Source organism: Flavobacterium degerlachei (assembly GCF_900106645.1).
In the GTDB taxonomy this organism is placed as follows: domain Bacteria; phylum Bacteroidota; class Bacteroidia; order Flavobacteriales; family Flavobacteriaceae; genus Flavobacterium; species Flavobacterium degerlachei.
In genome coordinates this window covers 288,357-346,027 of the sequence record NZ_FNMV01000002.1, presented here as the reverse complement: position 1 = coordinate 346,027, position 57,671 = coordinate 288,357, and the positions used below count along the sequence as shown (strand labels likewise).

Annotated in this window: 46 protein-coding genes (2 of these 46 cut by a window edge); 28 read left to right on the top strand and 18 right to left on the bottom strand. The window is 33.9% G+C overall.

What is annotated here, in order from left to right:
• The 3 genes from BLV91_RS03620 to BLV91_RS03610 form a co-directional block, all read right to left on the bottom strand.
• Positions 1-875 carry the 5' portion of a DHH family phosphoesterase gene (locus BLV91_RS03620; protein WP_091429798.1) on the bottom strand. It extends 133 nt beyond the left edge of the window, so the window shows 875 of its 1,008 coding nt (coding positions 1-875); it begins with the start codon at positions 873-875; the stop codon falls past the left edge of the window.
• A 67-nt stretch (positions 876-942) separates the two neighbouring features.
• A complete protein-coding gene (locus tag BLV91_RS03615; RefSeq protein ID WP_091429705.1) occupies positions 943-2,196 on the bottom strand; it encodes a voltage-gated chloride channel family protein in 1,254 nt (417 codons plus the stop codon).
• 43 nt (positions 2,197-2,239) lie between these two features.
• Positions 2,240-2,650 carry a RidA family protein gene (locus tag BLV91_RS03610; RefSeq protein ID WP_091429702.1) on the bottom strand — a complete coding sequence of 137 codons (411 nt, stop codon included), beginning with the start codon at positions 2,648-2,650 and terminating at the stop codon, positions 2,240-2,242.
• A gap of 255 nt (positions 2,651-2,905) precedes the next feature.
• Here BLV91_RS03610 and BLV91_RS03605 point away from each other — a divergent pair, with 255 nt between their 5' ends.
• Positions 2,906-3,499, top strand: coding sequence for a hypothetical protein (locus tag BLV91_RS03605; protein ID WP_091429700.1), 594 nt, complete (start codon positions 2,906-2,908; stop codon positions 3,497-3,499).
• Positions 3,500-3,629: 130 nt separating this feature from the next.
• On the top strand, positions 3,630-4,331 hold the full coding sequence (locus tag BLV91_RS03600; RefSeq protein WP_091429698.1) for a hypothetical protein: 702 nt from the start codon (positions 3,630-3,632) through the stop codon (positions 4,329-4,331).
• Positions 4,332-4,355: 24 nt separating this feature from the next.
• Here the strand turns inward: BLV91_RS03600 and BLV91_RS03595 are convergent, their stop codons facing one another.
• The gene (locus tag BLV91_RS03595; protein WP_091429696.1) at positions 4,356-4,883 is read right to left on the bottom strand and encodes a hypothetical protein; all 528 of its coding nucleotides are present in this window, start codon (positions 4,881-4,883) and stop codon (positions 4,356-4,358) included.
• A gap of 345 nt (positions 4,884-5,228) precedes the next feature.
• On the opposite strand from BLV91_RS03595, the gene guaA reads away from it, so the two are divergent.
• The 6 genes from guaA (at position 5,229) to yidC (ending at position 13,329) form a co-directional block, all read left to right on the top strand.
• Positions 5,229-6,758: a glutamine-hydrolyzing GMP synthase gene (guaA, locus tag BLV91_RS03590; RefSeq protein ID WP_091429693.1), complete on the top strand. Its 1,530-nt coding sequence runs from the start codon at positions 5,229-5,231 to the stop codon at positions 6,756-6,758.
• A 129-nt stretch (positions 6,759-6,887) separates the two neighbouring features.
• On the top strand, positions 6,888-8,849 hold the full coding sequence (locus BLV91_RS03585; protein ID WP_091429690.1) for a LysM peptidoglycan-binding domain-containing protein: 1,962 nt from the start codon (positions 6,888-6,890) through the stop codon (positions 8,847-8,849).
• Positions 8,849-9,250 carry an OsmC family protein gene (locus BLV91_RS03580; protein ID WP_091429687.1) on the top strand — a complete coding sequence of 134 codons (402 nt, stop codon included), beginning with the start codon at positions 8,849-8,851 and terminating at the stop codon, positions 9,248-9,250. The genes BLV91_RS03585 and BLV91_RS03580 overlap by 1 nt, the downstream gene beginning before the upstream one ends.
• 55 nt (positions 9,251-9,305) lie before the next feature.
• Positions 9,306-9,539, top strand: coding sequence for a DUF3820 family protein (locus BLV91_RS03575; RefSeq protein WP_007138003.1), 234 nt, complete (start codon positions 9,306-9,308; stop codon positions 9,537-9,539).
• A 152-nt stretch (positions 9,540-9,691) separates the two neighbouring features.
• The gene (locus BLV91_RS03570) at positions 9,692-11,305 is read left to right on the top strand and encodes a CTP synthase (protein WP_091429684.1); all 1,614 of its coding nucleotides are present in this window, start codon (positions 9,692-9,694) and stop codon (positions 11,303-11,305) included.
• A 125-nt stretch (positions 11,306-11,430) separates the two neighbouring features.
• Positions 11,431-13,329: a membrane protein insertase YidC gene (gene yidC, locus BLV91_RS03565; protein ID WP_091429682.1), complete on the top strand. Its 1,899-nt coding sequence runs from the start codon at positions 11,431-11,433 to the stop codon at positions 13,327-13,329.
• Positions 13,330-13,380: 51 nt separating this feature from the next.
• Here the strand turns inward: yidC and BLV91_RS03560 are convergent, their stop codons facing one another.
• Positions 13,381-14,346, bottom strand: a complete 966-nt coding sequence (locus tag BLV91_RS03560; protein ID WP_091429680.1) for a fasciclin domain-containing protein — start codon at positions 14,344-14,346, stop codon at positions 13,381-13,383.
• Between the two features lie 449 nt (positions 14,347-14,795).
• On the opposite strand from BLV91_RS03560, the gene BLV91_RS03550 reads away from it, so the two are divergent.
• The 5 genes from BLV91_RS03550 to BLV91_RS03530 all read left to right on the top strand — a co-directional run bounded on the left by BLV91_RS03550 (position 14,796) and on the right by BLV91_RS03530 (position 19,884).
• Positions 14,796-15,512 carry a toxin-antitoxin system YwqK family antitoxin gene (locus BLV91_RS03550; protein ID WP_091429675.1) on the top strand — a complete coding sequence of 239 codons (717 nt, stop codon included), beginning with the start codon at positions 14,796-14,798 and terminating at the stop codon, positions 15,510-15,512.
• A gap of 73 nt (positions 15,513-15,585) precedes the next feature.
• Positions 15,586-16,773 (top strand): tRNA 2-thiouridine(34) synthase MnmA, encoded by a 1,188-nt coding sequence (gene mnmA / locus BLV91_RS03545; RefSeq protein ID WP_091429674.1) that lies wholly within the window; start codon positions 15,586-15,588, stop codon positions 16,771-16,773.
• Positions 16,774-16,888: 115 nt separating this feature from the next.
• Positions 16,889-18,502, top strand: a complete 1,614-nt coding sequence (locus tag BLV91_RS03540) for a S8 family peptidase (protein WP_091429673.1) — start codon at positions 16,889-16,891, stop codon at positions 18,500-18,502.
• A 14-nt stretch (positions 18,503-18,516) separates the two neighbouring features.
• Positions 18,517-19,461 carry an NAD(P)H-dependent flavin oxidoreductase gene (locus BLV91_RS03535; protein WP_091429672.1) on the top strand — a complete coding sequence of 315 codons (945 nt, stop codon included), beginning with the start codon at positions 18,517-18,519 and terminating at the stop codon, positions 19,459-19,461.
• Positions 19,462-19,473: 12 nt separating this feature from the next.
• The gene (locus tag BLV91_RS03530; RefSeq protein WP_091429671.1) at positions 19,474-19,884 is read left to right on the top strand and encodes a hypothetical protein; all 411 of its coding nucleotides are present in this window, start codon (positions 19,474-19,476) and stop codon (positions 19,882-19,884) included.
• A 104-nt stretch (positions 19,885-19,988) separates the two neighbouring features.
• On the opposite strand, the gene BLV91_RS03525 is transcribed toward BLV91_RS03530, so the two are convergent.
• Complete coding sequence (locus tag BLV91_RS03525) at positions 19,989-20,423, bottom strand: DUF4268 domain-containing protein (protein ID WP_091429670.1); 435 nt, start codon at positions 20,421-20,423, stop codon at positions 19,989-19,991.
• 90 nt (positions 20,424-20,513) lie between these two features.
• Between BLV91_RS03525 and BLV91_RS03520 the strand changes: the two genes are divergently transcribed.
• Together BLV91_RS03520 and BLV91_RS03515 are read left to right on the top strand one after the other, a co-directional pair.
• On the top strand, positions 20,514-21,164 hold the full coding sequence (locus tag BLV91_RS03520; protein WP_091429669.1) for an NUDIX hydrolase: 651 nt from the start codon (positions 20,514-20,516) through the stop codon (positions 21,162-21,164).
• A gap of 132 nt (positions 21,165-21,296) precedes the next feature.
• Positions 21,297-22,106, top strand: a complete 810-nt coding sequence (locus BLV91_RS03515; protein ID WP_091429668.1) for a lysophospholipid acyltransferase family protein — start codon at positions 21,297-21,299, stop codon at positions 22,104-22,106.
• Positions 22,107-22,145: 39 nt separating this feature from the next.
• Here BLV91_RS03515 and BLV91_RS03510 read toward each other — a convergent pair whose 3' ends face one another.
• The 3 genes from BLV91_RS03510 to BLV91_RS03500 form a co-directional block, all read right to left on the bottom strand.
• A complete protein-coding gene (locus tag BLV91_RS03510; RefSeq protein WP_091429667.1) occupies positions 22,146-22,778 on the bottom strand; it encodes a hypothetical protein in 633 nt (210 codons plus the stop codon).
• A 5-nt stretch (positions 22,779-22,783) separates the two neighbouring features.
• Entirely contained in the window at positions 22,784-23,278 is a 495-nt protein-coding gene (locus BLV91_RS03505) for an RNA polymerase sigma factor (protein WP_091429666.1), read from the bottom strand.
• A gap of 217 nt (positions 23,279-23,495) precedes the next feature.
• The gene (locus BLV91_RS03500; protein ID WP_091429665.1) at positions 23,496-24,563 is read right to left on the bottom strand and encodes a DUF3810 domain-containing protein; all 1,068 of its coding nucleotides are present in this window, start codon (positions 24,561-24,563) and stop codon (positions 23,496-23,498) included.
• 110 nt (positions 24,564-24,673) lie between these two features.
• Between BLV91_RS03500 and BLV91_RS03495 the strand changes: the two genes are divergently transcribed.
• Complete coding sequence (locus BLV91_RS03495) at positions 24,674-26,137, top strand: aminoacyl-histidine dipeptidase (RefSeq protein WP_091429664.1); 1,464 nt, start codon at positions 24,674-24,676, stop codon at positions 26,135-26,137.
• A gap of 252 nt (positions 26,138-26,389) precedes the next feature.
• Here the strand turns inward: BLV91_RS03495 and BLV91_RS03485 are convergent, their stop codons facing one another.
• The 5 genes from BLV91_RS03485 to BLV91_RS03465 all read right to left on the bottom strand — a co-directional run bounded on the left by BLV91_RS03485 (position 26,390) and on the right by BLV91_RS03465 (position 32,658).
• Positions 26,390-26,728: a DHCW motif cupin fold protein gene (locus BLV91_RS03485; protein WP_091429662.1), complete on the bottom strand. Its 339-nt coding sequence runs from the start codon at positions 26,726-26,728 to the stop codon at positions 26,390-26,392.
• A 120-nt stretch (positions 26,729-26,848) separates the two neighbouring features.
• Entirely contained in the window at positions 26,849-27,616 is a 768-nt protein-coding gene (locus BLV91_RS03480) for a carboxypeptidase-like regulatory domain-containing protein (protein WP_091429661.1), read from the bottom strand.
• 87 nt (positions 27,617-27,703) lie between these two features.
• On the bottom strand, positions 27,704-29,629 hold the full coding sequence (locus tag BLV91_RS03475) for a DEAD/DEAH box helicase (protein WP_091429660.1): 1,926 nt from the start codon (positions 29,627-29,629) through the stop codon (positions 27,704-27,706).
• A 204-nt stretch (positions 29,630-29,833) separates the two neighbouring features.
• Positions 29,834-30,412 carry a non-canonical purine NTP diphosphatase gene (locus tag BLV91_RS03470; protein WP_091429659.1) on the bottom strand — a complete coding sequence of 193 codons (579 nt, stop codon included), beginning with the start codon at positions 30,410-30,412 and terminating at the stop codon, positions 29,834-29,836.
• A gap of 737 nt (positions 30,413-31,149) precedes the next feature.
• On the bottom strand, positions 31,150-32,658 hold the full coding sequence (locus BLV91_RS03465; protein ID WP_091429658.1) for an FMN-binding glutamate synthase family protein: 1,509 nt from the start codon (positions 32,656-32,658) through the stop codon (positions 31,150-31,152).
• 271 nt (positions 32,659-32,929) lie between these two features.
• Between BLV91_RS03465 and BLV91_RS03460 the strand changes: the two genes are divergently transcribed.
• Positions 32,930-35,206 carry a hybrid sensor histidine kinase/response regulator gene (locus BLV91_RS03460; protein WP_245709599.1) on the top strand — a complete coding sequence of 759 codons (2,277 nt, stop codon included), beginning with the start codon at positions 32,930-32,932 and terminating at the stop codon, positions 35,204-35,206.
• Here BLV91_RS03460 and BLV91_RS03455 read toward each other — a convergent pair.
• Positions 35,203-36,006 carry an NYN domain-containing protein gene (locus BLV91_RS03455; protein WP_091429654.1) on the bottom strand — a complete coding sequence of 268 codons (804 nt, stop codon included), beginning with the start codon at positions 36,004-36,006 and terminating at the stop codon, positions 35,203-35,205. The two genes, BLV91_RS03460 and BLV91_RS03455, sit on opposite strands and share 4 nt — an antisense overlap.
• A gap of 237 nt (positions 36,007-36,243) precedes the next feature.
• Between BLV91_RS03455 and BLV91_RS03450 the strand changes: the two genes are divergently transcribed.
• Positions 36,244-37,506 carry a cysteate-C-fatty acyltransferase gene (locus BLV91_RS03450; RefSeq protein WP_091429651.1) on the top strand — a complete coding sequence of 421 codons (1,263 nt, stop codon included), beginning with the start codon at positions 36,244-36,246 and terminating at the stop codon, positions 37,504-37,506.
• A gap of 120 nt (positions 37,507-37,626) precedes the next feature.
• Positions 37,627-38,100 (top strand): hypothetical protein, encoded by a 474-nt coding sequence (locus tag BLV91_RS03445; RefSeq protein ID WP_091429649.1) that lies wholly within the window; start codon positions 37,627-37,629, stop codon positions 38,098-38,100.
• 92 nt (positions 38,101-38,192) lie between these two features.
• Here BLV91_RS03445 and BLV91_RS03440 read toward each other — a convergent pair whose 3' ends face one another.
• Together BLV91_RS03440 and BLV91_RS03435 are read right to left on the bottom strand one after the other, a co-directional pair.
• Positions 38,193-39,311, bottom strand: a complete 1,119-nt coding sequence (locus BLV91_RS03440; RefSeq protein WP_091429647.1) for a GTP cyclohydrolase — start codon at positions 39,309-39,311, stop codon at positions 38,193-38,195.
• A gap of 9 nt (positions 39,312-39,320) precedes the next feature.
• Positions 39,321-40,286, bottom strand: a complete 966-nt coding sequence (locus BLV91_RS03435; protein ID WP_245709598.1) for a transporter — start codon at positions 40,284-40,286, stop codon at positions 39,321-39,323.
• Positions 40,287-40,410: 124 nt separating this feature from the next.
• Here BLV91_RS03435 and BLV91_RS03430 point away from each other — a divergent pair, with 124 nt between their 5' ends.
• The 6 genes from BLV91_RS03430 (at position 40,411) to BLV91_RS03405 (ending at position 46,865) form a co-directional block, all read left to right on the top strand.
• Positions 40,411-40,692: a DUF4834 family protein gene (locus tag BLV91_RS03430; RefSeq protein ID WP_091429645.1), complete on the top strand. Its 282-nt coding sequence runs from the start codon at positions 40,411-40,413 to the stop codon at positions 40,690-40,692.
• A 47-nt stretch (positions 40,693-40,739) separates the two neighbouring features.
• Positions 40,740-43,157: a YfhO family protein gene (locus BLV91_RS03425; protein WP_091429643.1), complete on the top strand. Its 2,418-nt coding sequence runs from the start codon at positions 40,740-40,742 to the stop codon at positions 43,155-43,157.
• A gap of 1 nt (position 43,158) precedes the next feature.
• Positions 43,159-43,386 (top strand): hypothetical protein, encoded by a 228-nt coding sequence (locus BLV91_RS03420; RefSeq protein ID WP_139262264.1) that lies wholly within the window; start codon positions 43,159-43,161, stop codon positions 43,384-43,386.
• A gap of 1 nt (position 43,387) precedes the next feature.
• Positions 43,388-44,674: a glycosyltransferase family 4 protein gene (locus BLV91_RS03415; RefSeq protein WP_091429639.1), complete on the top strand. Its 1,287-nt coding sequence runs from the start codon at positions 43,388-43,390 to the stop codon at positions 44,672-44,674.
• Positions 44,675-44,711: 37 nt separating this feature from the next.
• On the top strand, positions 44,712-46,181 hold the full coding sequence (locus tag BLV91_RS03410) for an oligosaccharide flippase family protein (RefSeq protein WP_091429636.1): 1,470 nt from the start codon (positions 44,712-44,714) through the stop codon (positions 46,179-46,181).
• A gap of 387 nt (positions 46,182-46,568) precedes the next feature.
• Entirely contained in the window at positions 46,569-46,865 is a 297-nt protein-coding gene (locus BLV91_RS03405) for a hypothetical protein (protein ID WP_091429633.1), read from the top strand.
• Between the two features lie 118 nt (positions 46,866-46,983).
• Here the strand turns inward: BLV91_RS03405 and uvrA are convergent, their stop codons facing one another.
• Complete coding sequence (gene uvrA, locus BLV91_RS03400; RefSeq protein WP_091429630.1) at positions 46,984-49,770, bottom strand: excinuclease ABC subunit UvrA; 2,787 nt, start codon at positions 49,768-49,770, stop codon at positions 46,984-46,986.
• Between the two features lie 211 nt (positions 49,771-49,981).
• Between uvrA and BLV91_RS03395 the strand changes: the two genes are divergently transcribed.
• From BLV91_RS03395 to BLV91_RS03385, 3 genes are all read left to right on the top strand, one after another.
• A complete protein-coding gene (locus BLV91_RS03395; RefSeq protein ID WP_245709597.1) occupies positions 49,982-52,783 on the top strand; it encodes a helix-turn-helix and ligand-binding sensor domain-containing protein in 2,802 nt (933 codons plus the stop codon).
• A gap of 468 nt (positions 52,784-53,251) precedes the next feature.
• Positions 53,252-56,377, top strand: coding sequence for a glycoside hydrolase 5 family protein (locus tag BLV91_RS03390; RefSeq protein ID WP_091429791.1), 3,126 nt, complete (start codon positions 53,252-53,254; stop codon positions 56,375-56,377).
• Between the two features lie 12 nt (positions 56,378-56,389).
• Positions 56,390-57,671 carry the 5' portion of an Ig-like domain-containing protein gene (locus tag BLV91_RS03385; protein WP_091429628.1) on the top strand. Its footprint extends 155 nt past the window's final position, so the window shows 1,282 of its 1,437 coding nt (coding positions 1-1,282); the start codon lies at positions 56,390-56,392; its stop codon lies off the right edge, out of view.

The window sequence follows — 57,671 nt, the reverse complement described above, 5'->3', positions numbered from 1 at the left end:
AAGTCACCTTGGGAACGGAATGAAATTTTGATTATTTTCTCATCTTTGTTTTCGATAAAAATAGCTGTAAAAACAATGCCTTTTATACTCAGACCATAATTTACAATACCTTCAGTATCTCCTTTTATATAGTCAAAAGTATCTAGTTCCTCTTGGGTCAGTGTGGTATAGGCAGTTTGATGCTCAGATAAAACCTTCAGATTTTGAAGTGCTCTACCAAGAAGCTGCAAGCGACTGTAAGAGCTGTTTTCAAATAGTAAGCTAGGTATTTTCGTGTTCTCTACACCTAAATCTATTAATTCTGCAACAATTCGATGTGTATTTCCTGTGGTTCCAGGAAACCGGAACGAACCAGAATCAGTAAGAATTCCGGTATAAATGCAAGTTCCGATCGTTTTGTCGATATCTTCTTTTTTTCCAAGAAAGGAAATAAAGTTATAAAGCATTTCGCATGTTGATCCAATCGAAGTATCTGAATAGGTGTATGCAGCATAATCATCCGGTTTTTGATGGTGGTCGATCATGATAAAAGGCGCTTTCATCTCGGCTAATACCTCTTCCATTCCGCCACCTACACGGTGTAAAGCATTAAAATCTAAAGTAAAAATTAGGTCGGCCTCCTCAAGAATTTTTACACTATTTTCTCTTTCTTTTTCGAATATTTTAACCGTTTCTGAACCTGGAAGCCAAGCCAGAAAATCGGGAAATTCATTTGGCGCAATGACGGTCGGTTTATGATTATTTTTCAATAAAAAATGATATAATCCTAAAGTGGAACCCATAGCATCGCCATCAGGACCTTTATGTGGAATTATTGCAATTTTTTTTGGTGTTGCCAATAACAACTGTATCGCTTGAATGTCTTGTATTTTCATAGTCTGCGAAATTACATTTTTTAATGTAAAGTTTGAAATCATTTAGTAAATAACACGTTTTGCGAATTTAAAAATTATCCAGTTTTTTTCTTTTTAATTTTTGGTACAAATAATGTTTCGGTCCACGAACGATCTGAGAATGATAAATTCCGATTGAACCTGATGCTAAATAAGCAATAAAACAGGCAAGTCCGATGTATGCGCCACTTTGTATTCCAAAAAGCTCTATTCCCATAACGGTACAGGCAATAGGAGTATGTGTGGCACCCGAAAATACAGCCACGAAGCCCATTCCTGCCAATAAGGCAATAGGAAGGGGGACAAATAACGACAGTGTGCTTCCTAGTGTCGCACCAATAAAGAAAAGGGGAGTGACTTCACCACCTTTAAAACCAGCACCTAAAGTAAATCCTGTAAATAATATTTTAGCTAAAAAATCATAATACTCGCTAGGTTCCGAAAAAGAATTCACGATAATTGGGACTCCTAAGCCCAGATATTTTGTTGTGCCAATGAAATAAATTACTACAGCAAACACAATTCCTCCAACAAAGGGACGCAATGGTGGGTATTGGATTTTTGCAAATAAAGTGCCCCAAAAATGTGTGCTTCTGGAAAAGAGCATGGCTGTTAGTCCAAATACGATACTAATTGGAATAATCCAAAGCAGTGTATTGATATTAATGTCAGGAACTATGGGGATGGAATAATGCGTGTGTTTTACTGCCCAAATTTCAACCGTGAAGTAGGCGATAAATGCGACCAAAAAAGATAAAATTATGCTTTTATAGCTGACCTTGCTGAAGTACAAAACCTCTAAAGCGAATAAAGCTCCCGCTAATGGCGTACCGAAAACAGAAGCAAATCCTGCGCTTATCCCTAAGATGATGATTGTCTTTCTTTCTGAATTATCGAGTTTAAAAATCCTTGTAAATTGATCAGCAATAGAGCCACCCATTTGTACGGCTGTTCCTTCACGACCTGCTGATCCACCAAAAAGATGGGTAATGATGGTTCCAAAGAGTACTAAAGGAGCCATTTTTAACGGGATCGTCTTTTTTGGCGTTTCATATTCTTCTAACAATAAATTATTCCCTCTTACTGCAGATGATCCATAATAATGGTACAATAGTCCTATAAGTAAACCTCCTATGGGCAAAAGCCAAAGTATCCAGCTATTTTCGCCCCTATACTCTGCCGCCCATTCTAAGGCCACTAATAAAAATGCGGAAGCAGAACCAGAGAAGAAGCCTATCAATACACAAATGAGAATCCATTTGAGGGAGAGCAATATTGTTTTTTTAATTTTTTCTGAAATCATTCTTTTCTTTAGGGGAATTGCCAAATACTATTTTGCTAAAGTATTACAATACATCCAAATTATGGTACTTTTCAGCAAGTACGGCCGTAAATTCTATTTCAACGAGATATTCTGGTGCTACTAATTTACTGATTTCATAGAATCCTGTTGTAGGTTTAATGTCCTTGAAAAAAGCGGCATGTGCTTTGGCAACATCCTCAAAAGTAGTAATGTCAGTGGTGAATATTCTGGTACGAATGACATCCTTCATGCTTGTATTTAAGTCCTCGAGTACCTTTTCAACTCTTTCAAGAATATTGAAGGTTTGGGCATAGGCATCGGTGGCTTTTACTTTGTCACCATCTACTATTGCAACTGTTCCTGAAACTTCGATGCTGTTTCCTATACGTACAGCACGACAATACCCCATTTTATCTTCCCAAGGAGAGCCTGATAATATGTTTTCTCTTTTCATTTTGTTTTGTTTTTTAAGGCTGTTTGGAAAGTAATTTAGCCTGATTTAAAAATTGGTATATTTTTTGCAATTTATGAAAAATAGTAAAATAAAAAATACTGATTTTATATAAAAAAGTTCGATTTTAATCAGATGGTTTTAAAGCCAAAATGTAATAAATTCGAAAATATGAAGTTATAAAGGAAAGTAAAAGAATGCCATTTTTATGTTTTTATAATATTGGTTTTTTATTTTTAAAAAAAATTACACAAATTAATGAATCAATACACAAGGATTATGAATCGAATTTTCTTTTTAATATTAATAATAGGACTCTCTGTACAAGGGTATTCCCAGAATGAAATTGGTACTAAATTTAAAGCGATAGCTCCTAAAAGTAAAGAGGTAAAAATTAAACCAGTAGTTCCATCAATTGCTGGGCCACCTACAGTTATACCTTATATTCCGTCTGTATTTCCAGAAAATAATTTTAAAGTACCTAAAAATGAAGTCTTTGTAGGGGCTAAAGCGTATCTAAGAAATCAAGATTTAGGGATTTATAAAACGAATTCTAATACAGCAAAAGTGGAATATCGAGATGGGGCTTATGTTGACGGGGACCGCATTAGGATTTATGTAAATTATAAAGTTATAGATTATGATGTTCTTTTGGAAGGTGACTTTAAAGGATTTGTAGTGCAGCTTGAAAAAGGGGTAAATAGAATCGATTTTGAAGCGTTGAATGAAGGGTTTGCTGCTCCTAATACAGCCGAATTTAAAGTATATGATGATAAAGGACAGTTAATTTCTACTAGCCAATGGAATATAGGCCAAGGCTATATGGCTACCATAATAGTAGACAAGCAATAAATATTGTTTTTCAATCGGATAGGGTTAAATTTTTTTTAATGTTCGCCAGAGGTTTTGTTTTCTAAATAGAAAGCTTGGTATATTTGTCGCAACTTGATATTTAGAGTATTTAAAAACAAAGTGGTATAATATGAAACAGGTATTATTGGTTATTATAATGTGCATGACAATAAACGGCTATTCTCAAGCCGAGTTCAGTTCTAAGTTTAAAGTAATACCTCCTATAGATATAGGTATTAAAACCAAAAAAGCAACGCCTTTAAAGGTTGCACCTCGGGATATTATAGCGCCCGATATTTTTAAAAAACCGGAATACAAACTACCTAGCACTAATTTTAAAATTGGCGATCCTGATCCTATTTCTATGATTCAAACCAATGATTTTATTAATCCTGGGGATGAGGTACGAGATAAAATGAATAAAAGTATTGATAAATCATTAGTCAATAATGGGCTAAAAGAGGATACTTCTTATCTTAATGTAAAGGACTTGAATTTTGGAGTCATTCGAACCAAGTCAAAAACTTTAATGATTCGAGTACGGGATTATGGTGCTATCGATGGCGATTTAATAAAAGCGACAATTATACGCAATTACAAGAGTACTATTTTAGCAAATAATTTATACCTAGACACCAATTTTAAAGACATAAAAATAGAACTTCAAGAGGGTTTGAATTATTTAGAGTTAGAAGCTTTGAATCGTGGGGCTTTGGGCGGAAATACAGGAGCCTTTTATATTTATGATGCCGAAGGAACCATGTTAATGTCGGACTTGTGGAATAATTTTGATACAGGAGTTAAATCTAAGTTTACATTTATAAAAGAATAAGAGTTGCTTTTTATACTTTATGGACTAAAAAGGATCTGCAGTGACTTTGAACTTCATGTCTGAAAGTACTGTAATATCTTTCGTTACCGTTTCCCCTATAGTTGCCTTAGTTCTTAATTTATAAGAAGACGCTTTTACGTATTTATCTAGTTTTTCTGAAGTGCAAATTAGTGTTATCGTATTTGAAGTAGAATTGATGTTTTCTAAATAAGCCAATTCAATTTCATCATTAGCATCTGTTGATATAAATATATGTATAGACTTTAAAAAACTGAAGGTTTTATCAGTAGGATCTGTTATAGTCAGTTTTAACTCATCTAATTTTACGTCTTTTACTAAATCTGCTTTTGTATTGTTGTTCTCAAAAACAGTACTTGAATTAGTGGTGACATCAGGTGTAACAATTTCAGAAGCAATGTTTAAGGGGAATCCGCTGGCAATTTTAAAAGTAGTTTGGTTTGATATTGTAAAAGTCAGTAAACTATCAATTACGCTACAAGAAGCAATTAAAATACCAAAAATGGCGATTGCTGTAAATTTTTTTATTTTCAAAATAGTTGTTTTAAAATTTGAGTTTGTAAAAGTAGATAATTAAACGGAATTATTTTTTTGTTTGCTTACGCTTCTACTTTTTAATGATTTTGTTTAATGCGAGATCTGAGTTAATTCGTTTTTAAACAGCTTGTTGGGAGTGCTTTTGAATTTAGATTTGCTGTTTTTAGTTGTGAAGGGAATTCTTATAATTTTCAATTAATCTAATTTACTAATTGATCCTGGCAGAAGAGAATCTATTTTTAGTTTACGAGTTTTTAAGTCTACATTATTTACTGATAGAAAAAAAATAAATTTTTTTAAAATTCAATTTTTCAATTCCGAATATAAAAAGTATTTTTGCGCATGCAACACAACGTACTTATTTTAGATTTCGGATCGCAATATACACAGCTTATTGCGCGTAGAGTTCGCGAATTAAATATATTCTGCGAAATTTTCCCATACAATCATTTTCCGAGTGATTTGTCCCCTTATAAAGCCGTAATTCTTGGAGGTAGCCCTTTTTCTGTTAGAGGAGAAGATGCGCCACACCCTGATTTATCTCAAATTAGAGGAAAGCTACCTATGCTTGCCGTATGTTACGGAGCACAGTATTTAGCTCATTTTAGTGGTGGAGAAGTAGCCGCTTCAAACACCAGAGAATATGGTAGGGCTAATTTGTCTTATATAAAACCAGACGAAACTTTCTTTGAAGGAGTTGACCTTAACAGTCAGGTTTGGATGAGTCATAGTGATAGTATTAAAGCATTACCTACAAATGGGGTGAAGTTGGCTAGTACTCATGATGTGGAATTTGCCGCTTATAAAATCGAAGGAGAAACTACCTATGCGATACAGTACCATCCTGAAGTATTTCACTCCACAGATGGATCAAAAATGCTAGAGAATTTCTTGGTTAAAATTGCTGAAGTTCCACAAAACTTTACTCCTAACGCTTTTGTTGAGGATATGGTTGCCGAACTAAAAGAAAAAATTCAAGACGATAAAGTAGTTCTTGGACTTTCTGGTGGTGTAGATTCTACAGTAGCAGCGGTTTTATTGCATCAAGCGATTGGTAAAAATCTATATTGTATTTTTGTTAATAACGGTTTGCTTCGTAAGAACGAATTTGCTCAAGTATTGGATCAATACAAAGGAATGGGATTGAATGTTAAAGGCGTTGATGCTGGAGATCGTTTCTTGTCAGAATTGGCAGGAGTTAGTGATCCTGAAACGAAACGTAAAATTATTGGACGTGTGTTTATCGAAGTTTTCGACGATGAGTCGCATTTAATTGAAGATGTAAAATGGTTAGCACAAGGAACTATATATCCTGATGTAATCGAATCTGTTTCTGTAAAAGGACCATCAGCAACTATAAAATCGCATCATAATGTAGGTGGTTTGCCTGATTATATGAAATTGAAAATTGTGGAGCCGCTTCGTATGCTTTTTAAAGATGAAGTACGTAGAGTAGGGGCTAGTTTAGGAATTGATGCTGAATTGCTAGGAAGACATCCTTTTCCTGGACCTGGATTGTCAATTCGTATCTTAGGAGATATCACGCCAGAGAAAGTGAGTATTCTGCAAGATGTTGATGCTGTCTTTATAGATGGACTAAAATCTTGGGGATTGTATGATAAAGTATGGCAAGCAGGAGCAATCCTTCTTCCTGTAAATAGTGTAGGTGTAATGGGAGACGAGCGTACTTACGAAAAAGTAGTGGCGCTTCGTGCAGTTGAATCTACGGATGGTATGACAGCTGACTGGGTTCATTTACCATATGATTTCTTGATGAAAGTTTCTAATGATATCATAAATAAAGTAAAAGGTGTTAATAGAGTAGTGTATGACATTAGCTCAAAACCACCAGCAACTATTGAGTGGGAATAGGCTTTACAGCTTCTTACTTTTCTTAAGAATCTTTGTTTAAAATGTTCTTTATATAAACGGTATCAGATTTTGGAATAAAATTTGATACCGTTTTGTTGTCTTTGAATTAATAATTTTTATAATATATAAATGATGAAGTATTTTTTTTCGATTTGTATTACCATAGTACTGATGACCAATACTGTTTTTGCACAAGAAAAAGCGATTACGCATAAAGTGGAAAAAGGGGAAACGATAGTTCAAATTGCATTGAAGTATAATGTTACTCCATTTGATATTTATCAATTAAATCCAGACGTACAAAATGGTTTGAAGCCAAATAGTGTTCTGCTGATTCCAAGTAAATCGACTAATAAAGTTACAAGCCTTCCGGCCAAAGTAAATGCGAAAGCAATTACGCACTTAGTAACACCAAAAGAAACTTTGTACGGTATTGAAAAGCAATACGGAATTTCAGATGATGAATTGAAAAAAGCCAATCCATTTCTCGAAAATGACGGATTGAAAATAGGGCAAACGCTGGTTATTCCTGTAAAAAATAAAACGGTAAATACAGCTGTGGCGGCTGTGGCTGTAGCGCAAGAGAAAGTGATTTATCATGATGTGCTTCCTAAAGAAACTAAATACTCTATTTCTAGAAAATACGGAATTACAATTGCGGAACTTGAAAAACGCAATCCTGAAATTGTAACGGGTTTACCTATTGGATATAGATTAATAATAAAAGGAAGTGTACCTAAGGCGGCTAAAGTTCTTGAGCAGCTAGAAGTAAAAAAAGAAGATGCAATTCAGAAGCCATTAAAAGAAAAAACGGAAATTGTTTATACGACTTATGAAGTTCAACCCAAAGAAACTCTTTATAGTCTGTCTAAGACATTCGGTCTGACTCAGGAAGAGTTCATTGCACTTAATCCTGAGCTTAAGGACGGTGTTGAAATAGGTATGATTTTGAAGGTGCCTTCTAAAATGTCTGCTCTGCAAGAGGATAAAAAAGAGTATACTGCTTTATCTAAAAAAATCAGTTTAGGTAAGCGTAAAAAAATGGTGTTGCTTTTACCATTTAACATCGCTAGGGTAGAAGGCGATACTATCAATTCAACTTCAAATCGTTTGAAAAAAGATAAGTTTTTGAACATGACTTTAGATTTCTATGCAGGAGCTTTGATGGCTATTGATTCTGCTAAAGTTTTAGGTCTTCCTATTGATGTGGAGATTTATGATTCTGAAGAAACTAAAAATGGTTCAAATGTAGCTGCTATTATTAGAAATAATAATCTTTCAACTGCCAATGCTTTAATTGGACCTTTTTACCAAAGTAATGCTGAAACTGCCGCTCAGTTATTGAGTGAAAGGAATATTCCTGTTATTTCGCCATTGTCGAAGGATGTAGGGAATCCTTTTAATAATTTATATCAAACGATACCTGCAAACGAAGTGATTAAAAATGCTATGTTTGACTATATGAGAGCTCATAATGGAAATATTATGGCAGTGGTTGACAGAAAGAAAGAATCAATTGTTAAGTATATTAAAGAATATCAAAAAGATGTTCCATTTGTGGCATTCAAAGAAAATGGTAGCGTTTCTACTGAAAGCTTGAAAAGCATGTTAGTTAAAGATAGAATGAACTATGTTGTGATGGAAACCGGGAATACCTGGATGATAAAAACGACAATTTCGGCTATGGTTAGTTCAATGTCTGGATATCAAGTGCAGTTAGTGATCTTAGAGTCAAATGAAACTTTGGACACTGATGAAATTAAATTTTTGAATCTAACAAAATTGAAATTAATGTATCCTTCGGTTACTCGTGATAATGACTCTGCTGAAGCTGCTATTTTTGATAAAGAATTTAGAAAGATAAATAATATCTATCCAAGTGACTTTGCAACTCGTGGTTTTGATGTGACATTTGATACTATGATGCGATTGGTACAAGACAAGACTTTTGAAGAAACCGTGAATGCTGCCGCGACAAAACAAGTGGAAAATAAATTCGAGTATTATAAAAAACCTGATGGGGGATATACTAATAAAGGAGTATTTATCATGTATTACGATACTGATTTAACTTTGAAAGAAGCAAACTAATGACATCAAAAGTAACCTATCTAGGTGAGTTAAGAACATCATCAATACACTTACAATCCGGAATCGAAATTATTTCTGATGCACCTTTAGATAATAAAGGAAAAGGTGAAGCTTTTTCGCCAACGGATACCGTTGCAAATGCGTTGGGCAGTTGCATGATGACCGTGATGGGAATCAAAGCCCGTGATTTAGATGTCGATATGACTGGAGCTATAGCATCAGTTACTAAGATTATGAATGCGGAACCAAGGAGAATTGGAGCGATTGAAATTTTATTTCAAATGAATATTGATGTTGATCTCAAAAATAGAACTATTCTAGAGAGAACAGCGATGACATGTCCTGTTTTCTTAAGTTTGAATAGCGAAATAGAAAAAAGAATCACTTTCAGCTGGAAATAGACAAATAATAAGTAATCGGTTTCAGGTTGAACCTTAAACTTTAAAACCTTAAACCTTGGATAAAAATCAACAGCAACTCATAAAGTTAGCTCATACTAAAATGCCTTTTGGCAAATACGAAGGAAAATACCTTATTGATATTCCTGAGTACTATGTGGTGTGGTATCATAACAAAGGATTTCCAAAAGGAGAATTAGGAGAACAGTTAAAACTTATATATGAGTTAAAACTAAACGGACTAGAAGAATTGATACGGAATATTAAAAAAAGGTATCCAAAACCTCATTAATTTATGAAATTAATGAGGTTTTTATTTTCAAGATAATAGGTTAAGCAATTGTCAATTTTCCAAATTATCTCATTTGTAAATTAGCATATTCTCAATTTATAATCGTATTTTTGCCGAGTTTTTTACACAACTACAATACAAACAACAACATAATGAATCAAACGAAATATATTTTTGTTACTGGCGGTGTGACTTCTTCTTTAGGGAAAGGAATTATTGCAGCATCTTTAGCAAAATTGTTACAAGCACGAGGGTATAGGGCGACTATCCAAAAATTTGACCCCTATTTAAATGTTGATCCAGGGACATTGAACCCATATGAACACGGAGAATGTTATGTTACTGATGACGGTGCTGAAACTGATTTGGATTTAGGACATTACGAACGTTTCTTGAATGTTCCTACTTCTCAGGCAAATAATGTTACTACAGGAAGAATATATCTTTCAGTTATTGAAAAAGAAAGAAGAGGAGAATTTCTTGGGAAAACGGTACAAGTAGTACCTCATATTACCAATGAAATTAAAGATAGAATGCAATTGCTTGGTAATTCAGGTGATTATGATATTATCATCACTGAAATTGGTGGAACAGTTGGGGATATTGAATCTTTACCTTATATCGAATCGGTTCGTCAACTGGTTTGGGATATGGGTGAAAATAATGCCATTGTAATTCATTTAACTTTAGTGCCTTATTTAGCTGCTGCTGGTGAGTTGAAAACAAAACCAACACAACACTCTGTAAAAACGTTGATGGAAAGCGGTATTAAAGCTGATATCTTAGTTTGTAGAACAGAGCATGAAATTTCGGATGAAATTCGTAATAAATTAGCCTTGTTTTGTAACGTAAAAAGGGAAGCAGTTATTCAATCTATTGATGCTTCAACTATTTATGAAGTGCCTAACTTGATGTTAGAGGAAGGGCTTGATATTGTTGCATTAAAGAAATTAGATTTACCTAAAAAAGCAGCGCCTGATTTAAAACACTGGAATACTTTTCTACGCAGATTAAAAAACCCAAAACATACCGTAAATATTGGTTTAATTGGGAAATATGTAGAAATGCAAGATTGTTACAAATCAATATTGGAGGCTTTTATACATTCAGGAGCTTCAAATGAAACTAAGGTAAATGTAATTTCTATCCATTCAGAACATATTGATGCCTCAAATATTGAAGAGAAATTGAAAGGTCTTGACGGTATACTTGTGGCACCAGGTTTTGGAGAAAGAGGTATCGAAGGTAAAATAGAAGCTGTACGTTATGCACGTGAAAATAAAGTTCCTTTTTTCGGAATTTGTTTAGGAATGCAAATGGCTGTTATCGAATACTCAAGAAATGTGTTAGGATATGCAGATGCTAATTCGACAGAAATGAATGAGCAAACCAAATATCCTGTTGTTAATTTGATGGAAGATCAAAAAAACGTAACTGAAAAGGGAGGGACTATGCGTCTTGGAGCTTGGAAATGTGATATTAAAGAAGATTCATTAGCTTATAAAGCTTATGGTCAAACTACTATTTCTGAACGTCACCGTCACCGTTATGAGTACAATAGCGAATTTGTTGATGTATTGCAAAAAGCAGGTTTAAAAGCTTCTGGAGTAAATCCAGACACAGGATTGGTTGAAATTGTAGAAATAGAAGATCATCCTTTTTTCATCGGTGTGCAATACCATCCAGAATACAAAAGTACTGTGGCAAACCCACATCCGCTTTTCGTGAATTTTGTTGCAGCTGCGGTAAAAGCAAGAAAAAAATAATATACGGTAATACGTCTTTGGTTGTGGTGTAACTATAACTATAACTAAAAATGATAATGACTATTTCTCATTGTGGCGAGTTTCAATAAAGAAACTTAAAGCATTAAACTTTGAATTAAATTATAATGGAAGGAAAAAAATTTGACCCGAATTCGATAATTGGTTTTGTATTGATTTTTGGGATATTACTTTGGATAATGTGGCAAAATCAGCCTACTGAAGCTGATATTGCAGCTGATAAAGTAAAGAAAGAATTGGTAATTCAAGATGCCAAAACTAAAGAAGCGGAAGCGAAAATGGCCGCTACTCCAGCTGTTATCACTGCGGGAGATACTTTACAGTTGGCTCAACTTCAAAAAAGCTTAGGTGATTTTGCTTATTCAGCAACACTTCCTTCGGCTAATGACTCTTACACAACCATTGAGAATAAATTAGTGAAATTGAAAATTGCTAATAAAGGGGGATATATTGTAGAGGCTACTTTAAAGAATTTTGAAAGATTCAAAAAAGGCTCAGGAGAATTAGTAGACTTGATAAAAGACAACAATGCTAATTTGAATGTGCAGTTGCTTACAAGTGACAATCGTACTTTAAATACTAAAGATCTTTATTTTGAACCAACATTGACTAAAAATGGTGAAGACCAAATTTTAGCTATGCGTTTGAAAGCGGGTGCAAATGAGTATTTAGAATATAAATACGTATTGAAAGCTGATGACTATATGCTTGATTTTGATATTCATACTCAAGGATTAAATAAAGTTTTGAATGCATCTAAACCATTACAATTAGAATGGGATTTGAAGTCATATACTAACGAAAAAAGTATAACTACTGAAAATCGTTATTCTGAAATGTATTTCGAGCATGAAGATGGAAAAAGCGACTATTTAGGACTTGGTAGTGATGAGTCGAAGTCGGCTGAAGATGTATCTTATATCGCATATAAACAGCATTTTTTCACTTCTATTTTGTTGACGAACACTCCTTTTGAAAAAGCGGAATTGTTTTCAAATAATTTGGTTAAAGATTCTGAAACGGATACCATTTTTACTAAACAATTTAAGGCGGTTGTCCCTTTAGCATTCAAAAATGGGGAAATTGACCAAAAAATGAATTGGTATTACGGTCCTACCGATTACAAGTTATTGAAAAGTTACGATAGAAATATAGAAGACATTGTTGCTTTAGGATGGGGTATTTTCGGATGGATTAATCGTCATGCATTTATACCAATTTATGGTTTCTTAAGTATGTTCATACAACATGGATGGGCAATTGTTTTGTTTACTATATTGGTTAAATTAGTTTTATCACCTATTACTTATAAATCATTTTTGTCTCAAGCAAAAATGAAAGTATTAAGACCTGAAATTAATGAATTGGGGGAAAAATTCAAAAAAGACCCAATGAAAAAACAGCAAGAAACAATGAAGCTGTATAATAAAGCTGGAGTAAACCCGATGGCCGGTTGTGTACCAGGTTTGTTGCAAATGCCAGTCTTTTATGCTTTGTTTCAATTTTTCCCATCAGCAATAGGGTTGAGACAGCAAGGTTTTCTTTGGGCAAATGATTTGTCTTCTTATGATTCTATTTATGAGTTGCCATTTCATATTCCAGCGTACGGAAATCATATTAGTTTGTTTCCAATTTTGGCATCTATCGCAATTTTCTTTTATATGAAAATGACAACTGGTGATCAACAAATGGCACAACCTCAGCAAGAAGGAATGCCAGATATGGCTAAAATGATGAAGGTGATGATTTATATCTCTCCATTGATGATGTTGTTTTTCTTTAATAGTTATGCATCTGGTTTGAGTTTGTATTATTTTGTATCTAACTCTATTACTATCGGAATCATGCTTGTTATTAAGAATTATATAATTGATAGTGATAAAATTCACGCTCAAATTCAAGAAAATAAATTGAAAGAGCCTAAGAAACAAGGTAAGTTCCAACGAAAACTTCAAGAAGTTATGGAACAGGCCGAAGCTCAAAAGGCAAAGGATAAAAATAAATAGAAGTAAAAAGCTTCCGCCACGGCGGAAGCTTTTTTGTTTTAAAGCAATTTTTTATAAAATGGGTAATAGAACTTTGTCTATTGCATGAATCACACCGTTGGAACATTGTACGTCTGTAATCACGATATTTGATATTCGGTTGTTGGCATCTTTGATTTTTGCACCTCCGCTTAATTGTATCGTAAAAGTTTGAGCTGGAGTTAGAATTGGTGTAACAATTTGTCCTTCTGTCAAAGTCGCTGCCAATACGTTTGCTGGACTAACTACATGGTATTGTAAAACTTTTGTCAAATTTGCTGCAGAAACCCCTGCTATCCCTCCAGGTGCTAATTCAGTATTTAATGCAGTAAATGCAGCGTTAGTAGGTGCAAATACGGTAAATGGACCTGTTCCTGATAAAACGGATACGAAGTCTGGTTGTCCTTGGCCAGTTAAAGCACCAACTAAAGAGGTGAAATTTGGATTTGCAGTTGCATGAGTAACAATGGTTGGTAAGCCAATAACTTTATCAACGACATGAATGACACCATTAGAGGCTAAAACATTAGGTGTTGTTACTGTTGCACCTCCGTTTAATTTTACTCCGGCAGTCGTGTTTACATACATGCTCAGTGTATTCGTGGAAGAGGCAGTTCCCTTTGCTAAGGTTTTAATATAGCCATTAGTTAAGTCAGTAGCCATAAGCTTAGTTGAAATTACATGATTCAATAGAATTTGAGTCAGCGCTTCTTTTGGTACATCATTTATTGTTGCATATGGGGTTGTTGCAAGAAAAGCTGTGAACGCCGTGTTTGTAGGTGCAAAAACGGTATAAGTTCCACTTGTCTGCAAGGTGGTCGCTAGTTCTGCTCTTTGTAGAGCTTGGACTAAAATACTCAAGTCTGGAGTTTTTAACGCAAGTCCAGTAATGGAATTGTCAACTGGAGTAACCGTGTTGTCGTCGTTATTACATGAGATTAATAAAACGAACAGAGACAGAATTAGGGTCAGATTCTTGATTTTAAATAAATTTTTCATAATAAAGAGTTTTAAATTTTTATCTAAATTAAAACATAAAATTGACAAACTGTTTAAGTTTTGGGTAAAAAGTCTAAACAAAATGAAAGTTTATGATTTCCTTATTATTTGTTTAAGGTTTGAAAAGCCGACATTAATAGGCTGTAATATAGCGTATTGTGTATTTAACGAGTTTTTATCTCTCATGGAAAGTAGCGTTTTCGTTAAACATTTTAATTGGTAGTCTACAAATGATATTTTGTTAAGGTTATTAGAGGTTAGGTAAAATCATGGAAGGATTAAGATTAGTTATTTTTTGTTGAAACTACGGTGCAAATTAAAAAGGGAGATCTTTTTCAAACAACTCAATTATAAAATTATTTGAATATGCTTTTTCTGTAATTAAATGTAAATTTGTCAAAATAAGAAATGATTTTAGTTGGGTAGATTCAAGTCAAAATTTGGTAGTTATGAAAAAAATTAAGTTTTGTTTTTTTAATGTGTTCTTTTTTATCCTTTTTAGTCAAACTCTAATGGCTCAGACAGATTTTAATAAATTAGATGCACAAGAAAAAAAGCATGGTTTGTGGAAAGGATTTTATGAAGAATCTAAAAGACCTAGATACGAAGGGGCATTTGAGCATGGCAAAGAAATTGGAATGTTTCAGTTTTTTGATGATACCAAAGCAAAATCTATAGTGGCCACTAGAGAGTTTAATGCGAATGACAATTCAGCTTATACCATTTTCTTTGATCAGGCTAAGAACAAAGTGAGTGAAGGTGTAGTGTTAAATAAATTATTTGAAGGACCTTGGAAGTATTATCATCAGGCTTCAAAAATTGTGATGACTATCGAAAACTATAAAGCTGGGAAGTTGGAAGGATTACGGTCTGTTTTTTATCCAAACGGTAAATTAGCCGAAGAAACCAATTATAAAAATAATTTGAAGGAGGGAGTCTACAAGAAATATTCTGAAAACGGAATTGTATTAGAAGAATCAATTTATAAAAATAATGAATACAACGGGTTGTCAGTATTTAAAGATCCCGATGGTAATGTGGTTTCTAAAGGACAATTTGTAAAGGGGAAGAAAGCAGGTATTTGGCAGTTTTTCGAAAAAGGGAAATTAACAAAAGAAATTGACATGAGTAATCTACAGAGTATCTCTAAGGCCAATCGCAATTAAGTTTATCCTTGCACAGATACTCTAATAAAACATTGTAACTTTGCAGTCTTATAAAATTATTAAAGATTTCAAGATGAAACGTGTTGTAGTAGGACTTTCTGGAGGTGTTGATTCGAGTGTTGCCGCTTATTTATTGCAACAACAAGGATATGAAGTGATAGGCCTTTTTATGAAAAATTGGCATGATGATTCAGTAACAATTTCTAATGAATGTCCATGGTTAGAGGATAGTAATGACGCATTGCTTGTAGCTGAGAAATTGGGTATTCCCTTTCAAACAGTAGATTTGAGTGAGCAATACCAAGATAAAATTGTTGATTACATGTTCAGGGAATATGAAAAAGGGAGAACTCCAAATCCTGATGTTCTTTGCAACCGTGAGATCAAATTTGACGTTTTTATGAAAATAGCTTTAAGCCTTGGTGCAGATTATGTTGCCACAGGTCACTATTGCAAAAAAAGTGAAGTCGAGGTGAATGGCGAAACAATATATCAATTACTTGCCGGTGCTGACAACAATAAAGATCAATCCTATTTTCTTTGTCAATTATCGCAAGAACAATTGGCAAAATCATTGTTTCCTATTGGAGAATTAACCAAGCCACAAGTGCGTGAAATAGCCGCGGAAATGGAATTGGTGACAGCCGAAAAGAAAGATTCTCAAGGTTTGTGTTTCATAGGTAAAGTACGTTTGCCAGAATTTTTACAACAAAAATTACAGCCAAAAGAAGGTGCTATTATTCAAATAGACAAGAGTCATTCTGTTTATAATGCTCAAGAACAAGAGAAATTGTCTGCAAAAGAATCTTTGTTGTTAGCATCCAATAAAATTATATACAGCCCCGAAATGGGTAAGGTAGTTGGAAAACATCAGGGTGCACATTACTTCACAATCGGCCAAAGAAAAGGGTTGAACGTAGGAGGGACAACTGATCCATTATTTATTATTGCAACAGATGTAGAGACTAATACGATTTACACTGGTTTAAGTAGTCTGCATCCAGGATTGTTTAGAAAAGGTCTGTTTATAGAAAAATCAGAAGTGCATTGGATTCGTACTGATTTGGCTTTGGAAAATGGCGAACAAATGGAAGTTATGGCAAGAATTCGTTATAGACAACCTTTACAAAAAGCTACTTTACATCAATTTGAGGACGGAATGTACGTTTCATTTGAAGAACCGCAATCAGCAATAACTGAAGGGCAATTTGCAGCATGGTACATCGATGATGAATTAGTTGGTTCGGGAGTTATTTCTTAGATTAGTGCTTTGCTATAATAATTTTTCATTTCAGAATTTGATATTATTGTAAATATTCTTTTTTAAGAGTCAATGCATTATTACTCTTATGTTTGGTTTAATGTAATACTTGATTATGAAACAAGTTTTTCTTTTCTTTTATTTATTTCTCACTACAATTGCTTTTTCGCAAGAAGATGCTTGGGTATATTTTAATGCCAAAAATAATTCGCAATTTTATTTTGATTCACCATTAGAAATGCTTTCGCAGAGGGCTTTGGATCGAAGAACAAATCAAAGTATTGCCATAGATTTAAAAGATATTCCAATTGACAAATCCTATATAAGTCAAATAAAATTAGCATCAGGTATTACAGTGATGGCCAAATCAAAATGGCTCAATGCGATCCATGTAAGAGGAACTCAAACTGCGATAAATTCATTAAAAACGTTTGCTTTTGTTGACAACATAGATTTTGCAAATAAAACATTAAACCAAACGGGAAAGACAGCCAAAACGTTTAAGATTAATGAACAAAGCAAGACTAAGAAAACAAAAATAGATTATGCTTACGGTACTTCAGCTAATCAAATCCAGATGCTAAATGGGGATGTTTTGCATCAAAAAAACTATACTGGTTCAGGAAAGATAATTGCTATTATGGACGCTGGTTTTCCGGGTGTGAATACTGTTCAACCTTTCCAGAGACTCCGAGATAACAAGCAAATTTTAGGTGGCTATGACTATGTGTCTAGAAATACTGATTTTTATACGGGTAGTTCTCATGGTACTCTCGTACTTTCTTCTATAGGAGGTTATAAAGAAAACTCATTAGTAGGGACGGCGCCAGACGCCTCTTATTACTTATTTATAACTGAGGATGATGCTGCTGAAAACCCTATTGAAGAATCCCTTTGGGTAGAAGCTGCCGAAAAAGCAGATAGTTTAGGTGTAGATATCATTAATACTTCCTTGGGATATTTTGAATATGATAACACGGCTTACAGTCATAGTTATGCTGATATGAATGGAACCACTAATTTTATTTCGCGTGGTGCAGAGATTGCATTTAGTAGAGGAATTATTGTGGTTACATCAGCAGGTAACGAAGGAACTACCTCACAACCTCATATTGGGGCACCAGCCGATGCGGTTTCAGTACTTTCAATTGGTGCCGTGAATTCAGGTAAAACAAGAGCTTCGTTTAGTTCAATTGGGCCTTCTTATGATAACCGAATAAAACCAGACGTGATGGCACAGGGGGCTTCAGCTGTTTTATCGGATCAATTCGGAAATATAATTACAGCAAATGGGACTTCATTTTCAAGTCCTATTATGGCGGGAATGGTGGCCTGCTTATGGCAAGCTTTTCCCAATAAAACAAACAAAGAAATTAGGCAGTTAATCATTGAGTCAGCAGATAGGTTTTCTGTGCCCGATTCTCAATATGGTTATGGGATTCCGGATTTTAGTCTTGCTTTAAACAAGACATTGTTTGTTGATGATTTTTCCAAAAAATATTTTGTAGCCTATCCAAATCCAACCACTGATCTGATTTCAGTTTCTTTTCCCGAAAGCTTCAATACTGGGAAAGTTATTTTTTATACTATATTAGGTAAAAAAGTTTTGGAACGAAGCATCAGCAATCAATCGGATACTTTTTCATTAAAGTCATTGAGCAACGGGATTTATTTTTACAAAATAGAAGTCGATGCTTTCTCAAAGAGCGGTAAAATAATAAAACAATAATACTCAACTTACTAATGAATAAAATCACAAAACTCTTCAATATTAAATATCCTATTATCCAAGCAGGAATGATCTGGGTTAGCGGTTATAAACTCGCCAGCGCAGCAAGTAATGCAGGTGGATTGGGCTTAATAGGAGCAGGCTCTATGTATCCTGAAGTATTACGGGAACATATTCAAAAATGTAAGAAAGCAACCTCAAAACCTTTCGGAGTAAATGTCCCGATGTTATATCCTAACATCGAGGAAATCATGAAAATTATCGTAGAGGAAGGGGTGAAAATTGTTTTTACGTCAGCTGGAAACCCTAAAACATGGACGCCTTATTTGAAAGAAAATGGGATAACGGTAGTACATGTGGTAAGTAGTACTGTTTTTGCACTGAAAGCGCAAGCCGCAGGTGTTGACGCCATAGTTGCTGAAGGCTTTGAAGCGGGTGGTCACAACGGAAGAGATGAAACCACAACATTCACCTTGATTCCGATGGTGAAAGAACAAATTCAGATTCCAGTAATTGCTGCTGGAGGTATTGCTGACGGTCGTGGAATGCTTGCCGCTATGGTCTTGGGTGCCGATGGTGTTCAGGTGGGAAGTAGGTTTGCTGCTTCATTAGAATCTTCGGCTCATGAGAACTTCAAGAAAACAATTATAGAAGTGCAGGAAGGTGGGACGCAATTGACATTGAAAGAATTGGCGCCAGTACGATTGGTTAAAAATAAATTCTACGAGGATCTTCAAGATTTGTATCAAAAATGTCCAACTAAGGAAGAATTATCAACATTTTTAGGCAGAGCAAGAGCAAAAAGAGGTATGTTTGAAGGCGATTTAATCGAAGGCGAGCTAGAGATTGGTCAAATTGCAGGATTGATTCATCAGATAAAATCAACAGAGGAAATCATTGTTGAAATGATGACAGATTTTGAAAAAGCAAGGAAAGAAGTGCAGTCGTTTGATTTCTAATTTTTATAAATAATGAACAAAATTAAAATATATATCGTGTTGCTTTTTTTAGGTCTTGGCTTGCAACATTCTTACGGTCAGAAGTATCAATTCAAAACCTCTGGTTTTAGTGTATTAGAAAAAAACGAAAGAGGTAAATGGGGTAAGTGGTCCGACTTAAAATTAGTGAATCTATTAGTATCATTGGATACCGATAAGAGTAGAATTATTGTTTACTCACAAGCTATTCAGTTGTTTGAAATTGTCGAGTATCAACCTGCAGAGGAAAATGATACAGATATTGTTTATTCTTTTACTTGTAAAGACAATAACGGAGATGACTGTACACTTTCTATAATTACTAGAAAAAATCAAGGCAACAGGAAGCAGTTGTATATCAATTATAATAATAGGATTATTGTCTATAACATATTCAATATGTAATGGATAAATAAAAAAAGTCGCTAATCGCGACTTTTTTTATTTGAAATATCTTTGGTTTACGATGATAATTTTACGCTTATAAACCAGAGTTTTGTTCTGAGAATCTAATTTACATCTTTAATAAAATCATCATACTCTGAATAAAAAAGCTCTAAAGCACTCATTTTTTCGTTGTAAAAAGAAAATATTTCATCCCAATAACTGCGATTACTGACACTTACACCTAATTTTTCAATCCAAATTCGGCTGATAGTTTTTCCATTCTCAAGGACATAATTTTTTTCGAAGACTAGGTCTTTTATAAACTCTTCTTCTAAAATATTTTTTAGAGCTTCCAGTTTTTCAAAATAACCAGTTCGCAAGTCGTCATTACGATGTTCAATATCGATTAACACTTGTGCTTTTTTGTTGTCTACATAAAATTTAAAAGAGAAATCTTTTATTTTAGTGTCGTATAGCACCCATTTTCGGGGATACTTCTCTGCGAATGTGACCCAGAATTCTCGCTTTAACTTTTGAGTTTCTTCTTTGCTATACATTTTGTTTGTTTTGGTTTTAGAAAACTTGCGCAATGCTATTTTCTAAACTATATTTATATTATATTCTAATTGCAAAAATAGACTTTGATTATGGATTTTCAATATTTTTTAGAATATGTTCCTAACTTAGCTGAGGCCAAGCTTCCGGCAATAGATGCACATATAAAAATGGCCCCGTTTGAAAGGATCGAAAGTCTAAAAAACATCGGCTTGGAAAGTAAGAATCCAAGAGTGGCTGCAGTAATGATGTTGTTTTACCCTAAAAAAGGAATGACCCATTTAGTGCTTATCGTTCGTAACTCCTATGAAGGGGTACATTCAGGGCAAATTGCATTTCCTGGCGGGAAATTTGAAATAGGGGATCAGGATTTTTCCTGGACGGCATTGCGTGAAACACAAGAAGAAGTAGGTGTGAATCCTGCTATGATTAACGTAGTCAAACCTTTTACAGAAGTGTATGTTCCACCAAGTAACTTTATGGTCCATCCTTATTTAGGAATATGTAAGGAGGAAATTTGCTTTGTTCTTGACCCTACAGAGGTGTCAAGCATAATTGAATTACCGTTGTCTGTTTTCTTGAATGATGAAATACTCATTGAAGCAAAAATGGCCACTTCCTATGCAAAGGAGGTTAATGTTCCAGCATTCAATATTGAAGGGCATGTTGTTTGGGGAGCTACAGCAATGATGTTGAGTGAGTTAAAAGATGTGCTGAAAGAGGTGTTAAATTCAAGACTTTAATATTCTAAGACGAATATAATGGTTTTGTATTTATTATGGTAATCAGTCGCTGTGCTGGATTTTCAGTTGAAAACTTAAAAAATAAAAAGCGTAAGTTTGTAATTCAAGTTTGCAAAAAATAAACACAATTTTATGGGGTTATTTAAGAGAAATTCTTTTGGTCATATACTGTTTTTAAAGAAATGGTTAATTCGAATGTTCGGAGGCATTACCCATAGGCGGTATAGAGGTTTTAATGAATTAAAGATTGAAGGCTCTGAAATTATCCGAAATTTACCAGATACGAATGTACTTTTCATATCTAATCATCAGACCTATTTTGCTGATGTCGTGGCTATGTTTCACGTTTTTAATGCTAGTTTGAAAGGTAGAGAAAACAATATAAAAGACGTACTGTATTTATGGAACCCTAAGCTGAATATTTATTATGTAGCAGCCAAAGAAACTATGCAATCAGGGATTTTGCCAAGAATTATGGCTTATGCTGGTGCTATTACAGTAGAACGAACCTGGCGTTCAAAAGGAGTTGATGTTAAAGAGAAAAAAGAGGTAAACCCTAATGATACTGAAAATATTAAAATAGCGCTTCAAGATGGTTGGGTAATTACTTTCCCCCAAGGGACAACCAAATCATTTAAACCAGTAAGGAAGGGAACGGCACATATCATCAAAGAGCACCGGCCTATTGTAGTTCCCATTGTCATAGACGGTTTTAGACGCTCATTTGACAAAAAAGGTTTGAGGATGAAAAAGAAAGGGATTTTGCAATCCTTTATCATTAAGGAACCTTTAGAAATTGATTACGATAATGACACTATCGATGAAATTGTTGAAAAAGTAGAATACGCTATTGAGCAACACAGTTCCTTTCTTAAAGTTATCCCTTGCGAGGAAAGAGAAGAAGAGGAAAAATTAAATAAACTGCGTCGATGGGAATATTGATATAAAAGAAAAGAGTTCGCCACGGCGAACTCTTTTCTTTTATAAATCTATTTTCTTTAATTCTTTATAATTGGCATACAATCTTCGGAGTAGGATTCCGTATAAGAGTCTGTAAAAAAGCCAAAAAAGTCCAAAGAACACAACGGTAGTTAAAAACAAAACTCCTATTGTGATTGCCATTACTTTTCCATTATGTGCGATTTGATCGTTTAAAATACTAGTTTCTGGATTGTAGGCAATAGCGATTACAAAGCCTATAATCAAACTCAAAACGGCCATCCCTAAATTGTACCATACATAATATTGAACCGTTTTACGGGTCCTTAAAATGTCTTTCATCAATTGTTTAGTAGCTACTGTCGTAGTGATCCTAATGTAGTTTTTGTAGAATAAGTATATAAAGGCTAATATCACTCCATAGTTAAAAATGGTTAGCACCTTGAAATAAGACACTAATTCTATATGATTCATTTTCTTTAAATATTCATCAGTGTTAAAACACACACTAATCAACGTCCATAGTAATACCTCCAAAACGCTAATAATTAAAATCCACTTCACTATTGAAGATGATTTTTTATGAATCATTTTGTAAATTTCTATTTCTGATATCTGCTCAAAAGAATTTTCGTTCTTTTTCCAGTCTTTTTTTAATAAATCCAGCTCTTTCATATTCCTTACGGATTTAATATTTTTTTTAATTTGCCCTTAATCCTGTTCATTTTAACTCTGGCGTTCACTTCGCTAATACCTAGAGTTTCGGCTATTTCTCGATAGTCTTTATCTTCGAGATACATAAAAACTAAGGCCTTCTCAATGTCATTTAACTGATATACGGCTTTGTACATTAGTTTAATTTGCTCTTCTTCCTCATAGTTGTAATCCACTTCCTTTATGAAGTGCTGTCGGCCCTCATACTCTACAGTAGCGACTGTACGCTTGTTTTTTCGATATAAGGTAATGGCCGTGTTCAATGCTACGCGATAGGCCCAAGTAGAAAATTTGCTATCGCCTCTAAATTTTGGAAAAGCCTTCCATAACTGAATGGTTATTTCCTGAAACAAATCTTTGTGTGCATCTTCACAATCAGTATACAATCTACATATCTTGTGGATTATATTTTGATTGTCCGTTAATTGCTTTACAAAAGAATGTTCTAGATTTTCACTCATGATACATTAGTACGACTCTATTCAGATTTGTTACAAAGTACTGCTTTTTTATTTTGTAGCACAGCTTTTTTGAGACACAATCAACAGTCGTCCCGCTGTACATTACAATCTTTATTTTTCTTTAAAGAAAAGAAAAATAAAGGATTTTCATTTCCATCGGGGCTATTTGACAAGTTTACTTCTTTTACAAGCTGTTTATCAGGAGTTTTACCAATATTTACAGCTCATGGTTTTTTTTGCCATAATAATTCACCATCAAATTGACAAATTTGCTGTAGCTCTGCATTCCGTCTGCTTGTTGATTTAGTTTTAAAAAATTATCGTAAAAAAGATGAAAACCAGTTTGTATTGCAGTTTCATATTCTGCTCTAAAATCTTTGCTTTCTTGATAGTTTTTTAAAATCCCGGGATGAACGGTTTTTACAAGTTGGTCAAAAATAGGCTTATTGCGCATTTCCCAGTTGCCTAAACAATACCGCAAGGCAAAACTATATCCAGAATATTGAAAGTATAAATTGTCATTGTTTACCGAGGCCAGAAAACCAATAAAATTACATTCGGTTTCGCTGGCAAATCCCAATTGGTGTGCCATTTCGTGGCAAGATGTGGTTGGGAAATTATACATCGGACCTAAGTAATTCACTTGGGCCTCATTAGTAAATGGGTTTAGGTAACCGCCAAAACCCATATAGATTAAGGGCAGACTGATTAGTGATTTTTTTGCGCTCAAATTGCTATAAGAAAAGAAGGGGTGGCTGATGGCTAAATTTTCATAACCGTTCATATTCATTTGAAAAGCTTGTTCTTGTGAATAGGGGAAGACCACTTTTTCACTGCTATTCTTTGTAATTTGATTTTGGATGGCATTTGTTTTTACAATCAGTTTTTTTGTAAATCGAAGCAATTCCTCATCTGAATAATCCCTTTCGATTGCCATTTTTTCAAAAAGAGGTTGGCGATAATAGTTCATTGCCCATAGCAGATGAAACATAAAATAAAAGATGGACACAAAACTTAAAACAGTTAATGCATTATCCTTCCAGTCTAATTTCCAAGTTTTTCTTTTAATCCAGAGCCATCTCAATATAAGGAAGATTAAAATAAAGTAAATAAAATCTCCTACAGAGAAAGGAATGCCTCCAAATAGCGTTCTTGAAAATGATGTAATAACAGGGTATAATCCGTTGCTGTAAAACCGTTCCACATATTCTGGAAAGAAAGGAATAATTTGAAGAATAATTATTTGGACAAAAAGAAAGAGCGGAAGAATGTGTTTTTGTTTCACAGCAATGTTTTATAAAATGTAAAGGTAATTACAATATCTATTAGTGCCGAAAAAGAGTTTAAACTTTGTAACTTTGAATTTTAAAAATAATATAATTCAAATATAAATAAATGAGTCAAGAAATAAGAAATTTAGAACCCAAAGTACTTTGGAATAAGTTTGCCGATTTAAATGCTGTGCCTCGCCCTTCTAAAAAAGAGGAACGAGTAATTGAATTTATGAAAGACTTCGGGAAGAACCTTGGATTAGAAACTTTTGAAGATGATATCCGAAATGTAATTATTCGCAAGCCAGCCACTGCAGGAATGGAGAGTCGCAAAGCCATTGTAATGCAAGGGCATTTAGATATGGTACACCAGAAAAATTCAGATACTGTTTTTGATTTTGATACTCAAGGAATCGACATGTATGTTGATGGAGACTGGGTGCGTGCTAGAGGTACAACTCTTGGTGCTGATAATGGTCTTGGAGTTGCCGCAATTATGGCAATTTTAGAAAGTACTGACATTCCTCATCCTGCTATTGAAGCATTGTTTACAATTGATGAAGAGACAGGAATGACTGGAGCATTAAATCTTAAAGGAGGAATTCTTCAAGGTCAAATTCTATTGAATTTAGATACCGAAGAAGATGATGAAATCGATATTGGTTGTGCCGGAGGTATTGACGTTACCGCAACCGCAGAATATGATGAAGAGGAAACTCCAGAAGGTTCAGTAGGCTATGCTATTACTGTAAAAGGATTAAAAGGAGGTCATTCAGGAATGGATATTCACAAAGGCTTAGGTAATGCAAATAAAATTATGAACCGTTTGTTATTTGATGGTTTTGATAATTTTGGATTACAGATTTCTGAAATTCTAGGAGGAAGTTTACGTAATGCAATTCCAAGAGAAAGCGTTGCTAAAGTGGTGATTGCTGAAGTGTATGACGAAGCATTTGTTTATGATATGCAGCAAATTGTAAATGATATCAAAACAGAATTGAAAACGACAGAACCAAATCTAGAGGTTGTTTTTGAGAAATTAGATGTTACTCCAGCTAAAGTAATGCCTTCTATTGCTCAGTTTTATTTTGTTAGAGCAATGTATGCTGCTCATAATGGAGTTTATGCTATGAGTGCTGATTTTGCTGACCTAGTAGAAACGTCTAATAATATTGCTAAAGTAGTATTAGGAGGAGGGAATCTTTCTATTCAATGCTTAACACGTTCTTCTGTAGAAACGGCTAAATTTGACTTGGCAAACAGTTTACGTTCTGCATTTGAATTGATGGGATGTGAAGTGGAGCTTTCAGGATCGTATCCAGGTTGGACACCTAACGCGGAATCAGAAATTTTAGATGTTCTAGTTCCTCTTTATGAAAAACAAGTTGGAGAAAAACCTAGAGTGGTAGCATGTCACGCAGGATTAGAATGCGGTATTCTAGGTACTAATTATCCGGAAATGGATATGATTTCTTTTGGTCCTACTATCCATGGTGCACACTCACCTGATGAAAGAGCTAGTATTTCTTCTTCTCAGAAATTCTGGAAGTTTTTACTGGAAATTTTGGCTAATATTCCAATGAAATAATAGAAAGCTATTACGAATAAAAATAAGTAACCCTCGTTTATCAAATAAGCGAGGGTTTGTTATTTTAAAGAAATTAGTCTCTTTTAGGAGCGTTTTTCTTTTCTCTTTTTTCGTCTTTTTTTTCTTTAGCCGTTTTAAGAGGCTCTTTTTTTGCGGTTTTCTTCGCGTCTTGACTTTTTGCCATGATATAAGTATTAAGGTTTTCTATTACAATGTAAGTAAATGTATATAATATTTTGATTATTTTAAATATTATTGCAAGAAATCGCCGTCTATGATTAATAATTCAGCTCCATTTACTGATATAGAACGATGCGAGCTTTCATTATCAGAGACTACATAGCTCATTCCTTCTGAAATGTATGTTTCTTCCCCTGATTCCATTTCGCTTATTAGATGTCCTTTGAGGCAGTGGAAAATATGTCCTTTTTGGCACCAATGGTCAGCCTGATAATTTTCTGAATAAGTAACTTTTCTAATTCTAAGTCCAGCTATTTGTATAGTTTGAGATATGACAGTTCCAGTTTCTCCTGGACTTTCAATTTTTTCTATTTTGTCCCAATTAATGGATTGGAAAGGTATATTAGACATAATTTGAGTAGTTTAATTAAAACTTAAATTCATTTTTTAAATGAAATCCTCAACTATGACTATAATTGAGGATTATATATTTTTGTTAACTTATTAAAGTAAGTTGTCGATGTAGAATAATTATCTTTTTTTCAAAATCTTATATTCTTCATAACAACCACTTATGGCATCCATAATTTGCAAATCATTTGCTGTTTTAATAAAAGATTCCGAATAATTGCATCGTTGTAATATTTCGGCAATTTCTTTTTTATCTACACCAAGTAATACTGCAATTGTTTCTCTGTCAAACTTGGATTCCAAAAGATTTCGAACAGTGTCGTCCTTTTTCATTTCTTTAAGTTTTTTAAGCTCCTTAGGATTATTTCCAAAGAAATTATATAGCATGTCGGCTGGATTGAAAATGGAGCCTAGAACTCTTCCAAAAGCATTTGGAGAGTATTCACCAGCTTCATAGCCGTGTGTTAATCCAGAAATACTGTAACGGTAGTTTTCATTTGTTGGAATTGTTTTTGAATCAACTTCCAAATATCCCGTTAAGTTAAAAGGTCTGATTACTACTTCCTCTAATGCTATAGCTTTTTCGGTAAGGAATATTTTGGCAACTTTGTTTTTTATCCAGTCATTGGTGACTTTAACCCTTAGAGATTGAAAACCTAAAAACGAAATATGTAATGTATCAGTTGGCTGTACATCGATTTCAAAGTAACCTTGTGAATCGGTTCTTGCTCCTCGTACCTTGTTGATATTAATGATATTGACATTGATTAGGGGAGATTTAGTATTATCGTTATAGATATAACCGGATACTTTTTGGGATGGAACTATATCCTGTGCCGAAGCGACTGTGGATAGTATTAAAAAAAAGAAGACTACAAAATATTTCATAAACTGGTTTAAAACTTTAAAAGTAATAAAACAGGATTAAATATTTTGTAGTCCCTTATATTATTATAAGAAAATTAACAATAAATGTTAGTCTCTTCTTGGTCTTCTTGGTCTAGATGAATCACCGAAACTCTCAGAACGTCTAGGAGCTCTATCTGAAGAACCTTCTCCTCTTGGAGCAGAGCTTCTTCCGCCAAATCCACCTTCTCTTGGAGCTGAACTTCTTCCACCGAAACCACCTTCTCTTGGAGCTGAGTTTCTGTCGCTTCTGAATCCACCACCTGAACCTTCTCTTCTTGGTGCAAAGCTACCTTCTCTTCTTGGAGCAGAACTTCTTCCACCTCCACCAAAACCACCAGAACTTCTTCCGTTATGGTCGCGTCTTCCGCCACCATCATTTTTAGAAATTTCAACATTGATACGACGTCCTTCTAATTGTACGTTGTTCAATACTTCCATTACTTTATCTGTGTGTTCTGGATCTGTGTTAAAGAAAGAGAAACCTTCTTTTACGTCTACTTTGAAAACGTCATCGCGACCTAGGTCTAATGTTTCTTTCAAGTAATCTTTTAATGACATCCAATCAAAGTTATCTCTAGAACCTATGTTCACAAAATATCTTGTTGCGCCACCATTATTGTTTTCTCTTGGAGCACCATCTCTGTCATCACGTCTTTCAGAACCTGAAGCTTGATTAGAGATATCTCTAGTTTTCTTGTAATAGTTGATAAAACGATTAAACTCTACAGAAACCATTTTCTTGATTAACTCTTCTTTCGATAAAGCTTCAAGAACATTGTTTATTGCAGGAAGATAGTTGTCAATTTCGTGATCAACTTCTACGTCTTTAATTTTATTAGCTAAGTGTAATAATTGTATTTCGCAGATTTCAATTCCAGAAGGGATTGTTTTTTCTTCAAATTTTTGCTTGATGATTCTTTCAATAGAAGAAATCTTACGCAATTCACTTTTAGTTACAATAACGATAGAAGTACCTAATTTACCAGCACGACCAGTACGACCTGAACGGTGATTGTAAGTTTCTATTTCGTCAGGAAGTTGGTAATTCACTACGTGAGTAATGTTATCAACGTCAATTCCACGTGCAGCAACGTCAGTAGCTACAAGCATTTGGATTTGTCTTCCTCTAAAAGATTTCATTACACCATCACGTTGCGCTTGAGATAAATCTCCGTGCAATGCAGCAGCACTGTATCCGTCTTCTACTAATTTCTCAGCAACAGCTTGTGTATCACGTTTTGTTCTACAAAAAACTACTGAGAAGATGTCTGGATTAGCATCAGCTAAACGTTTCAAAGCTTCGTAACGGTCACGAGCATTTACAAGGTAAAACTCATGAGAAACTGTTGCAGAACCTGAATTTTTAGCTCCTACAGTAATTTCAATAGGGTCTTTCATGAATTGTTTACCAATTCTAGCAACCTCTGCTGGCATTGTAGCCGAGAATAACCATGTGTTTTTTTCGTCTGGAGTAGTTGATAGGATGTTTACGATATCTTCGTAGAAACCCATGTTCAACATTTCGTCAGCCTCATCTAGAATACAAAAGTTAATTTGAGAAATGTTTACCAATCCTCTATTAATCATGTCTTGCATTCTTCCTGGAGTTGCCACAATAATTTGTGCGCCTCTCTTAATTTCTCTTGCTTGGTCTGTTATGCTAGCCCCACCGTAAACTGCTACCACATTAATACCTTTTTCGTATTTAGAGTAGTTTTTAATTTCGTTGGTAATCTGCAAACAAAGTTCGCGTGTTGGAGATAAAATTAATGCTTGAGTATTCCTGTTGTTAGCATCAATCTTTTGGATAACTGGAAAACCAAATGCTGCCGTTTTCCCTGTCCCTGTCTGAGCCAACGCAACCATATCTGTGTCTTTTTCCAATAATAGGGGAATCGCTTTCTCCTGTACTTCGGTCGGATTCTCAAATCCTAGATCTAAAATCGCCTTCAGTAACGATTCACTCAATCCTAATTGTTCAAATTTGTTCATATGTATTTTTAAAATAGGGTGCAAAAGTACTCTAAATTATCGAGATAAACTAATGGTGTTTCAAGTTTCGTCGTTTTAATACTATTTGATTATCAGAAAGTTATATTTTTCATTGAATACTTTCTGTGCTATTTTTAGATTTAACGATCCAAAAGTTGGCGTGTCTCTATGAAATTTAATCAAAAACTATTGAAATTTCAAAGATTATTTTTGGTTTTCAAAAAAGGAAATCAATTGTTGGGTTGCAATAGCTCGATGACTTATTTTATTTTTAAGATCTGATGCCATTTCGGCAAAAGTTTCCTGATAGCCCTCTGGCTGGAAGATAGGGTCGTAACCAAAGCCTTCAGCGCCAGATTTTTCTAAGCTGATTTTCCCAGGAGCAATACCAGTAAATAGATGCTGTTTGCCATTGGTATTTAAGGCTATTACCGTTTTGAACTGTGCATTCCTATTAGTTTCCCCAGTTAAAACGTCTAGAAGTTTGTTTAAGTTGTCTTCAGAATTACGTTGTTCGCCCGCATACCTAGCAGAGTAAACACCAGGTTCTCCATTTAATGCTTCTACTTCTAATCCTGTATCATCAGCAAAACAATCATAACCGTATTTTTGAGTCACATAATTGGCTTTCAAAATCGCATTTCCTTCTATTGTATTTGAAGTTTCGGGAATTTCTTCATGACAACCAATATCTTCGAGGCTCAGAATTGTTATCGATTGAGGAAGTATTTGCTGGATTTCTTTTATTTTATTTTTATTATTGGAAGCGAAAACTAGTTGCATTTCTTTTAGGTTTAAATAGAGTATACAAAGATACATTTTTTAAAACTTCCTAAATAATATAGATTAGACAGAATCGGAATTGCAGAATTGTCAAATGAATTAGGTGATTTTGATAATAGTTACTTGTTTAAAATTTATTTCTTGATTAATCTTTCTAGGCGGTACGTATAATTGTTAAATAGTGGTTAATTAATTGTTTTACAGTGTTTTAAGTAATTATTATTCGTATCTTTGAGTATGGTTTTGGTTTGTTTTCGAATATGGCCATCTGCAAAGAGTAGCGTATTAGATAGTCATTTGTATCGTAAGGTATAAGTTGAAAATGATAAACCAAAGTCGATAATTGGAGGCCTGTAAAAAGGCCTCCTTTTTTATTGTGGTTACTAACCTCAGGATTATATTTTTTAAAATTTTCACTTATTTATGGGATGTTCATAAAAATAGGGAGCTGATTTTGAAAAATAGAGTCTTTTGTGGAATAAGATGAAAATAGTTCAGTTTCTATATGATATTGAGTTAAATATCAGTTAATCTATTGTTTATGATGTATTTACGTGTTTGTTAGTTGTATCTTTGAGTATGGTTTTGATTAATTACTTGTGTTTTTAATCTTCACATAAGATTGATAGCGCAATATTCAGCTATACAAATTCAGTATGAGTTGATAATGGTAAATCAGAACTTACAACTGGAGGGCTTTTAAAGCCCTCCTTTTTTTATGGATATTATATTCCTTTTTAATACTTTGTTACGTTTGTCAGATTATCTGGAAAATATAAGTCGGCTAAATGCGTAAATTCATCACCACGCATAAAAATTGAGCCGTCGACTTCGTTATAACTAGATTTTCCAGCTGCTGCGAGAAGTTCATTGGCGGCATGCAGGGTGTTTTTGTGGTAGTGAAAAACTCGTTCCGATTTGTCAGTAACAACAAGACCTTTCATTAGCATTTTGTCTTGGGTAGCAACCCCTGTAGGACAGTTGTTCGTATTGCAGCGCAAAGCTTGAATACAACCTAATGAAAACATAAAGCCTCTGGCGCTATTACACATGTCAGCTCCCATTGCTATTGCTCGAAGTATAGAATAGCCCGAAATTACTTTTCCGCTCCCTATCACTCTTATTTTATCACGAATATTTAATCTGATTAATGTCTTATTTGCAAATATTAGTGCGGGTTCAAATGGCATACCCACACCATCAGAGAACTCCAGTGGTGCTGCTCCAGTTCCTCCTTCGGCACCGTCAATTGTTATGAAATCAGGGAAACAATTTTGCAAAATCATTTCTTGGCAAATCATTTCAAATTCGCTGGTCTGACCAATACATAATTTGAAGCCAATGGGTTTTCCATTTGATAGTTCACGTAGCTGAGCTACAAATTTGATTAGGCCTTCCGGATTGTGAAAAGCAGTATGACTTGGCGGGGAAAGAATGGTTGTGTGTGGTTTCACACCTCTTATCTTAGCTATTTGTTCCGTGTTTTTCGAAGCTGGTAGTACGCCTCCATGACCTGGTTTAGCACCTTGTGATAATTTTATTTCAATCATTTTTACAGAAGGATGCTTGGATTTATCTGTGAATTTATCTGCGTCAAAACTCCCTTCGTCATTGCGACAACCAAAATACCCGGTTCCTATTTGCCAGGTGACATCACCACCTTGCAAGTGAAACTCTGTAAGTCCGCCTTCTCCAGTATTGTGATAGAAATTACCTTTATGAGCTCCTTTGTTGAGTGCTATAATAGCATTTTCGCTCAATGAGCCAAAACTCATTGCTGAGATATTTAGTATTGAAGCGGAATAAGGCTGTTTACAATCAGGTCCTCCCACTAGGACACGTGGTAACTCATCATTGACTTTTGCAGGAAATATAGAATGTCTAATCCCTTCATAATTGGATTGGTTGATGTCTAATTGTGTTCCAAAAGGAGTTGTGGCATCAATATTTTTAGCTCTTTGATAAGCAAGGGAGCGCTCGTTTCTCGAGAAAGGTTTACCGTCAGTTGTTCGTTCGATAAAATATTGCTGAATTTCTGGAGCAATTCCTTCAAAAATATACCTGAAATATCCCAGAACGGGGAAGTTCCTAAGAATGGCATGTCTGTGCTGTAGACTATTCATAAGTCCAATAAGTAGTAGGACTACTATAGCGGATGGGATAAGAATACTGGTTTTAAAATAGAAAAAGAATACCAAGGATATAATGAATGCTATAATTCCAAAAGTAAAAAATTGTTTTCTCATGTCGAAAATATTAGTTTTCAACTAAATTAGAAAGAATATGGTATTATTTGTATTTAAACCTTAAAAAAAAGAAAAAATTAACTTTATATTTCGCACAGTAAATAAGGCTTATGTTGAAACCGATTAGTTGTTTTTAACGTAGGTAGTTAAATAGTAAAGAATTATAATGAATATAAATAAATGCCTTCCATATTTTAGTGTTACAAAGATTTTGTTACTCTTTTTAGTTTTTACAAGTTCGTATTCACAATATGTTTTTCAGGTGAATACTATGCCTGATAAAATTTCCTTACATGAATATACGACGGTTGCTGATGTAGGGGAGAGAGATTTAGAAATTAAATATGTAATTGCTAATTTCGAATCCTTGAAGCCAAGACCGCTGCAAACGGAGAATGATGATTTGGGTTTTAACCAAAATAATTTTTGGGCAAAATTAGAACTTCAAAATGCAACTGATTTAGATTTACATTATTACCTTGAAACGGCACGTCCTATAACTGATTTAGTTGAACTATACACGGTAGATGAAACCTCAGGAAAGGTTACTAAAGCCATAAGCGGAGATAATTTGGCTTTTGCAGAGCGAACCTATGATAATCGAAAAACTCTTTTTAAAATTGATATCCAGTCTAATTCAAAGCTGAAATTATTTTTGCACTTAAGGAGCGACGGAGAAAATATAAAACTGCCAGTGAATTTATACTCAGCGGATAGTCTTATATCGACGCTTTCTTTTGAGCAGTTAATTTTTGGTTTGTTTTATGGGATTTTGGCAATTGTAGCAATTATCTACTTTTTTTTCTTCTTTGCCCTTAAAGAAATTACCTTTTTATATTATAGTTTATATGTAGTTTTTGTTGGTTTATTACAATTTGCATTAGATGGTTTCTTTTATGAATTCGTGACTCCTTCTGCGGGTTGGTTTTCAAATCATTCAGTATTGTTAATCGCCATAATCGCCGTTTTTCTATCTGGAAAATACAGTGAAGTATTTTTGAATATAAAGAAACACAGCAAGAGTATTTACCGATTATTTAATATCGCTTATGTATCATTGTTCTTATTGCTTTTGTGTGTGATCTTTTTTCCATCCATCTTGTTAATGAGTTATATCGCGATAAATGTACTTACGCTTGTATTCTTGATTCTAATTGTATATTCGATAATCTACCTATATTATAAAAGAAAACCAGTAGACCCTTTTTTTACCGTTGGATTTCTGTCTCTGATATTGGGTTTCGGAGTATTTATATTGTATAATTTTGGATTGTTGCCTCATAGTTTTTTAACACAAAACAGTTCTAAGCTCGGTACAGGCTTGGAGATTATTTTTCTTTCGCTTTCCATGTCCAATTTAATCAGGAATCTTAAAAATGAAAAAAATGAGTTGAATCGCATCGCCCTAGTTCGTTCAGAAGAAATGAATGACTTAAAGACATACTTTTTATCTAATATCAGTCATGAATTACGAACTCCGTTAAATGCTATTATGAATTTGATTGATTCCATATCTAGTGAAGTAGAAGACGAGAAGATTAAAAAGAATTGTCAGGTTATTAAATATTCATCACATGGTTTATTGAGTTCTGTGAATGATATTTTAGACTTTTCAAAAATTGAGAAAAAGGAATTGAAATTAGAGAATGCTGCTTTTAATCCGCTGCAACTTTTGGAAAGAATAGCTAGAAATGCTGAAATTAGAGCTCAGGACAAGGGGTTAGAGTTTCATTATACAAAACGAGATGGTTTTCCTGCTTTACTGATGGGAGATGAAAACAGACTGAGCCAAGTAGTAAACAATGTATTGAGCAATGCGATTAAATTTACTTCGGAAGGATTTGTAAAATTTGAAATAGAAACTCAAATTAAAGAGAATAATAGGGCAAGTTTAATAATTACAGTCACTGATTCCGGTGTAGGTATCCCGAAAGAAAAGTTAGATAGTATTTTTGATTCTTTTTCTCAAAATAGTATTGATAACAAGAGAAAGTTTGGCGGACTGGGACTGGGGCTTTACATTGTAAAAACCATTGTGGATATGCAAAACGGAACAATAGCCATGAATAGTTATGTAGGAAAAGGAACAAGCTGCAACATCACGATTGATTTTGATGTTGTTGAACAAAAAAAGCTTGAAACCATTGCTACAGAAGCTGTAGTATATGATTTAGGAGGAAAAACGATTCTGGTGGTCGAAGACAATTCGATGAATCAGATGGTGATCAAAATGATCACTAAAAAATGGCTGAATACTACCGTTATATATGCAAATAATGGTCAAGAGGGTTTAGATGCTTTTAAAACGAATGCAATAGATGTTGTTTTAATGGATCTACAAATGCCGGTTATGGATGGTTATGAAGCTACCATTGCGATCAGAAATGGTGAAGTGGGACAGGATAATTCAAACATTCCTATTATTGCTCTAACGGCTGATGTTATGGAAAGCACCAAGTCACGAGTAGCAGAAATAGGAATGAATCATTATCTAACTAAGCCAATTAATAAAGAAACTTTGTTTCAGGTAATAAAAAACTTAGTCTAGGTATAACGCAAGCGCACATAAACATGCTTGATTCCTTTTTTGTCAGAATCCCTTTCGTCGATTTCAAGAATGTCAGTTAAGGATTTTAGCATGGGTGTTAGTTTTGGAAAACCGTAATTTCTAGGGTCGAATTCCGGTTTTTTCTTCACGATAAGGTTTCCTACATCACCAAGGAATGCCCAACCACTATCATCAGCAATGTCATCTATTGAGTCTTCAATGAGATCAATAGTGGGTTCGTCAATTTTATTAAGGGGCTTTTGAGGTGCTTTTTCAACAACTTTTGGCGTATTCTTATCAATTACTTTTTTTGTTTCAGTAGCTGAAGCTCTTTTTGGCTTCTTTTTCTTAATGTGACCATCTAAAACTTCAATGTAAATAAATCTATCACAGGCTACAATGAACGAGTTGGGTGTTTTTTGCTCACCTATTCCAATGACCTTCATACCAGATTCCCGAAGACGTATGGCTAAACGAGTAAAGTCACTATCGCTGGATACGATACAAAAACCATCTACTTTATCAGAGTATAATAAATCCATGGCATCAATAATCATCGCTGAATCAGAAGAATTTTTACCTACTGTATAGCTGTATTGCTGAATAGGAGTAATGGCGTGTTCTAGTAGAACTCCTTTCCAACCGCCAGCATTTGGTTTCGTCCAATCAGCGTAAATACGTTTGGTTGTAGGTGTTCCAAATTTGGTTATTTCTTCCATCATTCCTTTTACATTACTATAAGGAACATTGTCTGCATCTATTAGAACAGCTAATTTTAGTTCTTTTGTATCTTGTGCCATAAATGAATAATTGATTTATTTAATCAAAGGTACAAAGTTTATTGATGAAATCGACTTTTTAGCCCTGATCGAAACGGCATCCCACGCTTTTTTGCGTGGATATAGTGTAGAGCAGGAATAGCTCCTAACAGTCAAAAAGAGGTACTTATAAAAATAAATTTACTTTAAAACCCTTTATAAAATATAAATTTTTATTTTTGCAGCTTCTTAAAGTTAAAATTATTACTTAAATATATTATGGTAAAAGATTTATTCGAAAGGATTCAAAACAATAAAGGACCATTAGGAAAATGGGCTTCACAGGCTGAAGGCTATTTTGTTTTTCCTAAATTAGAAGGTGAGTTAGGTCCAAGAATGCAGTTTGGTGGAAAAGATATTTTGAACTGGAGTTTGAATGACTATTTAGGTTTAGCGAATCACCCTGAGGTGAGACAAGCGGATACAGATGCGGCAATTCAATACGGAGCGGCTTACCCAATGGGAGCGCGAATGATGAGTGGACAAACTAAATATCATGAGCAATTAGAACAAGAATTGGCTGCTTTTGTAATGAAAGAATCTGCTTATTTATTGAATTTTGGTTACCAAGGAATGGTGTCTATCATTGACGCTTTGGTTACAAAAAACGATGTTATTGTATATGATGTAGATGCACATGCTTGTATTATTGATGGTGTTCGTTTGCACATGGGTAAACGTTTTACTTACCGTCATAATGACGTTGAAAGTATGGAAAAAAACCTGCAACGTGCTACGAAATTAGCTGAAGAAAACGGTGGAGGAATTTTATTCATTACTGAAGGTGTTTTTGGAATGCGTGGACAACAAGGAAAATTGAAAGAGATTGTTGCTATGAAGCAAAAATACAATTTCCGTTTACTTGTAGATGATGCACATGGTTTTGGAACACTAGGAAAAACAGGTGCTGGAGCAGGTGAGGAACAAGGAGTTCAGGATGATATTGATGTTTATTTTTCAACTTTTGCAAAATCAATGGCTAACATTGGTGCATTTGTAGCTGCTGATAAAGACATTATTGATTACCTTAAATACAACATGCGTTCTCAAATGTTTGCTAAATCATTACCAATGATTCAAACAATTGGTTCGTTGAAACGTTTGGAATTGTTACGTAATCATCCAGAATTGAAAGACAAACTTTGGGAAAACGTAAATGCATTACAAAGCGGATTGCGTTCTAGAAATTTCAATATTGGAGATACTAATACTTGTGTTACACCAGTATATCTTGAAGGAAGTGTGCCAGAAGCTATGATTATGGTAAACGACTTAAGAGAAAACTACAGTATTTTCTTATCGATCGTGATCTATCCTGTAATTCCAAAAGGAATTATCTTATTGAGAATGATACCTACAACTTCACATTCATTATCAGATATTGATGAAACACTAGTTGCTTTTGAAGCGATTCGTGAGAAATTAGAAAACGGAACTTATAAAGAAATAGCATCAAAAACTACTGTTGATTTAGACGCTTAATATTATAAAATCTTAATTTCTCCATGTGAGAATTATATAACAAAATCCATTCATTGTATGAATGGATTTTTTTGTTTTTAGGTAACTTTACCAATGTATTAACCATAAATAGAAACAATTATGAAAAAAGTAAATTTATTTTCAGCCGTTATATTAATAGCTATATCAAGCTCTTGTATGAATAGTAAAAAAGAAGTGGAGGGTGTGCCTAAATTACAAGTTGAAGCACCGATGGAAACAACAGTCAAAGAATGCTATCAAGCCATAATTGAAAAAGATACTATCACGCTAACTGTTGATGTCAATAATGTAAATCAATTTGAAGGGGAATTAAATTATTCTTACTATCAAAAGGATAAAAGCTTTGGAACTCTTTTAGGGAATATGAAAGGCGATACTATTTTTGCTGATTACACTTTTCAGTCCGAAGGAATTACGTCAATAAGAGAATTGGTTTTTCTAAAAAAAGATTCAAATACTATTATTGAAGGACACGGTGAAGTTTTAGAAACTAACGGAAAAATGGCACTGAAAGACAAAAGCAATATTAAATTTGACGGAAATGTAGTTTACAATAAAATTGATTGTAAATAATAATTGTCAATAAATACAAAATAAAAAAATATCCATTAGTTTAGGCTAATGGATATTTTTGTTTTTATAAGAATTTCAAAAACCGATCTTTTTTAAAGTTCGATTCTAAAAGTTTTTCTTCTGCAGTGAACTTCAGGTTTAAAGTGTTTCCACAAATTATGAACGGCAATATTATCAGCCAATTCCGGCGTTCTGAAACAGTTTATAACTCCCTTTTCAGTAAAAGTGTTGTAGTATTCATTAAAAATGATTGCTGTAACCGCTTTGTTTTGAAAATCAGGATGCACACCGATGAGGTAAAAAATCATGTCCTTACTTTGCTTCTTTGCTTTTAATAAATGGATAAATCCAAAAGGGAATAATTTTCCTTTTGCTTTTTGCAATGCCTTAGAAAATGATGGCATAACGATGCTGAAAGCAACGATATTATGGTCCTTGTCTTCTACAAACTTAATGTATTCCGGATTGATTAAGCTAATATATTTTTTCTTAAAATATTCTTTTTGAGTATCTGAAATAGCGACAAAAGAAGATAATGAAGCATAAGACTCATTGAATAAATCAAACATTTTGTCTACATGAGGCATCACCTCTTTGGTGGTCTTGAAATTAAGAGGACTTAATTGATATCTTCTTTTTACCAAGTCATTGGCTTTCTCGAAAAACTCCGGTTTTACATTTTCAAAAGGGAATTTACTTTCTATGTATTCTTTTTCAGTTACATAGCCCAATTGCTCAAAATGGTTAGCGTAATACGGGTGATTGTACCAGGTAATCATAGTTCCCAATTGATCGAAACCTTCAGTAAGAACTCCTACTTTATCTAGATTAGAAAATCCCATTGGACCTTCAACATGTTCTAAATTGTTTTTTCGGCCTAATTCATATACTTTTTCAAGTAATGCTTTGGTTACTTCAATATCATCAATAACATCAAACCAGCCAAAACGGACTTTCTTTTTTTGTTGATTGTTTACTTCGCTCCAATTAATGATGGCAGCGATTCTTCCCACGATATCTCTGCCATTGTAGGCAATGTAAAAATAAGCTTCAGCATTCTCGAAAGCTGGGTTTTTTGTTTTGTCAAAGGACTCCAATTCATCTGCAATGATTGGTGGTACCCAGAATTCGTTGTCTTTGTATAGTGAAAAAGGGAATTTTATGTAATCAGTTAATTCGTTTTTGGTAGTAGCTTCTTTAATTGTAATCATTGTGGAATTTTATAGTGTGTTTTCTAACGCTTCTTTGCGTTTTTTATTTTTCTTTTCTGCCTTTTTTTGAGATTTTGATTTTTTGTTGCCTCCATTGTCTAGGCTCATTCTCACTTCTTTATAATTGGCATCATAACGCCAGGAGAATCCAATTCCGCCATACAGAACCGTTGGAGTATCTTTAAAATTACTACTGATGGATGCGTCAATTTGCATGTCGTTATTCAATAAATAAGCGGCACCGCCACGAACAATAGCATCGCTATAAAAATCACTTTTAAAGCCCTGGTTCTCAACAAAACCTGACCATTTGTCTGAGAAACCCTTTGTTAAAGTTAATACGTAACCGTAACTTGGATAATCAGTTGTAACATAATCAGCAATAATATTGGTTACAAAAACCCAGCTACCGTCACCTAAATGGTTTTGCGTGATTAACATGATTTTTGGTGAGATATTAGCATAAGGAGAAAAAGAATACGGATTGTCAGCCATTGTGAAATTGGCACCCGCAAAAACGGAAACTGCAGGAATTAATTTGTGCCAGTCGAAAGCTTGATTTGCTTTCCAGCTGTATACATTTACTTTTTTCTCGTAATTTTTAAAAGGATCGTAAATTAAATATTTAGCTCCCAAAACGGTTTGCTTTAATGCGGATTTATTGATGCTGCTGTATTGAGTTGTGAAATCTTCGTTTTGATACTGTATATCAGCTATCAATTCGAGTTTTTCCATAAATAATCCCCATCTTAAGGTCAAATCTAATCCGTAGCCATTAGCATCATATTCTAATAGTCTGTGGTTTTCTTTGATTCCATAAATTCCAGTTTCCACTTGAATCACATTTTTCCCAACGGCAAATGCGGACATCGTTTCTCCAGGTCTATTGGAATTAATTTGATCTGTATGTTGCCCATAATGAAGGTTAGGTAGAATAATTAGAGCAAAAAGGAAGACGATTTTAAGTTTTGACATATTATTTTTTTTGAGTTTAAAAGTAATAACGCTTTTCAAATGTACTATAATTTATTATTTATTTAAGAATGATAGTTTAATTTTGAGCGTAGGATTTATTAATTTTGGAAAAAATTATTAAATTATGCAAACTGCCTCTTTTACGGGTTTTATAAGAATAGTATTTTATATACTTGCTTTCTATTACATTTTTAAATTTTTGGCTAAACTGTTTTTGCCATTAATAGTTAAAAAAGTAGTACAAAAAGCAGGGGAAAATTTTCAGCAGCAACAACAACGCTCGCAATCTACTTCATGGGGTAATACACAATCTAAAGATGAAGTGATTTACGATACAAAAAACGATAAAAATCCTCGAGAAACTAAAAAAGTAGGAGAATATGTTGATTACGAAGAAATAGATTAAATTTGCCGTAGTTTACAGTCTTTTATTCAAAAAAAACTCTCGATAAATTGAAAATAATAAATAAGTTTTACCCGCACGCGCTTGCCATTTTTGGTTTTGTATTCATTTCACTCCTTTATTTTTATCCTGTTCTGCAGGGCAAACAGATTTTTCAATCTGATATTGCTCAGTATACTGGTATGGCTAAAGAGCAAAACGACTTTAGAGCTTCAGAGCATGTAGAGCCTTTTTGGACAAACTCGGCCTTTGGTGGAATGCCAACGTACCAGCTAGGTGCAAAATATCCACACGATTATATAGGTGCTATTGACGATGCGTTACGATTTTTACCTCGTCCAGCAGATTATTTGTTTTTATACTTCTTAGGGTTTTACGGTTTACTATTGGTAATGAAAGTTGACCCGCTGAAAGCATTTTTTGGTGCTTTGGCTTTTGGTTTTTCGACCTATTTGATAATTATATTGGGTGTTGGGCATAATGCCAAAGCGCATGCCATTGCCTATATGCCTCTTGTGATTGCTGGTTTTATATTGGTTTTCAGGAAGAAATACGTGCTGGGAGGTTTAGTGACGATGTTTGCCACGGCCTTGGAAATTAATGCCAATCACTTTCAAATGACCTATTATTTATTAATATTCTTATTGATACTTTCGGGTTATTTTATTTACCAAGACATAAAAAAGAAAGACAATAAATCACTTTTAAGAGCTTTTGGGGTATTAGCCATTGCAGGGATTCTTGCTATTGGCGCGAATGCTACTAATCTTTTGGCTACGGCAGAATATGCCAGCTTTAGTACTAGAGGAAAAAGTGAATTGAGTTACAATCCAGATGGTTCAAGTAATACGAACTCCACCGCGATGAGCCGTGAATATATTACGGAATACAGTTATGGAGTGGCGGAAAGCCTTAATCTTGTTGCTCCAAGACTTTTTGGAGGTTCAAATCACGAAGCTGTAGGGACAGACAGTAATATGTACGAGTTCATGATTGGAAAAGGGGTGCCAGCTGATCAAGCCAGTGATTTTGTAAGCGGAATGCCTACCTATTGGGGAGACCAGCCTATTGTAGCTGCACCTGCTTATATTGGAGTCGTAGTTTTCTTTTTGGCAATTTTGGCCTTATTTATAGATGAGAGAAAAATAAAATATGTTTTTCTTTCTGGAGCCATCACTGCACTATTACTATCTTGGGGTAAAAACTTCCCTATACTGACAGACTTTTTTATCGATTACATTCCAATGTATAATAAATTTAGGGCTGTATCATCTATACAAGTAATACTGGAACTGTGTTTTCCTGTATTAGCTATTATGGGACTGCAATCCTTTTTTAAATTAGATAAAGAACAACAGTGGAAAGCTCTTAAACAAGCTGGTTCTGTAGCACTTGGGCTAATAGTAGTTTTGTTTTTCAGCAAAGGGCTATTTAGTTTTTCAGGAGTTAATGATGGGTATTATTTAGAGAGTTACGGACCTGAATTCGTTGATGCGCTGAAAGGCGACAGAATGAGTTTATATAGCGCTGATTTGTTGCGTTCTGGTTTCTTTATATTAGTAGTGGCAGGGATATTATGGTTGTTTATCAAAAATAGAATTGCCCAAAATACCGCTATCATTCTTGTAGGTGTATTTATGGTTGCCGATTTGTTTTTTGTTGATAAGAATTATGTTTCAGGAAAGGATTTTGTAAGTAGTAGGGAAATAGAAGTTCCTTTTCAGGAAACTCCTTCAGATATGGAGATTCTTAAGGATACCTCAATATACCGTGTCTTTGAGGTAAGCGGTAATTTCTCTAGTGCTAGAGCCTCTTATTTCCATAAATCAATTGGTGGTTATCATGCTGCAAAACCGAGAAGAGTTCAGCAACTATTCGATTACCAGATTTCTAAAAATAACATGGAAGTTTTGAATATGTTGAATGTTAAATACATCATTCAAACAGATAAAGAGGGAAAAGTATTCCCTACTCAAAATCCGAATGCCAATGGAAATGCTTGGTTTGTTCATGACGTTAAATTGGTAAATAAAGCCAATGACGAAATGAAAATGTTGGATAAATTTGATACTAAAAAAGCAGCTATTTTCAATATTCATATCTATGGAGATAAATTCAAAAATGCTCGCTTAAAAAGAAATTTGGATACAACAGGAACTATCAAAATCCAAGAATATAAGCCTAATTACATTAAATATATTTCTAATAATCCAAATGAAGGTTTGGCGGTTTTCTCTGAAATTTATTATGAAAACGGTTGGAATGCTTACATTGATGGAGTAAAAACAGAGCATTTTCCAGTAGATTATGTACTGAGAGCATTAATTGTACCAGGTGGTGAACATACTGTTGAATTCAAATTTGAACCTCAAGTCATAAAAACGGGAAGCACAATTACACTAATTAGTGTTGCTGGAATGTTGTTGCTTTTGGTTGGTGGGGTTTACTATGAAAGAAAAAAAAAATAGTATGAAACAATTTTATAGGTTGGAATCATTTCAGAAAATATTTTTTTGGATGTTTATGCTTGGGTTTATTCTTGGGGTTCAGCTTTATTTATACATTGCCAATTCTAAAGGTTATAGTTTTATTTTACTCATACCTTCGCTTCCTTTGTTTTATTTTATTTCCAAAGGATTGTATAAAAACGGAAAAATGTTCTTTATAGATTTAAAATCAATTAAAGAAAAAGCATAATTTGGAATCAAAGAAAATCTTAATCATAACCTATTATTGGCCACCAGCAGGAGGTCCAGGTGTGCAACGTTGGTTGAAATTCGTGAAATACCTACCTGATTTCGGAATTCAGCCTATTGTTTATATTCCTGAGAATCCGACTTACCCAATTATTGATGAAAATTTAGTAAAGGAAGTATCAGATAATGCTATTATTTTAAAACATAAAATATTTGAACCGTATCAACTGGCTTCTTTTTTTTCGAAAAATAAAACTAAAAAAATAAGCTCTGGGATTATTCCAAATCAAAAAAAGCAATCTTTTTTAGATAAACTGTTTCTTCTGATTCGCGGGAATCTTTTTATTCCTGATGCGCGGGTATTTTGGGTGAAACCGTCGGTACGTTTTTTGGAGAAGTATATTGTTGAAAATAATATTGACACTATAGTTACCTCAGGTCCTCCGCACAGTTTACATCTTATTGGACTTGAACTAAAACAAAAACTTAGTGTTAAGTGGATAGCTGATTTTAGAGATCCATGGACGACAATAGGATACCATAAATCTTTAAGGTTGTCAAATTACGCTTCTAAAAAGCACAAATTTTTAGAACATAAAGTCTTGAATACGGCGGATACAATCATTGTAACGAGTAAAACTACGAAAACCGAATTTGAAGCGATAACAAGCAGGCCAATTGCCGTTATAACTAATGGCTACGATAATGAGAATGTAGAGAAGCAAGTTTTGGACTCTAAATTCAGTTTGGCGCACATAGGGTCTTTCCTTTCCGAAAGAAATCCTAGTATTCTATGGGAGAGCTTAGTGGAATTGCTATCTGAAATTCCGGATTTCAAAAAACATTTAGAGATCAAATTGATTGGGGCTGTCAGTCAGGAAGTGTTAGAGGCCGTTGCTGAGTTTGGCCTAAACCCTTATTTGAATAATTTGGGATATGTCTCACATGGTGAGGCAATTGCCCATCAGAAAAAATCGCAAGTTTTATTACTGATTGAAATTAATTCTAAGGAAACACGTAGTATTATTCCAGGTAAATTATTTGAATATATGGTGTCTAATAGACCTATTATTGCCATCGGGCCTAACGGTTCTGACTTTGCTGAAATAATTACTAATACGAATACAGGAGTATTTTTTGATTATTCTGAGAAGGAGAAGCTTAAAAAAGTAATTGGGGAATTTTATAATCAATATTTGAATGGTAAACTTCAGTCGAATGGTGTAGGTTTGCAAAAATATTCAAGAAAAAGTTTGACGAAGGAATTAGTTGAACTTCTTAATAAATAATATAAAGAGATTGCTTCGTGCCTCTCAATGACAAAGGATGGGAATAGTTTTAAATCAGTCTTTAAAAAATACAATAATTACCTATATCGGTTTTGGTATTGGTGCAATTAATACAATATATTTATATCCTTTTTTTCTTGGTGCAACGTATTACGCATTAACTAATTATATCTTGTCTGCGGCTAGTATTGTGATGCCATTGTTCGCTTTTGGTATGCAAAATTCATTGGTGAAATTCTACTCCCAATGTAAAACAGAACAGGAAGAATCTCAATTTTTGTCTTTTACAGTTTTACTGCCACTTTTATTATCAATTCCTTTATTGTTAATTGGGCTATATTTTTTTGATGATATTTCACTTTATTTATCGAAGAAAAACCCCATAGTGAAGGATTATTTATGGTTGATTCCATTCACGGGATTGAGTATGGCTTATTTCGAAATATTCTACGCCTGGGCTCGGGTTCATATGCATTCAGTTTTTGGAAATTTTATTAAAGAAGTTGCTTTGCGTGCTTTTTCTTTACTGGCTTTGGTTGGTGTATATTTTAAGTGGATTACAGTTATTGAATTTGTTTATGTAACTGCCGCTATTTATTTCTTAGCTTTTATTGTGACTATGTTGTACGCTTTTTACCTAAAAAAGCCACAATTTCAATTTTCAGTTCCCCATAATGCTAAAGATATTATGGTATATACTTTTTTTATTATTTTATCAGGAAGTGTCGCCACTTTGCTGTTAGACATTGATAAAATAATGTTGAATCAGTATATCAAAATCGAGAATATAGCCTACTACTCAGTTGCAACATATATTGCATTAGTTATTTCAGTTCCAAGTCGTGCAATGCATCAGATTGTGTATCCTATCACCGCAAAATTAATGCATGATAACAAACACGATGAGTTGAATGATTTATATAAGAAAACCTCTATCAATTTACAAGTAGTGGGTGGTTTTGTGATGTTGTGTATTTTTGTCAACATCAGCCAACTATATGAAATGGTCCCTAAGGAATATGGGGGAGGAATATTAGTCGTTTTTATGATAGGACTATCAAAGTATTTTGATTTAATCTTAGGGAATAATAACGCCATAATATTTAATACAAAATACTATCGAGCTGTATTATTTTTGGGTGTGGTTTTAGTATTTTTAACCATAGGATTAAATATGATTTTTATTCCAATATTTGGTATTCTAGGTTCTGCCTTTGCCACTTTATTGTCAATAACATTATATAGCTTAGCTAAACTAATGTTTGTTGTAAAGAGATTGCATTTATACCCATTTTCAAAACAAACAGTATATTCTATGGCATTAACATTTGCTCTGTTTTTGTTGTTTTATTTTTGGTATTTTCCCTTTAACCCAATTATTGCAATCGGACTAAAGTCAATTTTAGTAACAGCTTCATACTTTTATTTCAATTATAAGTTTAAAATTTCTACTGAGATTAATCAGGTTATTGATACTGTTTTAAAAAGATTGAAAATTACATTATAATTAGTCACTCACTAATATGACTAAATAATTCATGCACTAAACAGCCTGCTTATAGGTTTTTTGTGAATGAATAAAGAAACTACCTCTAATCATGCTTGGGGTAGTTTTTTTTGTTTTAGATAAGGTTGTTTTGCTTTTTCGACTCTTATTTACTACTGTATCATGGAGTTGTCTTCTGTGAATTTTATAAATTATTATGATTAAAGTGTAATGATATGTTTTCAATTATCAAATATATTTGCTTTAAATAAATTAATAATTCAATTTATAGTCGCAGAAAGATTTATCAAATATCACTAAAAGTGGGTATTGTGGGGAATGAATCATCTGCTTAATTTTATAAAATATTCTTAAAGGAATTAATCAGAATAAAAAGGATAAAAAAGGATGAAAATTACCCAAATTACCAACGAAGAGAACTTACTCAAATTTTCAAAAGCCTTAAAGGATAAAATGAGTAAAGGGTTTGAGATAGAGGAAAGAAATGATAAATTACCTTTTGCGGTTTTGTCAAAAAAAAGAAAAAAAGTTAACCATAATTTTAATTTATTGCTGTCTTGCATTACACTTGGTGTATGGTCTTTACCATGGATTTATCAGTGTTGCGTTTCCTCAAAAGAGACAAGAATTTTGATCGCTATAGATGAAGATGGAAATACATTTGAAGATAAATGTTATAATTAATTATTCTAATTCACTTTTAGAGCGGATTAGAATAATTTGTTTGTAGTTAAAAGAACGGCCGATTTACATATGTAAATCGGCCGTTCTTTATTTATAAGTAGGTATGTGGTCTTTTGTTCTAAAGTTTGTCTTTCAGGTATTTTCCGGTAACGGATTCTTTTATCTTAACAATTTGTTCCGGAGTTCCTACGGCCAAAAGTTCACCTCCATTTTCACCACCTTCTGGTCCCAAATCAATAATCCAATCGGCACATTTTATCAAATCAAGGTTGTGCTCTATGACAAGAATGGAGTGCCCTTTTGCTATTAAGGCTTCAAAAGAGGCTAATAGTTTTTTGATATCATGAAAATGTAGCCCTGTGGTAGGTTCGTCAAATACAAACAGCGCTTTATCTTTTGTCGCTCCTTTTACAAGGAAAGAAGCCAGTTTTATTCTTTGTGCTTCTCCTCCAGATAGTGTTGAAGAAGACTGACCTAATTGTACGTATCCCAATCCCACATCTTGCAGGGGTTTCAGTTTCTGCGTTATTTTATGTTGCTCATTTGTTTCAAAAAAGGCTACAGCATCATCGATAGTCATTGTTAGAATATCATGGATGTTTTTGCCCGCAAATGCCACTTCAAGCACTTCTTTCTTAAATCGTTTTCCGTTGCAAGTTTCGCATGGTAATTGAACATCAGCCATGAAAACCATTTCGACATTTATAGAACCCTCGCCTTTACAGGTTTCACATCGCCCTCCGTCTACATTAAAAGAAAAATGTTTAGGCAAGTAGCCTCTAATCTTTGATAATTTTTCTTTGGCAAATAAATCTCTAATATCATCGTAGGCCTTGATATAGGTCACTGGATTGGAACGGGAACTTCTACCTATTGGGTTTTGATCCACATATTCAATGTGTTTTATTTGGGAAAATGAACCGCTGATTTCGGTGAATTGTCCTGCTTTCTCACCCACATTCTCCAGTTTTTTTTGCATTGCTGGAAACAAGATTTTCTTAACTAACGTACTTTTACCACTTCCGGAAACACCAGTAATTACAGTAAGAACGTCAAGAGGAAAGAGGACATCTATATTTTGTAAGTTATTTTCTCGCGCGCCTTTTATCTCTATGAAATTCTTGAAAGCACGACGTTTTTCGGGAACTGTAATTTCAAGATCGCCATTTAAATATTGAGCGGTCAGTGAAGTTGATTTTAAGATTTCCTCAAATGTACCTTGTGCTACTAATTCTCCTCCAAAAGAACCTGCTTCAGGGCCAATATCAATAATCATATCGGCAGCCTTCATGATGTCTTCATCGTGTTCCACCACAATTACGGTATTGCCTAAATCACGTAATGAAAGCAGTACTTTTATCAAGCGCTCCGTATCTTTTGGATGCAAACCAATACTAGGTTCATCTAATATATACATGGAGCCCACCAAGCTACTTCCAAGTGAGGTCGCTAAATTGATGCGCTGCGATTCTCCACCAGAAAGGGTAGAGGAGTTCCTATTTAAAGTTAGGTAATCTAGTCCTACTTCAGTTAAGAAAGATAATCTATTGTTGATTTCTAATAATAAACGACGGGCAATTTGCTGCTCGTAAACATCTAATTCCAAACCTTCGAAAAACGTCACTAAGTGTTTTATTGGTAAATCTACCAAGTCAGAAACTGTTTTTGAGTTGATTTTTACATAGGAAGCCTCAATACGCAAACGCTTTCCTTTACAAGAATAGCATTTTGTTTTACCGCGGTAACGCGAAAGCATTACGCGATTTTGTATTTTATAATTTTTCTCTTCTAATTCTTTGAAAAAGTCGTTTAGACCTTGAAAATATTTATTTCCTGTCCAAAGTAACTCTTTCTGATCCTCGTTCAGTTGATAGAAAGGTTTGTGGATAGGGAAATCAAATTTGTAGGCATTGTTTACTAACTCGTCTCTAAACCAACTCATACTTTCGCCACGCCATGGGAAAAGTGCATTTTCATATATAGACAACGTGGTGTTAGGAACAACAAGCTCAGCGTCAATGCCAATAATGTTTCCGTATCCTTCACAGATAGGACAGGCGCCATAAGGGTTGTTAAAACTAAACAAGTGTACGTTTGGTTCTAAGAAGGTGATTCCGTCCAACTCAAAATTATTGGAGTAAGAGAATCTTTTTTCCGAATTTAATTGTTGCAAGTGACAGATTCCTTTTCCTTCATAAAAGGCAGTTTGCACTGCATCAGCTAAACGATTGAAAAATTCTTCTTCTTCTTTAACTACTATTCGGTCAATGATTAGAGTAACCTCTTTATTGTCTAAAGAATGTTGGTCGATTTCGTCCAAACGGATCATTTGATTATCAACCAAAATTCGCGAAAAACCTTGTTGTAACAGTACTTTTAGTTTGTCTTCAAGTTTCCTTCCTTCTTCTAAGTGTATCGGTGCTAAAAGAAGCCATTTGCTATCTAATTCAAAACTTTTCACATCAGTGACAACATCAGTCACAGTATTTTTTTTGACTTCTTGTCCAGAAACGGGTGAAAATGTCCTCCCAATTCGTGCAAACAATAATTTCATGTAATCGTAAATCTCAGTAGAAGTTCCTACTGTAGATCGGGCATTAGTAGTATTTACCTTTTGCTCAATGGCAATAGCGGGAGCGATCCCTTTAATATATTCTACCTTTGGCTTGTCTAGTCGTCCAAGGAATTGCCTCGCATAGGATGATAAGCTTTCTACATAACGGCGCTGCCCTTCGGCGTACAAAGTATCGAAAGCCAGACTGGATTTTCCTGAACCAGAAAGCCCAGTGATTACAACCAGTTTGTTTCTAGGAATCACGACGTCCACACTTTTTAAATTGTGTACTTCTGCCCCTTTTATTATGATGTTTTTCTTTGGATCTATCTTTGAAAAGTCAACTTGCATAAAAAATATTGTATTTCTACAAAAGTAATCAATTTTCAGCGGAGAAGAAAGGCTGAACAAGTCACAAATTTTTGTTAGAAGAATAGAAATAGAGTTAGAAAAATAGTAGTGCAATATTGTTTTTTGTTGCTGTATGGTTTAAATATTTTCTTTTAATAATTTTATTGTGTTTTAATTTTTAGTTTTACGATAAATTAATCCCATTCCCCAGATGAAAAGTAAATTTTGTATTGCACTTTTTTTGATATGTTGTTGTGTTTTTTCACAGGAGTTACCTCCAATTGTAAAGTATGCGCCGTTTACTTATGGAGCAGGAAATCAAAACTGGATGATTTCTCAAGACGAAAATCATTACCTTTTCTTTGCAAACAATGAAGGGCTATTGGAATTTAACGGTTCTAATTGGGAATTGTATCCTTCGCCAAACGAGACTATATTACGTTCCGTAAAAGTGATTGGTAATAAAATATACACTGGTAGTTATATGGAATTTGGATACTGGACCAGGCAAGCTACAGGAAAGCTAAAATACACCTCACTTAGTAAAACTATAAAAAAGAATATTCTAGATGAAGAACAGTTTTGGAACATATTAAACTATGATCACTGGGTTATTTTTCAGTCATTGGACAGAATATATATTTATGATAGCAAGACAAATCAATTTAAAGTAATTGCACCAAAGAATAAAATTACCAAATCTTTCAGTACTAAAAATTCGATTTACTTTCAAACGATTAGTGAAGGTCTTTTTGAAATAGAAAGTGGAAAAGCTCGATTGGTTTCCAATAATCCAATTTTAAAAAATAATAGGATTGTTAATGTTTTTTCAACAGATGAAGGCTTATTGATTCAAACACAATTGAACGGTTTTTATAGGTTGAACGGAGTGAATTTATCTAAATTTTCGACAGAAGCTGATGCGGAAATGATGGCAAATAGTGTTTATAGCAGTCATTTGCTATCGGACGGTAGTTATGTTATTGGTACAGTGTCAAATGGAATTTTTATTTTAACTGCTAAAGGAGGGATTAAATATCATATTTCTCAAAATAAAGGATTGAGTAATAATACAGCGTTGTCTGTGTTTGAAGATGCTGATAAGAATCTTTGGGTGGGATTAGATAACGGAATTAATTGTATTAACCTTCAGTCCCCCATTAAAAATTTTGTTGATGACACCGGTATTTTGGGTACAGTATATGCCTCTAAATTGTATAAAGGAAGATTATACATAGGTACAAATCAAGGCTTGTTTTATAAAGACTATCTGAGTAGTGGAGAGTTTAAATTTATAAATGGTACTAAAGGGCAAGTTTGGTCCTTATTCGAATACGATGGCAGCTTGTTTTGCGGGCATGATTCTGGAACATTTATTATAGAAAATGGTGCTGCAAAAAATATATTCTCAAAATCAGGAACTTGGAAATTTGAAACGATTCCAAATCAAAAAGGACTTTTGCTCCAAGGGAACTATTTTGGGATTTCAATATTGGAGAAAGTTAATAATCAGTGGCGTTTTAGAAATAAAATAGCAGGTTTTGATTATTCAGCGCGATATTTCGAGATTACGGATGCTTTGGAAGTATATATTAGTCATGAATATAAAGGAGTTTTTAGATTACAGCTTGATAATAAGTTACGTAAAACAAAGGTGTTTACTGCCTATGAACAGCCCAAAAAAGGGAAAAATGCCGGATTGATAAAATATAATAATACGATTTATTATGCTTATAAAGAGGGGATCTTTAAACTGAATAATAAATCAAAGCTATTTGAAAAAGATAAAGTTTTGAGTTCGGTTTTTGAAAAAGATGAATATACTTCAGGGAAATTGATTGTCGATAATTCGAATAAAATATGGTTGTTCTCTAAAAATTATATCCATTATTTCTCATTGAGTAAATTAAGTAATCAATTGAAGCAAAATGTAATTCCTATTCCAACTTCCTTAACAAATTCAATGTCTGGTTTTGAAAATATAGAGCAGATCTCAAATTATGATTATCTTATTGGGACCACTGATGGTTATTATACTATGAATATCAATGATCTGAGTTTTAATAATTACAATGTAACTATTTCAAATATTGCTACAAATAAGTTGAATGAAGATTTCAAAAATAATTCTATAAGGGAAGAAGGCAGATTTAAATATGATGAAAATAACATAATTTTTAACTACACGGTACCTGAATATAACAAATACATCAATGCTGAATATCAGTACTTACTGGAAGGATTTCAAGATGAATGGAGTGATTGGAGTACAGGAACCACCGTGAATTTTAAAAATTTGCCTTCGGGTCAGTATGTATTTAAAGTGAGAACTAAATTTGCAAATTCCTTGATAGGAAATACTGCTAGCTATGCTTTTACAGTCCTTAAACCCTGGTATAGGACTAATATAGCATTGTTTTTTTATTTCTTGATTGGTATTGTTTTAGCACGATTTATCCATAAAGCGTATAAGAACTATTACAAAAAGAAGGAGGATAAGTTAATTGAGGAAAATAATCTTTTACTGGAGATTAAAGAATTGGAAAATGAGCAACAAATGATGAGAGTGAGGAACGAACAGCTATTGGGTGATGTCGATGCAAAAAGCAGAGAGCTGGCAGCTTCAACGATGAATTTGCATAATAAGAATGAATTGTTGGCGATTATTAAGGAAGACTTGAAAAAAACGAACAAGGATGATAATAGAGCAGTCAAGTCGGTGATATCTATTATTAACAATAACATTACCGAAAAGGATTCCTGGAGCGTTTTTAAAGAGGCATTTGAAAATACTGATAAGGAGTTTTTGAAAAAAGTAAAAGCAGCACATCCATTATTAACGCCAAGTGACTTGAGACTTTGTGCTTATCTTAGATTAAATCTTTCTTCTAAAGAAATAGCACCTCTGTTGAATATTTCTGTGCGAAGTGTAGAGATAAAAAGATATCGTTTGCGTAAAAAAATGGATTTGTCACATGAACAAGGACTTGTTGAGTATATTCTAGCCGTATAGTTGTACTTTGTAAGATTGGAAATAACTATACATTACCACAACATTGATAAAATGTTGTGGTTTTTTTATTTTTTTTAACACTATCAAGATTTTTAAATTCACAATGTTTTTCTGACTTTTTTGAATTATTGTGTCTAAAAATGCCTTTTTTTTATCTTGTATGTTTTTTGTAGAGGTTATTTTTAATGTATTAGCGGTAAGTCCTGCTAATTTTATAATTCACAAATAAAGCTACAAACTATATGAAACCAAAACATCTATCCTTTTCCTTTATTCTGATTTTTATCTTATTTATATAAGGTTTCGAATGAACTAATCAGAACCACATCTTTTCTAATCCATTCCCCTTATTATTAAATAGGATTCAAATTAATCCCAAATTACTAAATGAATAATTACTACTAAGAAAAGACGCAACCATTAATAAGGATGGTATTTTTTAAAGAACAAACTAAAACTAAAATTAATATGAAAAACAACATTTTAAGACTATTACTTTTTTTATTAACAACAACCGGTTTTTCACAATCGAATAATGTCGCAGTTGTAAATAATGATAAAGGAATGAAATTAGTTGTCGATGGCAAAGACTTTATGATTAATGGTATGAATTGGGATTACTTTCCAATTGGCACCAATTATACATATAGTTTATGGAAACAATCTGATGACGTAATTAAAGCAGCACTTGATGCTGAAATGGGGCTATTAAAAAACATGGGAGTTAATGTAATTAGACAATATACTGGAGTCCCACCAAAATGGATTAAGTATATCTATGAAAATTACGGGATCTATACTATGTTGAATCATACTTTCGGTCGTTATGGTTTGACCATAAATGGGACTTGGGTATCAGACACAGATTATTCTGACGCAAACACTCGTAAATTACTACTGGCTGAATCAAAGGCAATGGTAAATGAATACAAGGACACACCAGGGTTATTATTGTTTTTGTTAGGTAATGAAAATAACTACGGTCTTTTTTGGGGTGGTGCAGAAACTGAAAATATTCCTTTGGAAGACAGAAAGTCAACAATTAGAGCACATGCTTTGTATAAGCTTTTTAATGAAGCTGTTGTAGAAATGAAAAAAGAGGATAAGTCACACCCAATGGCTATCTGTAATGGAGATTTACTTTTTCTGGACATCATAAAGAAAGAATGCCCAGCCATTGATATATTAGGTACAAATGTATACCGTGGTGTATCTTTTGGAGATGCTTTTCAAAAAGTAAAAGAGGAGCTTAATGTACCAATTATGTTTACAGAGTTTGGCGCTGATGCTTTTAACACTATCAATAATAGCGAAGATCAGAAATCTCAAGCTTATTATTTAATGGGCAACTGGAAGGAAATATATGAAAATGCGGCTGGTTTAGGAAAAGCAGGAAATTCTATAGGAGGTTTTACTTTTCAATTTAGTGATGGCTGGTGGAAATTTGGTCAAACAAAAAATCTGGACATACATGATAATAATGCCTCTTGGTCTAATGGCGGTTACCCTTTGGATTTAAAAGGAAATGAAAATAACATGAATGAGGAATGGTTTGGTATATGTGCCAAAGGACCTACAGATGCTCGTGGTCTTTATGACCTTTATCCACGTGCCGCTTATTATACATTAAAAGAAGCACATAATGTAAATCCTTATGCTCAAGGGGTAACGCTTGAGAGTATAGATAATACTTTTGCAAGTATTTCATTAATGGACGCGATACTTAGGGCTCGTGGTGATAAAGCGGCTTTAGGTGGGGGTGCAAGTGAAAAGATACGTCTTAGTAATTTAAGAGCTGAATTTACCACTTACAATACTGGAGGTAGTTTAATTACAACGCCAAAAACTGCAGATCCTGATAAATCAGTATATCCTAATAAGTTAGGCTTTGACCACATGCAATCTTATTTTGTGGGAGTTGAAGGGAATCCTAATGCTAATATGCAGGCTAATGTTAATTTTAACATTTTGGGACATGTTGCAGAAAATCCAATTGATGAAGTTTTTTATGAAAATAGAGGTCGTTCACGCACGGTTAATACTGATGAAGGCAATCTGGAACTAAATGATTTAAATAGAATTCAAGTTTATAATGCCAGTTATACTTGGAACGCAAAAGACTTTGATTTAAGAGGTTTCTATAGAACGGGACATTATCATTGGGGATATGAAGGCGACTTTTTTGGTTTATACCCTGAAGCAAATTATGGTCAAAACCTAGATATCTATAATGGAGAAACATTAGGATTTGAAATAGATGGTAAAAAAGCATTTAGTGGCTTTAAAGCTGCCTTTGGACCTCAATTATGGTGGGGAGCAAACCCAGCAGTGTTGTTAAAATACAGTAGAACAATAGGTCGTTTTGATGTTACTGGTATTTACCACGAGGATATAGCCGATGCTCCAGAAGCGGTTAGTTCTATAGCGGTACCACTTCCTAAAACACGAAGACTTACTTTTCACGCAAAAACAAAAATAGGATCTGTAGGTGTTGAACTTGGAGGTATATGGGGTGGAGAACCCTTGAACGGAAGGACTTTTCAATTTACGCAAGGCGAACCAGGAAGTTATGTGATTTATACTGACAAAATTAATTCAAAGGATAACTGGGGAGGAAAAGTTAAATTAACGTACTCTGAAGGAGCTTTTAATTGGTATGGTCAAGCTGCAGCAATGGGCTTAGTTGCCAATGGTGGTGCGGATAACACGAAAACTTTTACTGGATGGAGACTTAAAGATAGTGGAAGCGGAAATCAGGTAAATTTTCTTTCAGGGTTTACTTATAGCGTTGGTAATTTACAGATAGCACCTAACTTTTTATGGCAAAAACCGATTGTTGGGGCGATGCCAAATGATGTTCAGGCTCCAGGAAGACTTAGAAACATTCAGGATGATCCATTTGCAGTAAGAGCAAATAGAGAAACCATAGGAGGAGAGTTACTTTTTACTTATGATCCAACGCCTGCTACTTGGATGTATGAATGGGATAATGATATGGTTGAAGATGCAAAATTTGCAATAAGTACTGGTTTTGTTTTTCGTCACCTACCTAATTCTCAGGATGCTGCAATTGGTATTCTTGCTGATGGTCGTTCGACTTTTGCTTTTCCAAACTCAGCGCCAGCACATGATTTATGGGAATCAAACACTCGTATAGTATCTAAGTTAAGTCCAGATTATGGTTTAATAGCTAATTTTTACTTTGGTAATGCACAAGCAAATGGTAGTGACCCTAGACTAGTGGAACGTTTTGGAGGAGATCTTAGAGTTGTTTATAATAAAACAAAACTAGTAAGCTCTGTAAAAATTAATGATTGGGGACCATTTGATTACCATCGTGACTTCAATCTTACTTACCCACTACAGTTAATGATGGATTTGTCTACTTCAGTAGGAAAACCAAATTGGTTTATTTTACCAGACACAAAAATTGGAATCCGCGGTACTTGGAGAACACTTAATCAAAATTCACCTCGATATTCACCTAATGATGCTGCTGAATTTGCAACAAGTCCGACGATAAGTCCAGTTGGATTTCCGTATGGTAATGAATGGGAAATTAGAACCTACGTGCACATTAATATTGGAAAATAAAAAAGAGACAAAATGAAAAATAGAAAATATACATATTTAACAAATAGCTTCATCTTAGGATTGTTTCTTGTCGCTTCTGTAAGTTGTGAAAGAGAACTCTCTGACGAAACGAAATTTGCAACTTTTCCTAACACAGCCGAAGTTTTTATTGACGGTTTTACAGGTGGATTAGATTACTTCCCTTTTAGTGGTTCTAAAGCAGATGCCTTTACAGTAGATACTAAAGAAAGCTACAAAGGAGCTTCATCGATGCGATTTGATGTGCCTAATGTAGGTGATCCTGATGGCGCATTTGCAGGAGCAATCTTTCGATTAGCAAGTGAACGTGATTTAACAACTTATGATGCTTTAACTTTTTGGGCAAAAGGTACTGTGCCAGGTTTAATTAACGAAATAGGTTTTGGTCAAGATTTTGGTGAAAACAAATATTTGGTTACTACCAATTTACAGTTAACAACCAATTGGAAAAAATATACTATTGCAATTCCGGATGCAAGTAAATTGATTGCTGAAAAAGGAATGTTTTGGTATGCTGAAGGTCCAGAAGATAATAAGGGATATACTTTTTGGATTGACGAATTAAAATTTGAAAAATTAGGAACCATTGCGCAGCCAAGACCATCTATTGTAAATGGCTTGGATAAAGTAGAAACTCAGTTCTTAGGAAATTCTGTTAGCATGGCTGCATATGGATTGACACAAACATTTAATTTGGAGTCTGGAGTAAATCAAACAGTTACTGCAGCACCGGCGTATTTTTCTTTTAAATCATCTAATACTGATGTGGCAAGAGTTAGTGATGCAGGTATTGTAACTTTAGTTGGTACGGGTACATCTAAAATAACAGCTACTTTAGGTAATGTTAAAGCAACTGGATCTTTAACGGTTAATGTTCCAGGAAGCTTTCCTGTTGCACCTGTTCCTACTTTGGCTCAAAATAATGTAGTTTCAATATTTAGCGACAAATATACAAACGTACCCGTAAATTATTATAATGGCTATTGGGCTCCTTACCAAACCACCAAAGGTGAACAAACCATTATAAATGGCCAGAATGTAATAAACTATACCGATTTTAATTTTGTTGGTACTCAGCTTACAACTCCATTAGATATTTCACAGATGACACATTTTAGTGTTGATATCATGATGTTAGAATTACCCACTGATATTGATCTCCTTCTCACATTTAAGAATGAAAATTCTACTGCTACGACTTTTCAACAAAACCGTATAGGTCAAAGTTATCAATTAGACAGTAGAGCTCCAGTGGTTTATCCAAGTGCTGATTTTA

Bases quoted from the DNA above. Each gene is read 5' to 3' on its own strand.
- BLV91_RS03405 (WP_091429633.1), top strand. From the start codon at position 46,569: ATGAAAATTACCCAAATTACCAACGAAGAGAACTTACTCAAATTTTCA.
- BLV91_RS03535 (WP_091429672.1), top strand. From the start codon at position 18,517: ATGAATAAAATCACAAAACTCTTCAATATTAAATATCCTATTATCCAA.
- BLV91_RS03515 (WP_091429668.1), top strand. From the start codon at position 21,297: ATGGGGTTATTTAAGAGAAATTCTTTTGGTCATATACTGTTTTTAAAG.
- guaA (WP_091429693.1), top strand. From the start codon at position 5,229: ATGCAACACAACGTACTTATTTTAGATTTCGGATCGCAATATACACAG.
- BLV91_RS03470 (WP_091429659.1), bottom strand. From the start codon at position 30,412: ATGCAACTAGTTTTCGCTTCCAATAATAAAAATAAAATAAAAGAAATC.
- BLV91_RS03540 (WP_091429673.1), top strand. From the start codon at position 16,889: ATGAAACAAGTTTTTCTTTTCTTTTATTTATTTCTCACTACAATTGCT.
- BLV91_RS03450 (WP_091429651.1), top strand. From the start codon at position 36,244: ATGGTAAAAGATTTATTCGAAAGGATTCAAAACAATAAAGGACCATTA.
- BLV91_RS03550 (WP_091429675.1), top strand. From the start codon at position 14,796: ATGAAAAAAATTAAGTTTTGTTTTTTTAATGTGTTCTTTTTTATCCTT.
- BLV91_RS03560 (WP_091429680.1), bottom strand. From the start codon at position 14,346: ATGAAAAATTTATTTAAAATCAAGAATCTGACCCTAATTCTGTCTCTG.
- BLV91_RS03570 (WP_091429684.1), top strand. From the start codon at position 9,692: ATGAATCAAACGAAATATATTTTTGTTACTGGCGGTGTGACTTCTTCT.
- BLV91_RS03410 (WP_091429636.1), top strand. From the start codon at position 44,712: ATGGGAATAGTTTTAAATCAGTCTTTAAAAAATACAATAATTACCTAT.
- BLV91_RS03600 (WP_091429698.1), top strand. From the start codon at position 3,630: ATGAAACAGGTATTATTGGTTATTATAATGTGCATGACAATAAACGGC.
- BLV91_RS03510 (WP_091429667.1), bottom strand. From the start codon at position 22,778: ATGAAAGAGCTGGATTTATTAAAAAAAGACTGGAAAAAGAACGAAAAT.
- mnmA (WP_091429674.1), top strand. From the start codon at position 15,586: ATGAAACGTGTTGTAGTAGGACTTTCTGGAGGTGTTGATTCGAGTGTT.
- BLV91_RS03610 (WP_091429702.1), bottom strand. From the start codon at position 2,650: ATGAAAAGAGAAAACATATTATCAGGCTCTCCTTGGGAAGATAAAATG.
- BLV91_RS03495 (WP_091429664.1), top strand. From the start codon at position 24,674: ATGAGTCAAGAAATAAGAAATTTAGAACCCAAAGTACTTTGGAATAAG.
- BLV91_RS03605 (WP_091429700.1), top strand. From the start codon at position 2,906: ATGAATCAATACACAAGGATTATGAATCGAATTTTCTTTTTAATATTA.
- BLV91_RS03505 (WP_091429666.1), bottom strand. From the start codon at position 23,278: ATGAGTGAAAATCTAGAACATTCTTTTGTAAAGCAATTAACGGACAAT.
- BLV91_RS03485 (WP_091429662.1), bottom strand. From the start codon at position 26,728: ATGTCTAATATACCTTTCCAATCCATTAATTGGGACAAAATAGAAAAA.
- BLV91_RS03455 (WP_091429654.1), bottom strand. From the start codon at position 36,006: ATGGCACAAGATACAAAAGAACTAAAATTAGCTGTTCTAATAGATGCA.
- BLV91_RS03530 (WP_091429671.1), top strand. From the start codon at position 19,474: ATGAACAAAATTAAAATATATATCGTGTTGCTTTTTTTAGGTCTTGGC.
- BLV91_RS03585 (WP_091429690.1), top strand. From the start codon at position 6,888: ATGATGAAGTATTTTTTTTCGATTTGTATTACCATAGTACTGATGACC.
- BLV91_RS03480 (WP_091429661.1), bottom strand. From the start codon at position 27,616: ATGAAATATTTTGTAGTCTTCTTTTTTTTAATACTATCCACAGTCGCT.
- BLV91_RS03525 (WP_091429670.1), bottom strand. From the start codon at position 20,423: ATGTATAGCAAAGAAGAAACTCAAAAGTTAAAGCGAGAATTCTGGGTC.
- BLV91_RS03615 (WP_091429705.1), bottom strand. From the start codon at position 2,196: ATGATTTCAGAAAAAATTAAAAAAACAATATTGCTCTCCCTCAAATGG.
- BLV91_RS03460 (WP_245709599.1), top strand. From the start codon at position 32,930: ATGCCTGATAAAATTTCCTTACATGAATATACGACGGTTGCTGATGTA.
- BLV91_RS03440 (WP_091429647.1), bottom strand. From the start codon at position 39,311: ATGATTACAATTAAAGAAGCTACTACCAAAAACGAATTAACTGATTAC.
- BLV91_RS03390 (WP_091429791.1), top strand. From the start codon at position 53,252: ATGAAAAACAACATTTTAAGACTATTACTTTTTTTATTAACAACAACC.
- BLV91_RS03435 (WP_245709598.1), bottom strand. From the start codon at position 40,286: ATGTCAAAACTTAAAATCGTCTTCCTTTTTGCTCTAATTATTCTACCT.
- BLV91_RS03420 (WP_139262264.1), top strand. From the start codon at position 43,159: ATGAAACAATTTTATAGGTTGGAATCATTTCAGAAAATATTTTTTTGG.
- BLV91_RS03445 (WP_091429649.1), top strand. From the start codon at position 37,627: ATGAAAAAAGTAAATTTATTTTCAGCCGTTATATTAATAGCTATATCA.
- BLV91_RS03465 (WP_091429658.1), bottom strand. From the start codon at position 32,658: ATGAGAAAACAATTTTTTACTTTTGGAATTATAGCATTCATTATATCC.
- yidC (WP_091429682.1), top strand. From the start codon at position 11,431: ATGGAAGGAAAAAAATTTGACCCGAATTCGATAATTGGTTTTGTATTG.
- BLV91_RS03430 (WP_091429645.1), top strand. From the start codon at position 40,411: ATGCAAACTGCCTCTTTTACGGGTTTTATAAGAATAGTATTTTATATA.
- uvrA (WP_091429630.1), bottom strand. From the start codon at position 49,770: ATGCAAGTTGACTTTTCAAAGATAGATCCAAAGAAAAACATCATAATA.
- BLV91_RS03580 (WP_091429687.1), top strand. From the start codon at position 8,849: ATGACATCAAAAGTAACCTATCTAGGTGAGTTAAGAACATCATCAATA.
- BLV91_RS03475 (WP_091429660.1), bottom strand. From the start codon at position 29,629: ATGAACAAATTTGAACAATTAGGATTGAGTGAATCGTTACTGAAGGCG.
- BLV91_RS03520 (WP_091429669.1), top strand. From the start codon at position 20,514: ATGGATTTTCAATATTTTTTAGAATATGTTCCTAACTTAGCTGAGGCC.
- BLV91_RS03395 (WP_245709597.1), top strand. From the start codon at position 49,982: ATGAAAAGTAAATTTTGTATTGCACTTTTTTTGATATGTTGTTGTGTT.